The sequence below is a fragment of the Sulfuricurvum sp. genome, from assembly GCF_049277495.1.
GTDB lineage: Bacteria > Campylobacterota > Campylobacteria > Campylobacterales > Sulfurimonadaceae > Sulfuricurvum.
Map to the genome: position 1 here is coordinate 1 of NZ_JBASYM010000014.1, position 57671 is coordinate 57671.

Genomic DNA, 57671 nt, shown 5'->3' on the forward strand with positions numbered 1-57671 from the left:
ACTCGGAGATGCCATCAAAACGATGGTGATGGAGCCGGACGAACTGACGGAAGAGCCGATTTTGTACACCGATACGGTAGCAAGCCTTAGCCGGATCGCAAAGGGTCTGGGAATCGCGGCTGCCATCGGTTTGGTTTTGGGGATAGTGCAGGGGACGCTGCCGCTGTTTCGCGCACTTCTTTCACCGTTTTCAGCAGCAGTATCGTTGATACCGCCGATTGCGATATTGCCTATTTTGTTAGTATTGTTCGGAATGGAAGAATCGGCAAAAGTGGCGCTGATCGCGATCGGAGTCGCTCCGTTCTTGATCCGTGATACGCAGCAGCGTTCTATGGAACTCTCCGAAGAGCTGTTGATCAAAGTGCAAACGCTTGGGGCATCGACATGGCAGATTATTGTACGTGTGGTCTTGCCGCATGTCATGCCTCGCCTTTTGGATGCTTTAAGGCTCTCTTTGGGATCGGCATGGCTTTTCCTGATCACGGCGGAAGCGATAGCTTCATCGGAAGGGTTGGGCTATCGGATCTTTTTGATGCGCCGTTATATGGAGATGGATGTGATCTTGCCGTATGTCGCATGGATTACGCTGTTGGCATTTTTGATGGACTGGATACTCGCAGTGATTATCCGTAAAGCATTTCCATGGTATCGGAAGGAGAAGTGATGAGTTATCTGCAAATACGCAATGTATGGAAAACGTACGATGACAATGTCATTCTAGAAAAACTCAACTTTACGATCGAGAAAGGGGAGTTCTGTACTCTGATCGGACCATCCGGATGCGGGAAAAGTACCTTTTTACGGATGTTGTTGGGACAGGATACTCCATCGCGGGGAACGATTCTGCTGGAGGGGGAACCGCTCTCCTCAGAGCCGGGGAGCGACCGTGGGGTTGTATTCCAAAAATACACCCTGTTTCCGCATTTGAGAGCATTGGAAAATGTGATGTTGGGGCTGGAGATGGAACACTCTCCGCTGCTGGGCAAAGTCTTCGGCAGCACGCGCCGCAGAATCAAAGAGGAAGCGATGGCAATGCTGGAGTCGGTCGGATTGGAGCAATCGGCGCTCAAATATCCATCCGAGCTCTCCGGCGGAATGCAGCAGCGTCTCTCCATCGCGCAGGCGTTGGTCAAAAAACCTAAGATTTTGCTGCTGGATGAACCGTTCGGCGCATTGGATCCCGGAAGCAGAGCAGATATGCAAGAGCTTGTCCGGGGGTTATGGAAAACATACGGGCTGACCGCTTTTATGGTTACGCACGACGTGAAAGAGGCTTTTGAACTGGGGACGCGGTTGCTGGTCTTTGATAAAGTCCGACATGATCCGCAGGCGCCGAATGCCTACGGTGCGACAGTCGTCAATGATATTAAACTGGATAAAAATAAACGAAATAATAAAGGAGAAGAGTATGTCGAAAAATATGAAACCACTATTAGCTGAGACCGTCCTCTTTGATGAAGTACTCGTCGGAGGCGGACGCTGGAGCAAAATTATCCGAAAAGGACAGGTTCTGCGAATCGTGAATACGGAAGGGACAAGCGGTCTTTCGGCACTTTTTTATAATGTGCATGAACGGACAGAACGGTATAACGCTGCCGATACGGTCAAGATTCAATACAACGCCTATCTCAAAGAGGGCAAAGCGCTCTATTCGGATATGGGGCGTATTTTGATGTCGATTGTTGCTGACAGCTGTGAAACGCACGATACGGTATGCGGCTACACCATGGCAGCCGATGTCGAAAAACTTTGCGGACTCGGAAACTATCAGGCCAAGCGTAACTGCTATTACAAAAACGATTTTGATAATTTTCTCGTGGAAGTCGGAAAATACGGGATGGGACGCCGCGATATCATGCCGTGTCTCAACCTTTTCGCCGATGCGAAGATAGGAGAACGCGGAGAATTGATTTTTCGTGAGGAGACGGTACCTGCGGGAAGTTTTATCGAACTGCGTGCCGAGATGGATGTCTTGGTCATCCTTTCAAATACGGTGCATGTGTTGAGCACCAATGAAACGTACGATGTCAAACCGGTCAATCTGATCGTGTATCAGGGCGAAGAGGTGGCAGCCGATGACATGTGTGTGATCGACTCGGAACGAAGCGAGCGTGCATTTGTAAATACCAAAAACTATATGAAACAGTTTATCCAAGGGGGCAAAAATGTCTGAGATGATTACGGTCGGTTTGACCCTGAACGAACCTGTCTATGATGAAACAATCCCTGCCGGAGAACCGTGGTACCGTGTTGTCAAAGCGGGAGAAGTATTACGCATTGTCGATTTGGAAGGATGCCAGGCGGTGGATACCCTTTTTTACAATGCTAACGACGTCACGGAACGCTACAGCGCTCCGCAAACGATCGTACGCCAAAAAAATATCTTTGTCGAAACCGGGACAGAATTGGTTTCCAATCTGGGAAATACGATGATGAAAGTGATCAGTGATACCTGCGGGCGTCACGATACGCTGGGCGGCGCATGCAGTGCCGAGAGCAATACCGTACGCTATGCGCTGGACAAACTCGATATGCATTCATGCCGGGATAATTACCTTTTGGCCTTGGGACAGATGGGGATGGACAAGCGTGATCTGGTCAGCAATATCAATTTTTTCATGAATGTTCCGGTCGAAGCAGACGGGACATTGGCGATTATCGATGGGATATCGAGTCCGGGAAGTACGATCGAGCTGTTTGCCCTGATGGATACCTTGGTTTTGATCTCCAATTGCCCGCAATTGAATAACCCGTGCAATGCCTTTAATCCGAGTCCTGTTCGATTGAGTATATATAAACCTGTTTGATACGAATTGATAAATTTTTCATGTGAGGAAAAAAAATGTTTGCCAAAGTACTGATTGCCAACCGTGGGGAGATTGCATGCCGCATCATCCGTACGCTTAAAAAAATGCAGATCGGTTCGGTTGCGGTCTATTCGCATGCCGACGACGGATCGCTTCATGTGATGATGGCCGATGAATCGGTATGTTTGGGTGAACCGCCAGCCAAAGAGAGCTATTTGGATGTTGATAAAATCATTCAGGCGGCAAAGGATACCGGAGCGGAAGCAATTCATCCCGGGTACGGCTTTTTGAGTGAAAACGCGGCATTTGCACGCCGATGTGCGGAAGAGGGGATCGCTTTTATCGGTCCTACACCTCTGCATATGGAAGAATTCGGTCTTAAACATACGGCGCGTTCCATGGCAAAAGCCCAAAACGTTCCGCTGCTGCCGGGAACGGAACTGCTCGAAAACGTCCAAGAGGCTCTGAACGCGGCCGAAACGATCGGCTATCCGGTAATGCTCAAAAGCACTGCCGGCGGCGGCGGAATCGGGATGCAGCTGTGCTACAGCGCCGATGAGCTCGAAAACGGATTTGAATCGGTTGGACGTCTCAGCAAAAGCAATTTTTCTCAAGGGGGAATCTACCTCGAAAAATTCGTAGCATCCGCCCGCCATATCGAAGTACAGATCTTCGGTGACGGGAAAGGGGATGTGATCGCATTGGGAGAACGCGACTGTTCGCTCCAGCGCCGTAACCAAAAAGTGATCGAAGAGACGCCGGCACCGGGATTATCCGAAGAGATCAGAACGGCATTGCGCAGTGCTGCGGTGAATCTGGCACGATCCGCATCGTACAAATCCGCGGGGACGGTCGAGTTTGTCTATGACACGACGGAAGACAAATTTTATTTCCTCGAAGTCAATACACGCTTACAGGTCGAGCATGGGGTAACGGAAGAGATCTACGGTGTGGATCTGGTCGAGTGGATGATTCTCGAAGCCGCCGGAGAACTGGGTGATACCCTGACGAAACATTTTGAGCCAAACGGCCACTCGATTCAAGTCCGTGTTTATGCGGAAGATCCGCTGAAAAACTTCCAGCCCAGTTCCGGAATTTTGAGCGAAGTGGTATGGCCTGAGGGGGTACGCTGCGAAACATGGATCGAACGCGGAAGCGCCATCTCCCCGTATTACGATCCGATGATCGCCAAGCTCATCGTACATGCGTCCACACGTACCGAAGCGATCGAATCGATGATGTCGGCGCTACGAGCAACGACCCTGTACGGGATCGTGACGAATCTCGGGTATCTGGATTTTGTATTGGGACAGGAGGTCTTTGCAAAAGGGGAGCAGACGACGAAGTATCTGGGGAGCCTCAGCTATTCGCCTGATATCGTCGAAGTGATCAAACCGGGGACCCATACTACGGTCCAATCGGCTCCCGGACGGATCGGATACTGGGACATCGGTGTACCGCCCTCAGGTCCGATGGACTCACTCTCCTTTCGTTTGGGAAATCGCCTCCTGGGGAATGATGAAAAAGCTCCCGGCCTCGAAATGACGGTGACGGGATCGACGCTGAAATTCCATTACGCGACACGGATCGTCCTTGCAGGGGCCGTGATGAAAGCTCAGCTAAACGGCGCAGAGGTACCTTACTGGGAAACGATCGATATTTCTGAGGGCGATATCCTGAAAATGGGGATCATCGAGGGAGAGGGTGCCCGTACCTATTTGCTGATTGACGGCGGATTTAATGTGCCGGAATATCTTGGAAGCACGGCGACATTTACCCTGGGTGAGTTCGGCGGTCATGGCGGGCGTATCTTGCAGATCGGCGATCAGCTGAGCACGCATGGCAGTGACACGGAGAAAACTCCGGCAGTCCTTGATGCCGCACTGCGCCCGCAAATGGCCAAAGAGTGGAAAATCGGTGTTATTTACGGACCACACGGAGCGCCTGATTTTTTTAAAGAGGAATACATCGAGACCTTCTTTGCAACCGATTGGGAAGTGCACTATAACTCAAACCGTACGGGAATCCGTCTCATCGGTCCTAAACCGCTTTGGGCGAGAGAAGACGGCGGAGAGGCGGGGTTGCACCCTTCCAATCTGCATGATAATGCCTACGCGATCGGAACGGTTGATTTTACGGGAGATATGCCGGTCATTTTAGGTCCTGACGGCCCAAGTCTGGGCGGTTTTGTCTGTCCGGTGACGATTATCGGTGCGGAATTGTGGAAAATGGGGCAGTTGGGTCCAAAAGACAGAGTTAGATTTGTGCCAATGGCGTATGATGATGCCGTTTTAATGGAGCGTGAGCTAGAAGATAAGATTGCAACACTGGCAGGGTCATTGCCGACTCTACCGGCGTCAACGATTGTCGATCCGATCGTAGCGGAAATTGCTGAAAATGATCGCCATGATACGGTTCGGGTCCGTTTGTCAGGGGATCATAACATTCTGATCGAATTTGGTCCTATGGAACTTGATCTGACGCTGCGTTTTCAAGTGCATGAACTGATGCGCCGTCTCAAAGCCGCGGAAGATACCCGATTGATAGACTTGACTCCGGGGATCAGATCGCTGCAGGTTCACTACGACAGCCAGAAGCTCCCTCTGAACGAGTTGTTGACTCGAATCAAGGGTGAACTTTCACAGATGCCGGCTACCCGGGATATCATCGTTCCAAGCCGCACGGTCTACCTTCCGCTTTCGTGGGATGATCCCTTGACGAAACTGGCGATTGAGAAGTACATGCAGTCGGTTCGTAACGATGCGCCGTGGTGTCCGAGCAACATCGAGTTTATCCGACGGATGAACGGACTGGAAAGTATCCAAGATGTCCAAAACATCCTCTTTGAGGCGGAATATCTCATTATGGGACTCGGAGATGTCTATCTGGGGGCTCCGGTCGCGGTTCCTGTCGATCCTCGTCACCGCCTGGTGACGACCAAATACAATCCGGCCCGTACCTGGACACCGGAAAATGCGGTAGGAATCGGCGGTACCTATATGTGTGTTTACGGTATGGAAGGGCCCGGCGGATACCAGTTCGTCGGACGGACCGTACAGATGTGGAACCGGTATAAATCGACGACTGATTTTAAACCGGGGAAACCGTGGCTATTGGAATTTTTCGACCGTATCCGTTTCTATCCGGTCGCCCAAGACGAACTCGCCCAAATGAGAAAAGACTTTATCAACGGGACCTTCTCTTTAAGAATCGAAGAGGGAGAGTTCTCTTTGGCGGAGTATCTCGGATTTTTGGAAGCGAACAGCGAATCGATCGCCGCCTTTAAAAACGTTCAGCAAGAGTCCTTCAAGGAAGAACGCGAACGTTGGGAAGCATCGGGGATTTCGGCCTATGTGAGCGAAACACTCGAAACGAATGATGAGAGCGATTTCGCGGAAGTTCCTGCAGGGTGTGAAGCTGTTTCGAGTTTTCTCTCGGGCAATGTATGGGAAATTTCGGTCAAAGTCGGCGACCGTGTGATGGAAGGGGATACCCTTGTCGTCATTGAGGCAATGAAATCGGAAGTGATGATCGAGTCTCCCGTCAATGGCGAAGTCGTACAGATTTTATGCGCACAGGGCGATACCGTACATACGGGAAACAGTCTCATCATTATCCAAACAGAGGAAGTAGGATGAACAGCTGGATTTTATTGGCTTTGGCCATTTTACTGGAAGTCGCGGGGACGACGTCGATGAAACTTTCCGACGGGATGCAGAAGATTTTTCCGACGGTTATGATATTTGTCTTTTATGCGATGGCATTCGTCTTAATGCCGTTTGTGATGAAAAAAATTGAGATGAGTACGGTCTATGCGATCTGGACGGGTGCGGGGACGGTGATGGTGACCGTGATAGGGATTGCCTATTTCAGTGAATCTTCCAACCCGATCAAACTGGCGAGTATCGCGCTGATCGGACTCGGAGTCGTGGGACTTCATTTTGCAGAACGCAGTTCACAAGGAGGGTTAGGATGAGTCAATTAAAAACGATAGGTGATTATCTGCATCAGTATCGGGTAGAAGGCCGTTCCGTCAGAGAAGTGATACAAAATTGTCTTAAAGATTCAAAACTCTATGACGACAAGAACATATGGATCACCAAAGCGGATGCATTATTTTTGGAGCCGTATTTTCTCCGCTTGGAAGTGTGCGATCCCGGCTCATTGCCGTTGTACGGTGTCCCTTTTGCCGTCAAAGACAACATTGACGTCGCGGGGATGAACACAACGGCGGGGTGTGCAGAATTTTCCTACCTCCCGAGCGAACATGCGTTTGTGGTTGAACAGTTGATCCAAGCCGGAGCAATCCCGATCGGAAAGACTAATCTGGACCAGTTTGCCTCAGGACTCGTCGGGACACGAAGCCCTTATGGGGAGGGGATTAACCTGTTTGATCCCGATTACATCTCCGGAGGGTCGAGCTCCGGATCGGCGTTGGCCGTGACTGCGGGAATCGTCCCTTTTTCACTGGGGACCGATACGGCAGGTTCAGGGCGTGTCCCTGCCGCGTTCGGAAACATCGTCGGATTAAAACCGACACGGGGGGCACTGAGTATTCGGGGCGTTGTTCCCGCGTGCAAAAGTCTCGATTGTGTCGCTATATTTGCACAAAACTGTGAAGATGCCGAGCGGGTTTATGATTTGTGCAGTATCGTTGATGACGAGGATTCCTTTTCGCGTCCGAAAAGTGGCGTCAAACCTTTCGGCGGAACGTTTCGTTTCGGGATACCGGGAGCGGATCAACTGGAATTTTTCGGGAACCGTGCGTATGAATCTCTCTTTTGGGAGAGTGTTGCAAAACTCGAATCGTTAGGGGGGATTCGATGCGAGATCGATTTTTCCCCTTTTATTGAGTGTGCAAAACTGCTCTATCACGGGCCGTGGATCGCTGAACGCTACTGCGGAATCAAAGAATTTGCACAAACACAGAGTGATGCGATGCTGGATGTGACGCGAGGGATTATCCTTTCCGGTGCCAAACCGAGCGCAATGGACGCGTTTGAAGGGTTCTACCGCCTCAGCGAACTCAAGCAATTGAGTGATCGGATCATGGCCGCGGTCGATATAATCGTGACCCCGACGGCCGGAACAATCTACCGTCGTGATGAAATTCGCGAACAGCCTCTGGCACTGAACACAAACCTCGGGTATTACACCAATTTTATGAATCTTCTTGATCTGAGCGCGTGTGCCGTTCCTGCCGGATTTACCCCTGAGGGATTGCCGTTTGGGGTGACCCTTGCCGCTGAAGCCTGGAATGAACATTCGCTTTTAAGCATCGGTGCAAAACTGCATACCGCTTCGGAATACCCAAGCGGCCTTATCAAAGTATCTCAGCCGCAAACGGTTGTTTTGGCCGTTTGCGGCGCACATATGTCCGGCCTTCCGCTGAATCATGAATTGACCGATCGGGGAGCGAAAATGGTGAAGAAATCTTCCACCGCCCCGCAGTATCGCTTTTTTGCACTGGAAAGTTTTACACCGCCGCGTCCCGGTCTGATCCATGTACGAGAAGGGGGCTCACACATTGAAGTAGAGCTTTGGGAAATCCCCTCCGAAGCGTTCGGGTCGTTTTTTAACGGCGTTCCGCCGCCGCTGGCACTGGGAAGTCTGATCTTGGCCGATGGCAAAGTCGTCAAAGGATTTCTGTGCGAGGGATATGCAGTTGACGGGGCAAAAGAGATCACTGCATTAGGCGGATGGAGAAACTATTTGAATCAATAGCAAAACCTCTCCATGATTCCCAACAGCAGGTTCGTTTTGCAGCCTGCTGCAACTGCTTAATTACACTCTGTCTTGCAACACTCTTCAACTTCATTTCATCTCTGTTTTTAAAATATACAGACATACTCATCCGGTAATTTTGGTATCAGGCAGAGGGGATGTCCCGATCAGTTTCACGGTGAATACGATAAAAGAGGGAGTGGAAGTTAACCGGATGACCGCCGAAGCGGTCTGAAGAGGTCGATCAAAATTTATACGTGAGATAAACTTGAACGTTATTGTAGTATTTAGCGTCGTTATAATCATTGGCTTTGGAATAGACGTAAGCGAGGCTTGTATCGAGTGAACCGAAAGATTTAGCCGCAGTTGCCGTATATTCACGCATATCATTATCGCCGTTTGCCGCACGTTGGTCAACGTCCGTATAAAAGAATCCAAGATCAACGATATCAGGAATACTGTAAAGAGCGGTCACATTATAGGCGGTCGTACCGGCTGCGCCTACATATCCGAAATTCCACCATGCTTCGGTATAGAGTTTTGATTGTGCACCGCCGCTCCCGCCGGTAGCCAAGTTGGCGATTTGAAAGTTTGCCGATCCGTCTTTATCCGTTTGGGAAACAGCGGCGCTTAACGTGAGGTTTTCAATGGCGCTGTAGCCGATTTTAGCGGCAAAAGCTTTCGAATTGTCCGATGTATCGAGCGTATTATCCAGATTCAACACGGCCGCCTGAGCACCGAAAGTCATTCCGGAATATTCGGTATCTCCCTGAACCCAGTATGCTTTAGCCGTATTTTTGAGTTCATAGAACCATGCTTGCAGTTCGGTTGCGCTCAAAGATTTGTTTTTGGCACCTGCGACATAGGCCCCTTCATAAAATTTATTGAATGGGTTTTTTAATCTTCCTGAGTCTCTGATAGCCGGATTGACGGATGCAAATCCATTAACGCCGTTGCCTTGGTCGATATAGGCTCCGACAAGTGTCGTATCCGACAAATCGGTATTTTCGATGACAACCGCATCAAACGTATTGGACGCGATGTTCCAGGCTTCGCTAAAAGCAAAAGGGGTATCAAGGCTCTGGCGTCCCAATGTTAGGGCTGTTTTATCCAATACATTTTTACTGACATACACTTCGCTCAGCCAGACTTGGCTTCCCATCATTCCGGTTGCCCATGGCGCATTGGCGATATTTCCGCCCATATTCGCCGTGGCTAATCCGGTACCGGCGATTTTTCCTTTGAATCCCGCTCCCAGATCGGCGCTGACACTCAAATCAAGCCCAAATTGAGCGAATGCACCCTCTTTGTCAAAAAGGTCAGGGCGATTTGTCCCATCCGGTGATCCATCCACCGTACCGTAAAAGAATTTACCGGCACCGGCAACTTCGATATTTTCGACAGCAAAAGAAGACGTACATAACAACAATGACGCCAATAAACTTATTTTTGTGACTTTCATAATGACTCCTAAACGGTTATTGAGAAAAAACTGGGAGAAGTATCTCTTTCTCCCGGGCTTTTATCCCTCCGTGTAGCCGCTTACGAGGCCGGATGCTCTCGGACCAGCACTTTTCAGTCGGAACCCTAGCATCCATTTATTGACAATATTGGGAGATACATTCCCCCCGAATTTTCTACATGCAAAAATTATAGTGGAATTATGATCATCAAAAGAACGAAAAGAGATTAATTTTTAAGCAGTTTAGAGGTGAAAATAAAATTCTAAAAAGGGAAAGTATTTCCCTGTATATGCCGACAGCGGCACTTTTCTTTCGGATCAAACAATCCAGGCACCGTCTTGATAGACGACTTCAGATCCCAGTGAAAAAGTGTGGGTATCGGCAAAAACGTCGACATGGTATATTCCGTCTCTGCGTTTGAAACCGGGTTTACCGTAGGTGCCGTGTTTGGCGCCCAAAGATATATGAACTCCGCACATGCGCTCATAGGTACCCGTATCGGCGACCGTCCGTGTCTTGCTAAAGGCTCTGTTTAATCCAAAACCGAGTTCCCGTATCCACACGACGCCTTCATCTCTGCGTATATTGGAAATGATCTGGTCAAAATCCGGGGTTGAATTCTCACATGCTATGACTTGGCCGTGTTCTATGACCAGGGTGATAGGTATTTTTGGGGTATTTATTTTATACGTTACGTCACCGAAACAAAAGATCTTGACGCGTCCATGGACGGCTCTTAGATCTTGGGCTTCGGTAAAGACTTCGCCCAGCGGAAACTGACCGCCCATATTGTTCATTCCGGTGTAATCTCCAATATTGAGTTTGGCCGATTCAAACGGTGAATCGTACATTAAAAGATCGCCTCCGGTATCCAATACCCCTGAAGATGCGGCATCGATTTTAGATTTGAGTTCACGTCCGACTCTGCGGTAATACTCAGCGTCATACGCGAGAGAATCGATATAGTAGGGTGCCTCATCATCGGACATACGGCTGAGATGGGGATGCTCGATGACTTTTAATTTGAGTTTGAACAATTCGACGCGCAGGCGAAAAGCATCCAGGCGAAAACTTTTGGATTGGACCAACGCTACGAAATCTGACGGGTGCAGCGAATTGAGAATTCCCCGTATCTCTTCGGGTGTCTGCTGATTAAAATCGATAAAAAGAGCCTCCGGCAAACAACGCTTATATGCTTCGGTTAAAATAGTTGAGATCAGACATCCGGTGTCATACACGATGACCGCACGCTCTTTGTCCGTATGATTGAATACCATGCTTAAAAGCCCTGCCAAGTGCTGCTCGGCTGTTGATACTAAGCTTTCCGGAACCTGCAAAGCGTACACATTGTCATTCATTATTATTCCTCGATAAACGGTATAGGCGGTGAAGAGCAGACTCTTCTGATAAACGAATTATAGCTTAGCTTGTGTGAGGGCAGACGTATACTTGTATCAGAGGCGGCTGAAAGGAAAGAGGTTCCGGGGATGAAGCGTTGGATCAGTCTATAGTTTCATCATACTTTTCAACTCTATTTTTTCCTTTGTTTTTTGCCAGATAGAGGGCGCTGTCCGCATGGGCAACCAAAGACGTGACACTGTCGTGGTTATAAAATTGCGCGATTCCGATACTGCACGTCACCTTCTCCGGCTCCGTGAAATGGTGATTTTCTATGGCCAATCTGATTTGTTCAGCAATGATTAATGCTTCTTTGATGGATGTTTCGGTCGCGATCAGCAAAAATTCTTCACCGCCCCATCGTCCGAAATAATCGGATTCTCTGATCATTGCTGAAACCATTTTTGCCATATGCTTTAGGACTTTATCTCCGGCATTGTGTCCGTAGGTATCATTGATTTTTTTGAAATTGTCTATGTCCAGAATGATGATTGAAAGCGGTTTGGAATAGCGTTTGGCACGGCTCAGCTCTTTGCTTAAAGCTCTTTCGATCGATCGTCGGTTATAAATTCTGGTCAAATGATCAATATTGCTTAATTTGGAAAGACTTCGGTTTTTGATCTCCAGTTGGCTTTGATAATTATTGACAGAATGCATGTAGTAATTAAATATTTTTCGGACTAAATAAAAAGACAATAGAATAAGCGTTAACCCTAACGCGATCGATACGTCTCGGATTAAGGCAATTTGCGACGAATAGGTATCCATATTTTTTACAAAGACGATTTTTCCGATATCTTCTCCCATCACACTTTTCATATCGGTAACCGCAAAGACCAAATATTTGGAACCTTTGTAAGTAATAAAAGAATATTTTTCAGAGAGTACGGCGGATGTCATCATATTGCTTATCGGGGTCTCTTCGGGTTCCAAAACATAATACTTTTTGGAAAATGATTTGTATTTAATATCTTTGTTGTTTTCATGAATGATTTTAAAGACGTCTTTGTTTAGAAAAACGATACTTTCGATTCTATAGTCATTATGAAAAATATTTAAAATATAATCTACATCGATACCGAACTCAAATGACCCGATATGGGTACCTTGGTGATTGAAAACCGGCACGGCTACCCGATAATTGATCCCGTAGCGCCCGACTTCCATACCGATCTGTTTTGTCTTGTCGGTATTGACTTTATTGATGATATGACGAAAACTGCTGAGATCATCGCCGAACTTGTCCGGCTGATGGACTCTCAGAAAACTGCGGCTTTTTGTGGTGTGGAAATGCATGATTTTAAGATAGGGATTTTGGGTGCGAAGCTTTTCATAGATGGGAAGGGTCAGCTTTAAAAGCTTCTCCCGGTCACCTTTTTCAAATGCATCGATCGTCTCGTCATTCAGTAAAATACTGTTGGCAACCGATTCGTAGTGTTCGGTTACCAGTTTAAACGTATTGGTATAAATCTTGGAAGCGATATTTTTTTCTTCGCTGACCACAGTATCTAAAACTAAAACATACTGTAAATGGCCCATATATAAAAATATGGCGGTAATACAACTGATGAGTGTCAATAATAGAAAGACAATTCGTTTGGATATACGTAAAACTTCCAATTAAATTGGCCCTCCTATTATTTATTATGAGATAAAATTTTTATCAAAAAGTTATTATATTATAGCTTTTTTTTATGATAAAAGTCTAAAAGTTTAAATATGGAAAATTGAATTAATTATGATGAGTTAAACTGGAATGGTGCACGTTCTAAGCCTATAAATCATCTTCTTAGCTTTATTTTAATGAGCTTCACACCCAAATCAAAATATACTTCCTTTACTAAAATAGATAAAAAATTATGAGGAATATCCCTATGCCATTTTCAAAACTTGGACTCTCATCCTCAATACTGCAGGCTTTGGACAAGAGCGGATACCGTGAGCCGACCCCTATCCAGGAAAAAGTAATTCCTCTCGTACTCGAACATCATGACATTATGGCGAGAGCCCAGACCGGAAGCGGCAAAAGTGCGAGTTTTGTCTTGCCGATTTTGGAGCTTTGGTCGAAAAGCAGAGGCGAGGGGAAAGCAAAGATCAAAGCGCTCATCCTGACCCCGACACGGGAACTGACCCTGCAAGTTGCGGAAACCTTTGTTACGATGGGGGCTTTTTTACCGAAAAAACCGAAGATTGTCAGTGTTATCGGCGGTGAAAGTATCGGGGATCAGCTGTACGCGATTCAGCAAGGGTGTGACATTCTGGTGGCAACATCGGGGCGATTGCTGGATGTTGTCAAAAAGAAACAGATGAATCTATCGCATCTGGAGTTTTTTGTATTGGATGAAGCCGACAAGATGCTCGATCTCGGTTTTGCCGAAGAACTGGAACTGATACTCCAAGAGATCCCCGCACAGCGCCAAAACCTCCTCTTCTCCGCAACCTATCCTCCTAAAATGTTACTGATTGCTTCCCGAATCACCCAGACTGCTGTCGAAGTAACCCTCGAAGCGGAGGAACCGACGGTAGAGAGTATCACGCAGCGTGTGATCGAGGTCAATCGCGAAAATCGCGGTCCGCTGCTCAGACATCTGTTAACCACCGAAAAATGGGAACAGGTTCTTGTTTTTATGGCGAACAAGCGAGCCGCTGACAACATTGCGATGAAATTTAAAAAATACGGATTTGAGGCAGAATCTTTTCACGGCGATCTGGTTCAGGAAGATCGGACGTATACATTGAATCAGTTCAAGGCCAAAAAAATCAAAATCTTGTTTTCTACCGATATCGCGGCGAGGGGACTGGATATCGATGATATCAGCTGTGTCATCAATTTCGACCTGCCGCGCTCTCCGGCGGATTATATCCACCGCATCGGACGTACGGGGCGTGCCGGAAAATCAGGTGTGGCGGTATCATTTATCGCCTATGAAGATATGGACCATTTTGCGCTCATCGAAAAACGCTCTAACATCAAGCTTCCGCGCGAACAGATTGAAGGGTTTGCTCTTACGGGGACACCGCCGCCGAAAGTCAAAGGGCCTGATCCGGTAAAAGGAAAAGGGAAAAGTAAAAAAGACAAAGCCCGAGAATTAGCCGCCAAAAATGCAAATCTATCAGGAAACAAATGAATAGGCTTATCGATTTGCTTGCCCAAAAAACCGGACTTAGCCATCCGGTCATCGGCAATATACTTAAACTTCTCGAAGAAGGCTCAACGATCCCCTTTATCGCCCGTTATCGAAAAGAGATGACGGGGGGTGCTACGGATGAGCAGCTTCGTGATTTCGACAGTGTCTATACCTATTCAAAAAAACTGCTAGAACGGAAAGAGGAAGTAGGACGCTTGATTAGTGAACGTTCCATTCTGAGCGATGATTTACGTGCACGGCTCAATTCTGCCGCGACACTTCAGGAGGTAGAAGACCTCTACCGCCCTTATAAAGAGAAGAAAAATACCCGTGCGAGTGCGGCGATATCTGCGGGGCTGGAGCCTTTGGCCGATTTACTCGAAAGCGGCCGGTTGGAGCTGAACGAGTTTACCAAGAGAGCGGAGAGTTTTGTCAAAGGCTCCGTGGCCACATGTGATGATGCGATCAAAGGTGCGCAGGATATTTTGGCGGAGCGATACAGTGATGATCCGCGCGAACGGGATTACTGGAGAAAACAATTATTCGATTATTCCTCCTTTGAGATTAAAGCCTCCAAAGGGCTCAAAGAAGAAGGACTCTTTGCCAAACTCGCCGGAAAAACGGAGAAAATATCGACGATTCCCTCTCACCGCTATCTCGCGATTATGCGCGGAGTGAGCGAGAAAGAGCTGAATGTCAAAATTACTCTCGATATGGATCGCGTAGAGAATGCACTACTCCGCTACCGGATTCCAAAACAGGCGAAAAGCTCACAAAGCCTTATTTTGGCGAGCTACCTGGACGGATTTAAACGGCTTCTTTTCCCTTCCTTGGAACGGGAAATCCATGCCATGATCAAAGAAAAATCCGATACGCAGGCGATCAATACCTTCGGCAAAAACCTCTCACAGCTCTTGGGTGCTCCTCCCGTCACGAAACGTGCCATATTAGGGGCCGATCCGGCCTATCGGACAGGGTGCAAACTCGCCGTAGTGGATGAGCACGGAACCTATTTGGATCATGCCGTCATCTACCCGACTCCGCCGCAAAGTGATTATGAAAAAAGTGCAAAAACACTCAAACAGCTCGTACAGCGTTATGGGATCAATGCAGTCGCTATCGGCAACGGAACGGCTTCACGGGAGACGCAGGAGTTTTTTGCCCGACTGAATCGTGAAGAGGGGTTGAATCTTACCTATACGGTTGTCTCCGAAGCGGGTGCATCGGTCTATTCGGCTTCTAAAATCGCTCAGGATGAGTATCCCGAGCTTGATGTTACGATACGCGGTGCGATCTCGATTGCTCAGCGGCTGCGCGATCCGATGGCGGCTTTGGTCAAGATTGATCCCAAATCGCTCGGTGTAGGGCAGTATCAGCACGATGTCGATCAAAAACAGTTGGAGAAAAAACTTCATGAGGTGACCGAAGATCTGGTCAATCGAATCGGCGTCGATCCCAACAGTGCTTCAGCCTCCCTTTTGGCCTATGTAGCGGGGGTAGGGACAAAACTGGCGAAAACGATTATCGAGTACCGAGAACACACCGGAGCGTTTAAAAGCAAGCAGGAACTTCTCAAAGTAAAAGGACTCGGCGCAAAAGCCTACGAACAGTGTGCAGGGTTCTTTCGGATACGTGAGGGAAAAAGCGTATTGGACAATACGGGAATCCATCCCGAGAGCTACAATGCGGCGACTGTCCTCACGAAGCGGTACGATCTCCCGTCCATTACCAAAGACCAAATTCCTGCTCTGGCAAAAGAGTTAGAGATCGGGGAAGCGACACTCGCAGATATCATAGCAGAACTTCGCAAGCCGGGATTCGATCCACGCGAAACGTTGCCGCCGATCATATTCCGTTCGGATTTGACGGATATTAAAGAACTCAAAGAGGGCTCAATCGTCTCAGGGGTTGTCCGAAATATCGCCGATTTCGGTGCATTTGTCGATATCGGATTGAAAAATGACGGATTGATCCATATTTCTCAGATGTCCGAAAAACGGATTTCCCATCCCCTCGAAGTGCTCAGTGTCAATCAGCAGTTGAGTCGTATTCGTGTCGTCGAGGTAGATATTGCCAAAGGGAAAGTTGGATTGAGCTTGAGGGAATAAATAATTTAATTTGTTTTTTAATGTATTTTTTAATGTATTTGGGAATAAAATATTTTTTCGCAAGAATTAACTAATAAATTCCGGTTGCTTCTTTGCAAATTACTCCACAAAGGATTTACCATGTTGCTAACAAGATTTGATCCGTTTAAAGAGTTACGTTCATTAGAAAAACGGATAGGTGAAGCTTTTTCGTCTGATTTGACCAAAGATGTGTTTTCGAGCTTTACCCCCTCCGTCAATACACGAGAAGGGGAGTTCGCCTACCATATCGATGTTGATCTTCCCGGTGTCAAAAAAGAAGATATCAAGGTGAAAGTTGAAAATGGAATCCTTACCCTCAAAGGAGAACGAAAAGAGAAAAAAGAGGTCAAAAAAGAGGATTATTATCAATGTGAGAGCAGTTTCGGCAGCTTTTCCCGAAGTTTTGCCCTGCCATCAAACGTAGATGCCGAAAATATCCATGCCGAAAATAAAGACGGTGTTCTTGAAGTCACTCTGCCGAAAAAAGATGTTAAAAGTGAGTCGGCTAAACAGATCAAAGTGAAATGATTTTCACACCGTTTTAGCTTAAAAAGTTATTTTGATATTGACATAATAGGTTTGGCCGTAATTTCCAAACTCACTTCTATCTCCTCCTCCGTACAAGAGTCCCCCCAGTTTGAGGCTACTATCGTTATCCAGCGAATAGGTGAGGGAGGGACTCCAAAAGAAACTGCCATCTTCCGTATTCACGATCGCGGAAAACGAACCATACAGCAGAGGATCAAACTCATAACCGCAATTTATCCCCCCGTAATCGTGTGCGCGAACCAGATTGTCCGGCGTCCCGGAAGGGAGCCGAAGGAGAAGTTCTCGTTCAAATGTTTTGGAGGTGTGGAGCCACTCCAGTGCCACACTGAAAGAGTTTTCAAATGTGTAGTCCGCACCGATCAGCCCTTGAAAAAACTGTTGGTGAAGAAGCTTGTCATCGAACCATCCCCCCTCTGAACGCAGTTCGATCCCCGTTTTCATCAGTTCGCCTTCCAGCTCATATCCGATCATACCCACGTCATCCGCACTGACTGCATCGATCGCCGCATCGGCAATATCGAGAAGATATCCTTTTATCCGTCCGGCATATTTGAAACTATCATCTGAGCGCTGGGCGACAACGGCCGTCATCTGACTCAGATCACCGGGAGAATAGGTATACGCCAATGAGAACATACCGTTTACTTCATCGGGCTCCAGTGCCAGAGGATTTTTGGCGTTGAATAGATCGGTCGGGTTCCAAATGCGCCCTACACCCATGCTCATCTTTTGGAGTCCGAAACTGAGGCGGTGTCTCTCATCGGCATATCCGCCGTAGAGACGATAGATTCGGCCATTGAGCTCGCCCTCGGTGTAATCATAGGTTTTACTCCGTGTTGCAAACGGGGTATCGGAGCGAACCGAATCGGAGATTTGGAATGAGGTACTGTGGATGACGGCATTGCCGAGATGGTTTTGCAAATCGCCTATTGCAGTCACAAACCAGTTGTTTTCTCGGATGTTTTCCGTGATCCGGAATCGGTTATAGTTGTACCATTCGTGTTCTCCGGTTCCGTTGATCGGCATATTGAGCGTAAAGTTGCTGTTCTCAAATGTCGACTCCGTCTCGGCGCCATAAGCGGCCAACGATAAACATAATCCGGCTAAGCACTTTTTTATCATTGACGTTTGATGTCCTCGAGAATTTTTCCGTCGCGCAGGACGATGGAACGGCGTGCTTTTTGGATCACCATCGGATCATGCGAAGAGAAGATGATCGTCACTTTCTCCTCTTCATTCAATCGGCGCATCAGCTCCATCAGCTTTTCTCCGTTTGCAGTATCCAGATTGGCGGTCGGCTCATCGGCAAGGATAAGTTTCGGTTTGCTCGCTACCGCACGCGCCACGGCAACACGCTGCTGCTGTCCGCCGCTGAGATGATCGGGAAGCTTGTTCAAATAGGCGTCGATATCGAGTTCACGCGCTACTTCCAGCGCTCGCGCATCGCATTCGTTTTGAGAATATCCTAAAAGGCGCATCACATACTCGATGTTCTCTTTGACGTTTAAAACCGGAATCAGATTATAGGCCTGAAATACAAATCCGATATTCTCTCTGCGAAACAGTGCGAGCTCATTTTCATCCAGCGATGTGATGAGTGTCCCATCGAGCTCGACACTCCCCTCGCTGGGTGTATCAAGTCCGCCGATGATGTTGAGTAAGGTGCTCTTTCCGCTCCCGCTGGGGCCGGATATGACGATGAATTCCTCTTTTCCGATGGCTAGATCGATACTTCTCAGCGCATTGGACTCGCTTTCACTCCCTTCATGGAATACTTTTTTGATTCCGCTGATATTTAGAAAACAAGACATGATTCAACCTCCAAGAATTTTAGCGATGTAAAGCGGCCGACCGTGTGGGTTTCCTGCTGAAGAAAACCCGGTATTAACGTAGAGATCGTTTGGCCTATAGTTATCATTGTGCCTGCTCGCTGATGGATTGGATGGGATTACGCTTTTTGAGCGTTCGGATCGGGATGATCGTCGCTGAGAGTGTCGCGAGCAAAACACTGACAAAGGAACCGGTAAAATAATCGATCCTGAGAATCGCATGAATACTCGAATCCATCCCGAAGATAGCAAAAGCATCGCTCAATCCCGAAAGATCCAGCCCATACACTTTGAAATACCACAGCAAAGTACCTCCGATCAATGCTCCGGCAAGGTAGCCGCTTAACGTAATCAGCAAGGATTCATAAATGATGAGACGGGCGACATCGCGAAACTGCGTCCCGATCGCCATCATGATCCCGAATTCCCGCACCCGTTCCAAAACCGACACGAGGACGACGCCGAAAATACCCAAAGTTGCGACAATGAAAATAAAAGCGGAGCTGATTCGGTTGTAAATCTTCATCATCGCCTCCCCCTCATACAAAGAGGGGTAGAGTTCCCGATAGGTGTAGATGGCAATATCCTTGTCCGAAATCTTCGGTGACAAAGCATGTTTCACCGTATTGTCATCTTCTTGATGATTGAGCAATACTGCGATCTCGGTAGCGCCTTCTATCCCCGTAAGGATACGGAGTCTGTCGATATCCATCAGCAGCCCGTTACTGTCGATCGACATATTGTTCGTTTTGAGTATCCCCGTGACTTTCAGGGCGACGGAGACGACCTCGTTATCGGTATCTTGTACCGTGACGATCACTTTTTTACCGATATCGACCTTGAGCTTTCGTGCCAGACGGTACCCGATCAAAGCGCCGCGTCCCTGTTTATCAAAAGTATATTTCCCTTGAGTGAGAAAATTTTCCAGCTCTGAATGGGATGCTTCACGTTTCAGATCTACCCCTATGACATTGACGCCCTGCGAGTAGCCTGCCGTGGCAATCAATCCGCGCTGGCTCAGGCGGGTCACATAACTGCGGATACCTTGCTGATTATCCAGTATTGCCGTGATCTTTTGGGGGTTGTCAATGTGAAATTTAATATTATTATCCGAACGAAATCCCTTGTGCTGGATCGAGACGGTTCCGCTGCCGGTCTTGATCGAGTTTTGGGTGATCTGTACCATCATCCCCTCATACATCCCCTCCATCAGCAGCAGCCCGATCATCGAAATAGCGATCATCAGGGAGATCAATACGGCGCGCCCTTTTCGACGGAGGATATGCAGCAATGCCATCTTGAAATAGAGGGAGTTGTCAGGGCTAAACATAGCGTATCGCTTCGGTCGGGGTAAAACGGTTGATCATGGCGATCGGATAAATTACGGTTAACAGATTCAACAGCATCATTATCAGCATCTCTGCCATGATTCTGGACGGATTGTATTCGGCGGGAAAATTTGTTTCTGCAACTATATTGTATTGTTTGCCATACTCTTCGGCATCCACATCGGCCAAAGAGGTAAGTTCGATAGGGTGTTTTTCATAATAGCTGCTGGCATAGCCTCCGGCTCCTCCCCCGATACCGACGCTCAAAACTCCAAGGATAAGTGTCTCGATCAGCAACATCCCCATTACCTGAGCCGGCGTCGTTCCGATGGCGCGCAGTATGCCGATCTGGCGGATACGTCCGTAGACGGAGAGAAAAGCGAATATTCCGATCACGAAAAAGATGACGATAAAAAAGATCCCAAGGGTGATGTAGCCGAAGATCGCATCGATATCCATCGCTAAAATCAGATCTTCCATCGTTGTCTTGTAGTTTTTAACCTCCAGTGTATTCCCTACCGCATTTTGGGCATACACCGTCACTGCATCGATCTGTGCGATATCGTCCGGGTTCGCAATGATGTGGGTGGCGATATTGCCGCTGTGCATCACTTCGTCAAAGTACTTTTTGTTTACGAAACCTGCGCCGTTGTCGAACTCATAGAGCTTCGTTTTAAACAGCCCTTTGACCACGAGATTATCAGCCGCAAACGAATAGTCCGCCCCCGTCGAGATGAACGAGAGGGTATCCCCGATACCGACTCCAAGCCGTTTTGCCAACTCTACCCCAAGATAAAGGGCATTCGTGTCCTCACTGCTCAAATATTCCCCCGCAACCAGTGAGCGTTTGAGGCGCGATACCTCCGCCTCGTTTTCAGGCTCTATCGCGGTGAACATTCCCCCGATAGACTGTTCATCGGTCGAATAAAGCGCATACGACTCGAACCGTTCCGTGATCACCCCGAGCCCATTGACCCCGGAAAGCTCTTGTTTAACCTTATCCGCATCAAAGATCAGATTGTCAAAATTCGGATTGTCTTCAAATGCGCGGTTAGTCACCTGTAGATACCCCGGATAGACCTCGACGCTGGAGCGGACCAGTTGATCATGACTTCCGTTATGCAATGCATCGACAAAGATAAAGAGGGCTGTCGCAAAAGTACTCAGCAAGAGAGTGACGACCGAACGTTTTTTGTACGTTATCAGTTCCCGAAGCGCCATTTTTAAGAGGATCATTGACTGTACCGTACGAGAGCATTTTTGGTAAATCGCGAATCATCGATCACCGCATTGAAATCGACATCCTCCATCGTTACGACCGTCTTATTCTTTTTCTTATCCAGCGGGACAAGCGTCATGACGGTGGGGAGATAGCGATCACCGTATACCTTCACCTCACTGTAGGTCAGGATACGCTGCTGTTCACCTTCTTCATTATAGAAGATCGCACGCAGAGGTATGCAGTGGACTTTTTCCACCTCCATGACGATCTTTCCCCATACTACGGCGGCCTCTTCTTTAGGATACAGCGTAAGCGTATATTTTTTTGCATCTTCGGAGGTTAGCTGCGCGTTGTAATCATCGACGATCGAGCTCTCTTTGGCCATATCGTCGTTCGTAAAATCACTCCCCATCCAGCTTTGCATCATCATCGAACTGGGGATCTTGATGGTCTTTTCGATCTTTGGGACATACTGCCACATCGTCGACTCGACTTTTAAAAAGGTGATCCCGCGATCTTGCTTGGGATAAAGCACTTTGATAAAACTTTTCTCATGTCCGCGGTTCCAGCTTTCCATGATCATCGTCCGTTCCCCGCGTGCCGTCGTGACCGACATCGTGATTTTAGAATAGCCGCTGTCGCTTTGGATATTGTGTTCGACATTTTTGATGATTGCATCAGGGCTTATTGCCCATACGGAGACGGAAAAAAACAATATAAAAAGTAACTTATTCATCATTCATCTTTACTGTCAAAATAAAATCATTTCAGGAAATTTTTTTTCAATAGATATTCTCATTGTGGATTATTTTCCCTAATAAAACTAATTATAAACTATTTTGTTTTTTTTAGAGACTTATTGAAATATTTTTTGCTACAATTTAGTAACTGGAGAGAGTTGATCTACTTTTATTATTCAGATATTTCTTGACAGTTTTATTAAAAAAGAGGGGTTACTATGTCAACAAAACTCATTATTGTCACTGATTTACAGCGTTTTAAGCTCTTTTCGATCAAAGAAGACCCGATGGGAAGAGAATCCGTTGAACTTGTCCAAAGTATCGACAGTCTTGAAACGCATCTGCGTTTAAGAGAAAAAGTTTCGGACAGAAAAGGAAATTTCCAAGGAGTCGGAGCGAGCGGATCAGGTGAAAACCATAATCTAGCATTGGAAGAAGAACATCGCCGAATCAAAGAGATCGCGGCACAGATCACCAATAACCTGCAAGCATGTAGCTATGATTCCTGGTATTTTGCGGCTCCCAAAGCGATTAATAACCAAATCGTCGAATTGATCGATCCAGCACTCAAAAGTACGATGACGATCAACCTTCATTCTGATCTGACTAAAACTCCGGACGATCAATTGTTGGAGCATTTTACAAAATAAAGAGGGATCAGACACTTTTTTAAAAGGAGTCACAATGTCGTCATTAGCATGGTTATCCAGCAGACTTGATGATGGAAGAATTGCCTGTGAAGCATGCAATCAGCATTGCAAGCTTCATGAGGGCGAATATGGTATTTGCGGTATTCGTAAAGTTGAAAATGGGGAGCTCCGTCTCCTCACCTACGGCCTTGCGGCAGCCGTCAATGTCGATCCGGTTGAGAAAAAACCGATGTTTCATTTCCTTCCGGGTTCGAGTATCTTCTCCTTCGGGACGGTCGGATGCAATTTTTCGTGTAAATTCTGCCAAAACGCCGATATCTCCCAATATCCTAAAGAACATAACCATGAGATCGCAGGACGTTCACTTTCGCCTCGTGAAGCGGTCGATTTGGCACTTGAATACGGATGTGACAGCATCGCTTACACGTACAACGAACCGGTCGTCTTTTTCGAATACACCTATGATACCGCTAAACTTGCACACGAAGCGGGACTCAAAAACGTCTACGTCACGAGCGGATACGAAACCCATAAAGCGATCGATACGATTGCTCCGTATTTGGACGGTATGAATATTGATATCAAAGGGTATAGCCAATCATTTTATAAGGATATCTGCGGAGGATCCCTAAAACCGGTACTTGATACCATAGAATATGCCCATAAAAAGGGGATTTGGGTCGAAACAACGACGCTTCTTATCCCCGGATACAACGATTCGGAGGATGAGATCCGCGCAATTGCCGAATTTCAGTTCAATCTTGACCCTGCCATGCCGTGGCATATCAGCGGATTTCATCCTATGTATAAAATGACCGATGTCCCCAGAACACCCGCATCGACGCTTCGCCGTGCCTACGAGATCGGCAAAGAGGTTGGATTGAAATATGTCTATGTCGGAAATATCGATGATGAAGCCCGCGAATCGACCTATTGTCCTCACTGCCATAAGTTGGTCATTGACCGGCACGGTCATATAGGGCAGTACGTCACCAACCATTTGATCAACGCAAACGAATGTCCTTACTGCGGTACAAAAATCGAAGGAGTTTGGCATTAAGATATGAAAAAAATGACCCTTCATGAGTTGTTTTTGGCATTCGGTACCTCTGAGGAGGGATTGAGTGATGAAGAAGTTGAGCGAAGACATCTTCAGTATGGGTTCAATGTCCTCTCCAAAATTCCGACGCTCCCGTGGTATTCTAAATTAGTCACGCAATTTACCCATTTTTTTGCTCTTTTACTGTGGGTAGCCGCAGCCATCAGTTTTGGTATTGCCTGGAGCGATCCTGAGTCGAATATGCTGGCGGTCGGATGGGCGATTGTGATTGTGATCATTTTGAACGGCGCATTCGGATTTTATCAGGAATATCGAACGGAAAAAAGCTTGGAAGCACTCCGGAATATGCTCCCGTTAAAAGTAAATGTCTATCGTCACGGAACTGAACGTACCGTTTTGGCGAGCGAACTTGTTCCGGGGGATATTGTACTTCTGAAAGAGGGAGACAAAGTTCCCGCCGACATGTATCTGATCCATGCGTTTGATTTGTGGATTAATGAAAGTACCTTGAATGGGGAAAGTGAGCTGGTTTCTGCGGATACGGCAGAGAGCGGTCATATCAAAAATATAGTGTATTCGGGAACGTATGTCGTAAGGGGCGAAGCCCGCGGGCTGGTTTTTGCTATCGGCAAAGAGAGCCGGTACGGAACGATTGCGGCATTGACACAGAGTGTGGAAGCGGGAGAGAGCCATCTTCAAAAAGAGATAGCCCATATCTCCAAACTCATTGCATTGACATCTCTTGTGATCGCGGGAAGTCTGATTTTTATCTCCAAACTCGGAGACAACGAATTATGGAAAACTTTTTTATTTTCACTCGGTGTTTTGGTTGCTTTGATCCCTGAGGGGCTGCTGCCGACCGTTACGCTCTCCTTGGCCTTCGGAGCGCAGCGAATGGCATCGAAAGGTTTTTTAGTCAATGGCCTTTCCGTGATTGAAAATCTCGGAGCGGTAACGGTGATTGCGACCGATAAAACGGGGACCATTACTCAAAACAAGATGAAAGTAGAAGTCTGGGGGGAGGATCAACAGCCGCCCCTTAAGGAACTTCTGGATGCCGCTCTTTTATGCAATCGTGCCGATGCTTCAAACGGTGACCCGGTAGAACAGGCCCTTTTCAGCTTTGCTGATGGTTATACCGATGTCGCTCGCAGACGGGGTGAATATCCCCTTGTGCATGAATATCCGTTTGACTATCATCTTAAGAGAATGTGTACCGTACACTCTGCTAAAGATGGATTTTCAATCTTCTGTAAAGGGGCACCGGAAGTCATTTTGCAATTATGCGATGAGGTTGTTACCGCAAACGGTAAAAAAGAGCTGAACGAAATTGAATACCGAAATCTGATCGACAGGCACGATGCTTTGGCCGCACAGGGGTATCGTGTTATCGGATTTGCTTCACGCGAATACAGCGTACTCCCCTCATCACGGCAAGAAGCTGAACAAGGACTGAGTTTTGTCGGTTTTATTGCGATGGTAGATCCATTGCGCGATGATATCATTGAAGCAGTCTCAGAGTGTCGTAAGGCGGGCATACGCATCGTCATGATTACGGGGGATCATCCGCTGACAGCGGCTGCGATCGGGATGAGGGCAGGAATTGTCACTGCAATGGCAGAAGTGAGTACGGGAGAATATCTCGATACCCTCCCGGCGTCGGCAATCAAACGGCTATTGCGTAAAAACCATGTATTTGCACGCGTGTCACCGGAACAGAAACTTTATCTTATAACGCTTCTAAAAGAGATGGGCGACATGGTGGCAGTAACGGGAGATGGAGTCAATGATGCTCCGGCACTCAAGCGTGCCGATGTCGGTATCGCTATGGGATCGGGTACCGATGTGGCAAAGCAGTCTGCCGATGCTATTTTGATGGATGACCATTTTGCAACGATAGTAAAAGGGATCGAAGAGGGGAGAACCGTGTATGAAAATATACGCCGCTTTATCACCTATATGCTAGCCAGTAACTTGCCCGAAGCGGTGCCATATGTTTTGTTTTTTGCGTTCGGCCTTCCTTTGGCGCTCCCGGTTGCAATGGTGCTTGCCATTGATCTGGGAACGGATATTTTGCCGGGGATGGCACTCGGGGCAGAGCTGCCGCATAAAGCATTGATGAGAAAAGCCCCGCGAAAACGAAAAGATCACATTTTAACGATGGGCGTATACCTGAGAGCCTTCGGATTTTTGGGACTGTTGAGTGCCGTGATGTCTATGGGGCTTTTTTGGATTTATCTCACCGCACACGGTTGGAACGGGGAACCTTTGTCCTGGAATAACCCTCTCTATCTTGAATCGGCAACATTGGCCTTTGCCTCTATTGTTTTTGCCCAGATCGGCAACGGTTTGTCCTGCCGCAGCCAAAGAGAATCTCTTTTCACCATCGGTTTGTGGAGCAACCGCTATTATTTGGGCGGAGTTGTTGCTGAGATCGGGTTATTGGCGCTTCTTATTTTTGTCGCCCCTTTCAGTACTATTTTTGGTACTTCCGCATTTGATCCGATCTATTGGTGGGCAGTTATTGCAGTGACATTCATCATACTAGCGGCAGAAGAGCTTAGAAAAGGGCTGGTACGTTATTTAGAGAAGCGCTAAAGCGTATGCTCATACGATAAGGGGGACGAACTGGAAGCCGTAGAGCTCAGAACGGGTTATCGCTCCATTCTCGTTTTTTGTGATACGCCAAATGCTGTTTTGAACCGGAATAACGAGTATGCCTCCGGGGTTGAGCTGATCAAAGAGAGACTCCGGTATTTTCTCAGCACTGGCTGAGACCAGTATCCGGTCATAAAAATGGCCCGGTTTGCCTAGAATCGACGGCGAAGCCAGTTCGATTGACGCATTGGTGATAGGAATTTTTTTCAAATTGCTGCGGCCGTATTCAACGAGTGCCGGGATTCGCTCGATCCCCTCAACAAACCCGCTTTCACCGACAATGGAAGCCAGGAGTGCCGTCGTCCAGCCTGATCCCGATCCAATATCCAAAATAGTGTTTCCGGATTCCGGACACAGCAGTTCCAACATGACGGCAACCGTATAGGGTTGGGATACCGTTTGCCCCTCACCGATCGGCAGAGGATGATCGATATACGCCTCTGAATGATAGACTTCGGGGACGAAAAAAATACGGTCACATTTACGGAATGCATTGATAAGTACCGGAGAGCGAAGGACGCTTGAATTGATCAGGTGCTCGATGAGCTCTCGATTGTTGTACATCTCAATCCGCCATGATACTCATGAATGTTTTTCTTTTCCGAGTATTTGTTCGATGTTATAAAAAAGATTCGGATATTTTTGTTTGATCTCACTGACCAGCCAATCAAGGTCAAGATCCACAATCGTACTGTCCGGACGGCTTTGGGCGAGTGAGCGGATCCGATCCATGGCGACTTCCCATACATCATGAAAATCGATCGGCAAACGCTGCATAATCGCTTTTTCAAGCTTGAGCTGAAAACTTTCACTTTGGGTGATACTGAGGAGCTGTATGATTTTGGATAGGGATTCAACAGAGGTGAGGGTATAGATATGTTCCTCTTCATCGATAATGATCCACGGCTGTTCCGGGTTCCAGCTTCCTTGCAGCAATTCCAGCTCTTTATGGCGTTCATCCGAGCCGCTGCTCATTTTGATAACGGTCATTTCTGAGGGGTGTACCCCTATGTTCTCGGCAATCTCTACCAGTGATCTATTTAAGTGTTCGGGATAGGTCATAGGGAATCTTTTATTCGCCTACGACGGTTCGTGCCCACGGAATCGCTCTTAATCTCTCAACCGGAATGGGTTTGTGGGTTTTTTCACAAATTCCGTACGTCCCCTGAACGATACGTCCCAATGCGGCATCAATTTCCGCTATCTGATTTTTTAACTGAAGAAGGAGAGCCTGATCCGTGGTATTGTCGATTTCAAGTTCTGCCATGTCTTCCAAATCACCGATCTCCTCTTCGGTTCCGATACTGCTTACTTCCGCTAAGATCATTTCGATATTCTTTTCGATTTTTGTTTTTTCTGCTCTGAGAAGCGCTTCAAATTCTTTGAGGTCCATATTTTCTTTGTTACTCATAATGTCTCCTTCGGTAATAAAATATTCTTCTTTTACATCATAACAAAAAAAAAATAATAATGTCTAGAAAAAACATTTTTTGAACTATTTCGTATAAAGACCCTTCGACATTCTTTTGACAACCTGTCCACGATTTGGGTAAACTAAAGAACTTTATAGAGCGGAATATACAATGAAACAGATGATGCAGATATACCGGGACAATCGATCAGCGGTAGAGGGTTTTTTGTTAACGACGATCAGTGACAATCCTCACCAAGATTTTGATAATGCGCAGGTGAAGAATTTTTTCAAGCGGCTTCCCTGTCTAACCGATATGTATCTGCTGGATGCTTCAGGGGAACAGATTACTCCGACATGGCGCAAAAATGACCATGATATGAGTTTAAAAGGGTCTGACCGATCCTATTTTATCAACCGAATACAGTTTGATGAAAAAGGCAACTATATCTCCAGTCCGTATATTTGTGCCAACAGCGGTCAGCCAAAAGTCTCGGTTGCCCGTAAATACCCCGACGGAAAGATCGCCGTTTTTGATCTCGATGTGGTTGCGGTGTTGAGCAAGATGCATTTGATCGACAGCAACCGCCTCATCTCCAAACTTTCCGTCGCCGTCTATGCCCTGTTAGGCGGCGGGTTGGTATTGTTGGCCCTTTTCCTCGGGGTCTATGGTCTGATCGGATTTGCGAAAGCACTCATGAGTTTCGGAGACGAAACACTGCAGTATGTCTTTAAATCGATTATCGGTATAACGCTGGCGATCGCGATTTTTGATCTCTCCAAAACGATTTTGGAACAAGAAGTGTTCTACCGTTCGCTGACTCCAGAAGAGGGGAGCGAATACAAGACGCTGACCAAATTTTTGACCTCTATCATTATCGCTCTTTCGATCGAGTCACTGATGGTCGTCTTTAAAGTAGCGATCGATGATATCCGCAACATGAACTATGCGTTCTATCTCATCAGCGGTGTCGGTATTTTGATCATCTCCATGGCGGTACTCAACTACGTCAGCCGAAAAAAACATGAAGGACATGAGTAATTGCTCGAAATATCTAATACGGTCACTATTCCCGATTCCGAAATGGAAATCACCGCCATACGCTCTCAGGGAGCAGGGGGGCAAAATGTCAACAAAGTTTCTACGGCCATCCACCTCCGCTTCGACATCAATGCCTCTTCTTTACCCGATTTTTACAAAGAACGTCTGCTAGAACTCAACGATCACCGCATTACCAAAGACGGGATCATCAACATCAAATCCCAAGAATCGAGAAGTCAGGAAGAGAACAAAGAAGCGGCATTGGAGCGGCTCAAAGAACTGATCAAAAGCGTCACCGTCGTTCAAAAAAAACGTCGACCGACCAAACCGACGAAGAACTCTCAGAAACGGCGGATGGACAGTAAAACGAAGCACGGGAACATCAAAAAGATGAGGGGAAAAGTAAACGGTAGAGAAGGGTGATGAAATATTCTCCGAAGACTGCTGAAATTTTATATGTTTTGAATTAGATTATTGAAAAAAAAGTATTTTTTATGATTTTTTGGTTGTATCCTAGAACTATGTTCGCTAAAATGTGATTAATTTATGATGTTAAATTATTTTAACCAATGAATTTATCACATATTTTTTCATGGTCGTTTAAAAAATGCATATCAAGAAATAAAAAAGAATGAGGAACCATAAAAAATGAGGGGAATTATTTTTAGAACATTTACTAATTTTATTGAAACTAAATTTGGTTATGAAAAAGTCGACAATCTTTTATTGTCGGATACCTATCCTAATAAGGGAGGGTTTTCTACCGCCGGAAACTATGATGTCAAATATTTACATTCTTTGATAAAGAACAGTGCCTACCTCTTTAAAAACTCCCAGGAACAAGTTCAAGAAGCATTCGGAAAATTTGCTTTTGGATTTTTGCTCGATAGATTTAAAGCTTCGTATCAAGACAATGCCAGCCATTTACATTCAAACAATGCCTATGATTTTTTAGAGAATTTAAACATTATCCATTTTGAAGAGTTAAATAAACTCTATCCGGACGCAAAATTTCCCAGGTTTGAACTCAATCGTCTAGAGAAAGAGCATATAATTATCGAGTATTGCAGTGCTGTGAATATCCCGCATTTTGTTTTTGGTTTATTACAAGGGTGCCTGAAATATTATCAAGATGATTCCGAAGTGATTATGAGCAAAGAGTGCGGATACAAGATTGTTGATGAAAACAAATCCCCTGTACATCGTTTTGAGGTGAAAAAAAATGGATAAAGAGGCACTTTTACGACAACTTGAGCGAGAACAGTTCGCCCGATCTGAAACGGAAGAAATTCTGGAACGGATTACCTTGGAACTCCATCGTTCCAATCAGACGCTTCAGGGCTATTTGCACGAAAACGAATCCTTGCTGACGCAATACAAAAAAGCTGTTGATGAGGGGACGATTGTTTCTAAAACGGATAAACGAGGAATTATTATCTATGTCAATGACGAGTTTTGCAGAATCAGCGGATACGCACGCGAGGAACTGATCGGAAAGTCTCATAATATTGTCAGGCATATGGAGATGCCCAAAGAAGCGTTCAAAGATATGTGGTCAAGACTTAAAGCGCATAAGAGCTGGAAAGGGACTGTCAAAAACAGAGCCAAGGACGGCACGGCGTACATTGTCAAAGCGACCATAACACCTATTTTGGATATGAATGATGATGTGCAGGAATATATTGCCATCCGTGAAGATATAACCGAGGTGTACAATCTTCAAAATGAGATCATAGAGACACAAAAAGAGATGCTGGAGCGTCTTGGTGATTTAGCCGAAACACGTTCAGAAGAGACCGGCCGGCACGTTCACAGAGTTGCAGAATACTCTGCATTGCTCGCGAGATATTATGGTCTGGATGAAAAAGAGATAAGCCTGATAAAGATGGCCTCTCCCATGCATGATATTGGCAAAATTGCGATTCCTGATTCTGTCTTGCTAAAGCCTGGCCGTTTAGACAAAGAAGAATTCGCCATTATGAAAACCCATGCGGAAAAAGGGTATGAAGTTTTTAAAACTTCAAAACGGGATCTTCTGCAGGCCGCTTCGATTATAGCCTATGAACATCATGAACGATGGGACGGTGAAGGATACCCCCGACAATTAAAAGGGGAAGATATCCATTTATACGGCCGGATTACCGCGATTGCGGATGTTTTTGATGCCCTTGGTACAGAAAGAGTGTATAAAGAGGCATGGCCGCTGGAGAAAATTCTAGAACTCTTTAAAGAGGAACAAGGCAAACAGTTCGATCCACAATTGATTGAACTGTTTTTTGAAAATATTGAAGCATTTTTAGAAATTCGGAATCAGTTTTCTTAATTTTAGGTAGTTAAGAGTTAAGAGATCTGGAAAAATATTCAACCATATGCTCCAGCGTATCGACTTTCGCATAATCCGCTTCGGGCACTTCTACCCCTGTCACCTCATTCAGCGCCGTTAATATTTTGAGAAAATCAAAGGAGTCAATCTCCAATGAGCGTTGGATATTTTTATCAGGGATGATGTCGGCTTCGTCCACATCGGGGGCGATAAATAGAATCTGTTCGACAATAGCCGCTTTAATCTGATCTTTGGTCATAGTAACTCCTCGGGATGTTGTAATAGGTCGTTCAGTTTTTCGAGAAACTTTGCGCCGGTTCGTCCGTCCGTGGCGCGATGATCTCCCGCGAGGGTCACCTGAATCACTTTACGGATGGACAATGCATCTCCCTCAGCCCAAGGGGTGTCCGTGATCCGCCCAAGCCCTACCAGTGCGACTTGCGGGGGGTAGATGACGCCATAGACACTTTCGACTCCCAAATCGCCGAGGTTGGTGATGGTAATCGTCTGCTGGGTGATTTCGGTGTTGCGCAGTTTGCCTGCACGGGTTCGGGTGATGAGATCATCGAGCGAACGCATCGTCTCATTCAGATCCATGGCACCGGCATTGAGCAGCGCCGGTGTGATGAGTCCTTCTTTACGCAGGGCAATGGCGATTCCGGGGTTGATTTGCGCTTTTATGTCCGGAGCGTCATTTTCCCAAAATCCGTTGAGTTCGGGGACTTCCTCGAGCGCTTTGACCACGGCACGGATAAGGAGGGCGGCGGGGAGGATACGCTCTTTGATCGGGCGTTTTTTGTTCTCTTCTTCGAGCCAGTGCAATGCGGGGGTCATATTGATGGAAGTATTCAGATAATAGTGGGGGATTTCGGCATTGGAGCGGCTCATCGCGCGGGCGATCGCTTGGCGCATGCCGCTTGCTTCAGCTTTTGGAATAGGGGCAGCGGCGGATTCGACCTGTGCCATGCGCACTTCCCCTCCGCTGAGGGCAAGTGAGGAGAGATTAACCCCAAGCTCTTTGGCTTTTCGGCGTGCGGCGGGGGAAGCCTTTATCCGTTCGCTTGGGGCGCTTTCGGGGATAGTCGATTCGGATACCTCCGGCACGTTGGGTACGGGTTCTGATACGGTCGGTACGGATTTTTCTACGGATGGAGTCTCATCGGCAGAACGGATCAGTGCGAGAGGTGTCCCTACCGCGCATTCGGTCTCTTCTTTGACGAGGATTTTTTCGACGATTCCATCTTCGAATACTTCGATTTCAATCACCCCTTTGGATGTTTCAACTTCGGCGATTACCTGCCCTTTGGTAACGCTATCCCCTTCTTTGACGTGCCACTCCATCAAAACGGCTGATTCCATATCCGCCCCGAGAGAGGGCATTACAAACTGACTCATAGTTCCTCCATTATCGTACGTGCCTTCGCGACGATCTTATCGGTTTGCGGCAGTGCCGCATGTTCAAGGTGGGCGGCATAGGGGATGGGGACCTCTGCGGTACAAACCCTGCCCATCGGGGCATCGAGCTCAAAAAAGGCCTGTTCGTTGATCCGGGCCATGATCTCACCCGAAATACTGCCCGATTTCCACCCCTCATCGACGATCAGCACCCGGTGGGTTTTACGCAAGGAAGCCATAATCGCTTCATCATCGAGAGGGCGCAGACTTCGCAGATCGACCACCTCGGCATCGATTCCTTCGGCTGCGAGTATCTCGGCCGCTTCGAGCGCTTTAGAGACGCTGATTCCGTAGGTGATGATACTCAGATTTTTGCCGCTGCGCATCGTTTTGGCTTTTCCGATCGCTAATGGCGGTATCTGCGTATCGAGAGATCCTTTCGTATTGTAAAGAAGTGCATTCTCGAAAATCAATACCGGATCGGGATCATTCAAGGCGAGATGAACCATATCGTATGCGTCCTGCACCGTTGCCGGCGTCAATACTTTGAGGCCGGGAATATGAGCGTACATCCCTTCCAGTGAGTGCGAATGCTGGGCTGCCAGCTGTTTTCCCCCTCCGGTTACCATTCTAATGACCAGCGGAACGTTGAACTGTCCTCCCGACATGTGCAGAAGCGTTGCGGCATTGTTCATGATCTGATCGAGGGCGAGGAGGCTGAAATTGACTGTCATGATCTCGACGATCGGGCGCATTCCGCCCAGTGCCGCACCGATTCCTGCCCCGGTAAACGCCGATTCGCACAAAGGGGTATCGATAATCCGCTCAGGGCCGAAGACCTCCAAAAGTCCCATACTGACAGCATAGCCTCCGCCGTATCGTCCGACATCCTCTCCCATCAAAAAGACCCTTTCGTCTTTTTCCATGATTTCGCGTATAGCCTGCCGTACCGCTTCGCGGTAAGTGATTGTCGTGTTCATTGTACTGCCTCCGGAGAGTAGACGTATTTTTCAAGATCCTCAAGCGGTTCGAAGGTGCCGTTTTCGGCAAATACGACCGCTTCTTCGATAATGGAGGCTATTTCATTCTCATATTTCTCAATATTGATGTCCGGCCATCGCTGATGCAAAAGGGGGAGAGGATCTTTTTTCTTCCACTCTTCGACTTCGGATTTGGAGCGGTAGAGTTCGGCATCAAACATCGAATGGGCACGGAACCGATAGGTGAGGCATTCGATAAATATCGGACCGTTTCCGGAGCGGATCTCTGAGATGGCATTTTCAGCGGCTTCGGCTACTGCTTCGACATCCATACCGTCCACTTGATGGGAGGTGATACGGTAGCATGCGGCTTTGCGGGAAAGATTGGTTTCCGATTCGGAGAATTCCAAGGCTGTCCCCATTCCGTAGCGGTTGTTTTCGCAGACAAAAAGGAGGGGAAGTTTCCACAGTGCCGCAAGATTCAGCGATTCGTGAAACTCCCCTTCGGCTACGGCGCCGTCACCGAAAAAGCAGACGGTAACACGGTTGCGTTTCATCATCTTATCGGCCAGTGCCATTCCCACGGCCAGCGGAAGACCGCCGGCCACGATCGCACTGCCGCCGTAGAAACGGGTTTCGGCATCAAACAAATGCATCGAACCACCCCGTCCCCGCGAACACCCTTGCTCTTTACCGTACATTTCGGCCATGATGCGGTTTGGATGAATGCCGCGTGCGAGAGCCTGCCCGTGTTCACGATAGGTGGCAAGAACGGCATCTTCGGAACTGAGCGCGTGCATGATACCTACGGCTATCGCCTCTTCGCCGATGTAAAGATGCAAAAATCCACGAATCTTTTCGCGGCTGTAGAGTTCTACGCATTTTTCTTCAAATCGCCGGATCAACAGCATTTGTCGGTAAAACTTTTCGGCCAGTGCTCTATCCATTTTCATTACAGCTCCCTTTTAATCTTCCAAAGTAGAGGTATCGCCCTCCGGCAATCCCATTTCCCGTGCTTTCAGGAGACGACGCATAATCTTTCCGCTTCGTGTTTTGGGAAGATTTTCGAGAAAGTCAATCTCTTTCGGAGCCACGGCAACCCCCAGTTTTTTACGTCCGAATCCTATCAGCTCACGGCGGAGCTCTTCGCTCGGCTCGTATCCGGCTTTAAGTGAGACGAATGCCTTGACAAGCTGCCCGATCATGGGGTCAGGCTTCCCGATGACCCCCGCTTCCGCCACGGAGGGATGCTCCATCAACGTACTTTCGACTTCGAAAGGACCTACCATATGCCCGGAAGTTTTGATGATGTCATCAGAACGTCCCACGAACCAGTAATAGCCATCTTCATCTTTGTAGGCCAGATCACCCGAGAGGTACCACCCTCCGGCAAACGATTTGGCATAGCGCTCTTCGTCATGCAGATATCCGCGAAACATGGAGGGCCATCCGGGTTTGATAGCGAGTTCTCCCTCTTTTCCGGGTTCAGCGACTTCACTAACCGTGCCGTCATCGTTATGATGGACGATCCCTGCTTCAATTCCCGGCAAAGGACGCCCCATCGATCCCGGACGGATCGGCTGTGAGAGAAGATTGGCGATCATAATTCCTCCCGTCTCCGTCTGCCACCAGTTGTCATGGATCGGCATTCCCAGTTTATCCGCCCCCCAGACAACCGCTTCGGGATTGAGGGGTTCACCGACACTCTGGATCAGCCGGAGCTTGGAAAGGTCATACTCTTTGAGCGGGTCGGTATCGATCCGCATCAGACGCCGTATGGCCGTCGGCGCCGTGTACCAGACACTGACGCGTTCATCCTGCAATATCCGGTACCATCGTGCTGCATCAAATTCCGATTCATCAACGATATTGGTGACGCCGAGCAGCCACGGTGTGATGATTCCGTACGATGTCCCCGTGACCCAGCCCGGATCGGCGGTGCACCAGTAGATGTCATCCGGATGAAGATCCAGTACGTAATGACCGCTCATCCAGTGGGTATAAATCGCTTTGTGGACATGTACGACCCCTTTTGGCATCCCCGTCGTTCCGCTTGTGAAGTGGAGAATCGACATATCTTCTGGATCGGTGGGCAAAATGTCAAAACGTTCGGAAGCATTGTCCATGGCGTTAGAGAGACAACGTATCTGATCATTCTCGTCTTTTTCGGCATCGATCAGCAGAACATAGCGAAGCTGAGGTAACTGATCGAGAAGAGGGCGGACTTTTTTATCAAAAAGAGTCTGGGTTGTCAGAAGTACTTTGGCATCACCGCGCTGAAGCCGCTGCAAAATGGGGTCAGGACCGAATTGGGAAAAAAGAGGGCAGAGGACGCTTTGATTTTTAAGAATTCCCATAGCGGCGATGTAGAGTTCGGGTAAACGGGTTGAGAGGGTAAAGACCCGGTCACTTTTGGTGATTCCGAGGGATCTAAGAACATTGGCAAATTTGCCACTCAGTTTTTTCATCTCGAGAAAAGTATAGGTACGCCGAGCACCGTTCTCTCCCAACCATATCAACGCGGTTTTATCAGCAAGAGGGCCCTCGGCATGGCGGTCGATTGCTTCATGGGCAATGTTCAGTCCGCCTGAGGGCAATCCGTCAAACTGAGAAGAAATATCTCCCCAGTTGAAAGATGCATATTCCTCATCATAGTTGATCAAATTCGGTGTAACGGTAAATATCTGAGTGCTTTTGTCAATCTGCTCTTTCATCCTGTATCCTCCGAAAACTATAATTCAAGATACGATCGAATAACAGTCTATCATAAGATAAAGTTTATTTTAGTTTCCTTATGAAACAATTGTTACAGAGGTACCAATGAAAAAAACGGACAGCTGGCGAACCATAGAATCGGGAATAAACTCAGCTGCGTGGAATATGGCCGTAGACGAAGCTCTTCTAAACAGTTTTAGAGAGGGGGATTTGCCGATTTTGCGGCTCTATGGATGGGAACCCGCGTTAAGTGCGGGACGTTTTTCCAAGCTTGAGAACAGTATAGATATGGAAAAACTCAAAAAGAAGAACATTTCCTGTGTTCGAAGAATGAGCGGAGGAGGAATCCTGGTACACGGAGGCGATCTCTCCTATAGCCTGATCATGCCGCGCAAATCAGTACGACAAAAAGGGGTCAAAGAGAGTTATCGCACGGTGTGCGGATTTTTGATCCGTTTGTATCATGGAATCGGATATACGGCTGAGTATGCGTGCGATACAGAGTATGAACTCTCCCATTCCGATATTTGTCTGGCCGGCAACGAATCATACGATATCCTGATCGGCGGGAAAAAAATAGGGGGTAATGCGCAGCGTTATACGCGGGAGGCTGTGTTTCAACACGGTTCCATACCGATGCGTTTGGAACCATCGCTCTTTCAATCTTGTTTCTATGGGAATTCGGGACTGGAGCGTGCGGAGTCTCTGGAAAATCTGGGGATTTTGATGACACGTGACCAGCTTTCCCAGCATTTGAAGGAAGCATTTTGCAAAACGTTTGGTGTGAATACCCTTCCGGATACGCTGAATGAATCTGAAGTACGATGTGCTGAGGAACTTTTAGCATCCAAATATACCAATGAAAGGTGGAATATCCATGGTGAGAGCATTTACCCCTAAGCCTCAGTGGCTTCGGAAAAAGATCACGCCGAGTCTTCACCGGAGTGTGGAGAGTGTTTTGGAAGCAGGGAGACTTCATACCATTTGCGAAGAGGCGATGTGCCCGAATATCAGCGAGTGTTTTGCCCAAAAGGTAGCAACGTTTATGATATTGGGAACCCTCTGTACCCGAGCATGCACTTTTTGTGCCGTCAGCCGGGGAAAGCCTTTGCCACCCGATCCGATGGAACCGGAGAATGTGGCACAGGCGGTGAAGCGCCTGGGGCTGAAGCATGTCGTCATTACCAGTTCCACACGTGATGATCTTCCAGATGGCGGAGCCGATCATTTTTGTCAAACGGTACACGCCATCAAAAGGCTGGATAATACGATCATCGTAGAACTCCTGATCCCCGATATGGAAGAGAATGAATCGGCATTGGGCCAGATCTCCGTGAGCGGAGCCGAGATAATCGGGCATAATCTGGAGACGGTACCGCGTCTGTATCACGTTCGTCGGGGATCGGAGTATCAGCGTTCTTTGCGGGTGCTGGAAAAACTTGCATCGTTGAATCCCTCTCTCGCAACTAAAAGCGGGATCATGCTGGGATTAGGGGAAAATGACGATGAGGTTCGCTCGTTGATGGAAGAATTATTAGCTGTCGGCTGCCGCTATCTCAGTATCGGGCAGTATTTAGCCCCTTCTGCTCATCATGCGGCGGTAGTGGAGTACGTAGACCCAAAGCGGTTTGAATTTCTCCGAAACCTGGGAATGAATATGGGGTTTAATTACATTAAAAGCTCACCCTATACCCGCAGCAGTTATATGGCACATGAATATTTGGAGAGACGATGAAACAAGTCGAAGCAGTGGTGATCGGGGCAGGTCCCGGAGGATATGAAGCGGCATTGGAATTGGCAAAAGGGGGGATGAAATGCCTTTTGATCGAACGCTCTAAAGAGCGGATCGGAGGAATATGTCTGAATGAGGGGTGTATTTCGGCCAAAAATTATCTGCAGAGTGCCGACTATGCGGTAAAAGCATCTCATTTTCGAGACTGCGGTGTCTTGATGGAAGTCAACGGTCTGGATATGGAGCGTCTTCGTGATCAAACCGCACGTTTAAAAAATGAGCTTCGTTCAGGTGTCGTATGGCTGCTGGAACAAGCCGGGGTCGAAACACTGTACGGCTCTGCATCGTTTGTTGATAGCCACACGATCGAGGTCTCAGGCGAGAGGATCGGATTTCAAAAGTGTATCATCGCTACGGGGGCAAAGACACGGGACATTCCAGCTTTGGCAGTTGATGGCAGACGAATACTCTCTAGCCGCGAGGTATTTGAACTTTCGTATCTTCCTGAATCGATAGCGATTGTAGGCGGCGGGGCGATCGGATGCGAGTTTGCGACCTTTTTCAGTGCGTTCGGCGTTAAGGTTACACTGATTATACGCGGTACACAGCTTCTCTCAAGCGAGGATGAGGATGTATCCAAAGCATTGCTTCGGGCATTTAAAAAGCGCAATATCAATGTCATCACCTCCGCTGTCGTCGAAAAGGCTCACGTAACAAAAACGGATGTGGAACTCTTCCTTCGGGGGGTGAGCGAAGAGCAAATCCGGTGCGAACTGGTCCTTTGCGCAGCGGGGCGTGTCCCATACACGGATGGACTTTTTCTTGAGAATGCCGGAGTGAAGCTAACCCAAAAAGGATTTGTCGAAGTTAACGAAGCGTTCCAAACATCCCAAAAGGATATTTATGCGGTCGGCGACTGTATCGATACGCTTGCATATGCCCATACGGCGTATGCCGAAGCACGTATTGCAGCCCATAACATTATCAGCGGCGATGCAGAGATCAATTTCCATGTCACGCCATCGACGATTTTTTCCGACCCTCAAATTGCCAGCTGCGGGATGAGAGAGAAGGAAGCGAAAGAGCAAAGCCGTGAAATTGAGGTCAAAAAAGCCTTTTTTAAAGCCAATTCCAAGGCAAAAATCCTTGGAGACGATTCGGGATTTGCCAAAATGGTAGTCTGCGCGCAGAGCGGTGTGATACTGGGGGCAACGATTATCGGTGCCGAGGCGACGGAGATCATTCATGAACTGGTCGTGGCGGTTGAGAAAAAGCTTACGGCTAAAGAACTTTCTTCTATGATTCATGCTCATCCGAGTATTTCGGAAATTGTAAAATTTTTGTAGGATGTTAGAGAATTACTCTATAATAACATCCAATATAAAAAATAGTTTAGTGAGCAAAAAAATAGAGATGAGGAATAACCGATGACGGAGCGTTTTAACCGGGTTGCAGAAGAGTGGGATAAAGGGGATACACGCCAAAATATTGCTCACAGCGTATTCCAAACGATCACCAGCCGGATAACACTGCTCAATACGATGAGTATTATGGATTTTGGCGCCGGTACGGGTCTGCTCAGTTTTAAAATCGCTCCGATGGTCAAACAGGTTGTCGGAGTGGATCTCTCCGAGAAGATGTTGGAGCAGATAGAGACAAAAAACAGTTCCAAAGTTCAGGTTCAGCCGTTGTGCCGAGACATTATGAGCAGCCCTTTGGAAGAGAAATTCCACGGTATCGTCAGCTCAATGGCCATGCACCATGTCGAGAACACGACAGCCTTGTTCGAGACGTTTCATGCACATCTCAAACGAGACGGATTCATCGCGATTGCCGATCTTGAAGCGGAGGACGGGAGTTTTCATTCTCACGGAAACGAGGGGGTTCACCATTTCGGATTTGAGCGGACCGCGCTGCGCGAAATCATTGAGAAAGCCGGCTTTGAACATGTCCGTTTTCATCATGCGTACACAATAGAAAAAGAGGTCAAGAATTACCCTGTCTTCGTGGTAACTGCTACCAAAAGATCCTTATAGCTTTAGATAAATTCTATTTTCACGGCTTCTTTGGGTTCTTTTAACGTAATTTATAGCTATTTTCTTTTATAATTGCCTAATTTTTTTCGGCTATATTCGCATCAAAATTTTAATCTGCCTCTACAGAGGCTAGCTTTAGAAGCCCAAGCGGCAAACGTAGACAAAGGAATTTTGTTCCTTTGGCGTTTAAATTTAATATAAATAAGGAGACGACATGCAAATCAGCGGTGCACAGATGGTTATCGAAGCACTCATCGCCGAGGAAGTCGAAGTCGTATTCGGCTACCCCGGTGGGGCGATCATGAACGTCTATGATGAGATTTACAAACAACACTCGTTTCAACATATTTTGACTCGTCATGAACAAGCGGCGGTACACGCGGCAGAAGGGTATGCAAAAGCTACCGGTAAAGTAGGGGTAGCCATGATTACCTCAGGTCCCGGTTTTACAAACGGTGTGACGGGATTAGCCGATGCCTATATGGATTCGATTCCCCTCGTTGTCATCAGCGGGCAAGTCCCTATGTCTTTGATCGGAACCGATGCGTTTCAAGAGATCGATGCGGTCGGTATTAGCCGTCCTTGTACGAAACACAACTATTTGGTAACCGATGCAGCCGATTTGCCGCGCATTCTCAAAGAGGCATTTTATATTGCACGTACGGGACGTCCGGGTCCTGTCCATGTCGACATCCCAAAAGACGTAACCGCACAAATCGCTAAATTCGACTATTCCAAAGAAGTGGATTTAGAGACGTATAAACCTAATGTCAAGGGAAATACGCGACAGATCAAAAAAGCGATCGAGGCGATCGCTGCTGCAAAACGGCCTCTGTTGTACCTGGGCGGAGGGATTATCAACTCGAATGCCGCAGAATTGGTACGTGAGTTTTCAAAAATGACTCAGATTCCTGCCGTTGAGACGTTTATGGCGCGCGGGACACTTCGTTACGATGATCCGTTGCTGATCTCCATGTTGGGAATGCATGGGTCGTATGCGGCCAATATGGCGATGTCTGAAACCGATCTCGTTATCGGTCTGGGTGCCCGGTTTGATGACCGGGTTACCGGGAAACTTTCAGAGTTTGCCAAAAATGCTCAGATCATCCATGTCGATATCGATCCGGCCAGTATTTCAAAACTCGTTAATGCCCATTTTCCGATCGTCGGTGATGTTAAAAATGTTTTGGAACAAATGATGCCGATGGCGAAAGAACAGATCGATCCGGCGCGCTATACGCCATGGCACAACACGATTGCCAATTTTAACAAGCTCCATCCGCTTTCATATACAGAAGAGGGGGATCGCCTTAAACCTCAATGGGTCGTTGAGCGTATCGGACAGCTTTTGGGAGATGGTGCCAATATCTCAACAGATGTCGGACAGCACCAAATGTGGACGGCACAATTTTATCCGTTTACCCGCCCGCGCCAATGGGTCAGTTCCGGCGGTCTTGGAACAATGGGATTCGGATTTCCCGCAGCCCTCGGGGTTAAGCGTGCCGATATGGAACGTGTCAGTATCAACATTACGGGTGACGGTTCGATTTTGATGAACATCCAAGAATTGATGACGGCAGTGGAGTATAAGCTTCCCGTTATTAATGTCATTTTGAATAATAACTTTTTGGGGATGGTTCGCCAATGGCAGACCCTCTTTTATGATAAACGCCACTCGTCAACCGATCTCTCAATGCAGCCTGATTTTGTCAAGCTTGCAGATGCTTTCGGCGGTGTCGGTTACCGTGTTACCACGAAAGAAGAGTTTGATGCGGCATTGAAAGATGCCGTTGAAAAAGATGTCGTTGCGATTATCGATGTTTCGGTTAACCGTTTTGAGAATGTACTTCCGATGGTTCCGGCGGGCGGATCGCTCTTTAATATGATGTTAGAGTACAAGGAGAAATGATGGAACAGACAGAACGTCGCGTTATTTCCGTAATTGTTATGAATGAAGCAAGCGTACTCTCACGTATTGCAGGATTGTTTTCAGGTCGCGGATACAATATTGAGTCATTGACGGTAGCTCCGATCCCTGAATCGAAGTATTCTCGTATTACTATCGTTACAGCAGGTTCGGTTCGTGTCGTCGAACAGATCACCAAGCAGTTGCACAAACTGATTCCGGTTTTGAAAGTTTATGAACATGCCGATTTGGTCGAGACCGAAATGGCATTGGTCAAAATTCCGATGAACGAATCCTTGGGGGACATCGAGGCATTGACCCATGCGTACAATGGGCGAATCGTTAATGTCGGAAGTGACACGATGATCGCAATGATTGCGGATGAGCCATCACGAGTCAACCATTTTCTCGAAGCGATCAAGCGTTTCCACCCCAAAGAGATCGTCCGAAGCGGTTCTGTCGCTCTAGAGAGATAAGACGCTATGACTTTACAGAAAATTGCGGAACTCCTGGGATTCAAAGAAATCGTCAGCGGCATTGAAATCTTTGGAATGAATACGCTTCAAAATGCAGGAGCAGGAGAAATATCGTTTCTTTCCGATTCTAAATACGAAAAAGATCTTGGGGCTACGCGTGCCTCAGCGGTTATTCTTCCTGCATCCAAAGCCCATCTTTTGCCTGATGGGGTTATTGCATTGGAATCCGATGAGCCATACATGAGTGTTGCACTCTTGTCAAAATATTTTGCCAAGCCGCTTCAAAGCAGTGATGTAGAGCCCGTTATCGGTGAAGGCAGTGTTGTTTATCCGACGGCTCATATTGAAAACGGGGTCAAAATCGGTTCTAATTGTACGATTATGAGCGGTGTCTATGTGGGTGCGGAATCGGTTATCGGCGATGATGTAATCCTCTATCCCAATGTCAGTGTTTACCGTGATTCGAAGATCGGCAACCGTGTAATGATTCATTCCGGTACCGTTATCGGGAGTGATGGATTCGGGTATGCTCACACGAAGATGGGTGAACATATCAAACTCTATCAAAACGGCAATGTAATCATTGAAGATGATGTCGAGATCGGTGCTAATACGACAGTTGACTGTGCCGTCTTTGGTTCTACGGTCATCAAACAGGGGTCTAAAATCGATAATCTGGTTCAAATCGGACATAACTGTGTAGTAGGCGAACATTCGATCCTGGTCTCTCAATCGGGACTTGCCGGATCGACGACATTGGGGCGTAACGTTGTGATGGGAGGACAAAGTGCGACTGCCGGGCATCTTAGTATTGCACCCTTTACAACATTGGCGGCACGCTCAGGTGTTACTAAAAGTATCATGCAAAAGGGTGTCTACAGCGGCTTTCCGTTAATGGAACATAAATTATGGCTGAAAATGCAGGCTAAATTGGCTAAAATATTAGAACATTAAGCTACAGAGGACAAAGAATGCGAATAGCGATTGCCGGTTTTATGGTTCTGACATCATTGTTGCGTGCAGACGGTGAAGGTGTCAGTGATATTCGTATGCCGGACATTGTTCTCGATGCCATCAAGCATTGCGAATGTCTGCAAGAGAACGGCATGTGTAATCCGAACGTCATTCGTATTAATGCCGCAGAGGAAGCTCAACGTGCTGCTGCAGCAGGCTTTGCCGTAAACGGACATTTGATACGCTGCGGGTCATCGGAGCAGTGCAGTGCACAAGCTCAGGCTTTGATCGACGGCGGGATAGTGAACCTCGATCTCGGACCCTACCAAATCAACTACAAATACCATCCTAATCCAATGCTGCATGAATATTTTGAAGACAGCAGCGCACGTGAACACGCCAATACAATCCTGACAAAGCTGGTCAAGAGCTTTGGATATTCATGGGAAACATTAGGACGCTATCACCATTTCAGTGCGACGGATCGAACCCGAAACGAACGCTATTACCGCAAAATGTACGCTTTTATCTACTCAAATACCCCGAATGGCCAAGGCTCAAATTAAATCCTCAATTTTTTAAGATTGCTTTAGCCAAAATCGGCTAAACTCTTTTCACTACAGTTATTAGGAGAGATTATGAGTTCTGGTGTAACAATTATTCAAGAGATTCCTTTGGATGGTACCAAAAAAGGGGTTATATCTATCAGTAAAGTCGATGAACCTTATGGAGCCGGAAGCAGCAGTGTCGCCAGTATCGGTATTTCATTATCCGGTGATGCTAAAAATCCTGAATGGAAAGTCCATCTTCCGATCGGAAATATTGATGCAGTGGTTGAAGCGTTAAAATCGATTAAATAAGCAGGTGTCTGCCTCGCAGTAGAGGCAGAGAAAATTTTTCTAGCGGCGTGAAGCGGCAAAAGCTGCGATACGCTTAATACCTTCACGAATACTGTCGATATCGGTTGCAAAGCTGAATCGGAAGTACCCTTCAGAACCGAATCCGACACCTGGAACAACGGCAATGCCTTGCTCTTCCAAGAGTCCTTTACAAAAATCCATCGAATCGTTACTGATCTCTTTGATATTGACAAAAAGATAAAATGCACCGGCCGGGCAGAGAACTGAAATTCCATCAATCTCATTCAGCAGTTTTACCGCTTCGTCACGACGTGCTTTAAATGCGATACGCATAGCCTCGACATCGGCATCAGCAGCGCCGTTAAGGCCGACTATTGCCGCTTTTTGGGTGATACTGTTGATATTGGAAGTACTTTGGCTTTGCAGCTTTTTGGTTGCTTGGATGATTTCGGTATTGGCTGCAGCCATATAACCAAAACGCCATCCCGTCATCGCTACCGATTTGCTCAGTCCGTTGATGGTGATAGTTCGTTGAAACATATCATCGCTGACGGACGCGGCAGAAGCAAACTCGCCTTCATAAACGAGTTTTTCATACATCTCATCGCTGGCAACGATAATATCTGTACCTTCCAAGACTTTTCCGAGAGCTGTAAGCTCTTCTCGTGAGTAAACGGCACCGGTAGGATTCGACGGAGACGTGAGGATAAGCATCTTCGTCTTAGGGGTGATAGCTGCTTTGAGCTGCTCAGGGGTGATTTTAAAACCGCTTGCATCATCGGTCATGATCTCGACAACAGTTCCGCCGCAATATTGCACCAACTCCGGATAGGTGACCCAATACGGGGCCGGAATAATCACTTCATCACCGTTTTGAATCGTTACGGCAAAAAGGTTATAAAGCGAGTGTTTGGCGCCATTGCTGGCAATGATTTGGTTCGGTTTGTACTCGAGATTATTGTCACGTTTGAGTTTTTGTGCGATAGCTGCTTTGAGCTCAGGAATACCGTCAACGGCTGTGTATTTGGTAAAACCTGAATTAATGGCTGCGATTGCGGCATCTTTAATGACTTGAGGAGTATCGAAATCGGGTTCACCGGCTGAAAAACTGAGGATGTTTTTTCCCTGTGCTTTGAGCTCTTGAGCCAAAGTGGTAATAGCGATGGTAATCGATTCGGAGAGTGTATTGACGCGATCGGTTAGCATAAGCAGCCCTTCTAAAAAATTTCGAAATTATATCATGGCTGGCTTTAATTTTTACATGAGTCGCTAATTTAAAAACTGCGGTTTTCCTGTATGGAAACCCTGTGCATAGGTCACACCCAATTCGGTAATATTTTTGAGGACTTCCTCTGAAGTGACATACTCTGCTACGGTGTCGATACCGATACGATGGGCAAAGTCGACGATGGCTTCAACGACGATTCGATGGCGGGGATTTTGATCGATCGATTTGATGAGAGAACCGTCGATTTTGAGGATATCGACATTAAGTTTTAGAATATTTTCAAAATTGGAATATCCTGTACCGAAGTCATCAATGGCGATTTTAGCCCCCAATGCTTTCATACGTCCGATAAATGAGGCCACTTCATCAAAATTTTCGATCCCTTCTGATTCCAATATTTCAAAGATAACACGATTCGCAGTACCCGTTTGGCGAAGTATATTCTCGATAGTCGCGACGGTGCGGCTGTCTAAGATATCACTGCTGGAAAGGTTAATGGAAAATTGTTCATGACGTGAGGCAAACAGGTTGCATGATTGGTAGACAACTTCTTGGGTAATGTGGTGATAGAGCTTTGTTTTTTGGGCAATCGGCAAAAATTCATAAGGGCCGATCAAAGAACCGTCTTCATTGCGTATCCGTACCAAGGTCTCGAATTTTTCAATTTTACCGCTGATGCACGAAACAATCGGCTGATATTGGCAGACAATGCGGTGTTCGACCAAAGCTTGCCGGATTTGGGCTGACATGGCAATATTGGCCTGGTACTGTTGCTCGATCCCCTCTGATTGATCATACACCGAATAGGGAAGCTTGAGCTTGCGAGCTTTATTGAGAGCGACGTCTGCATGTATGAGGGGTTTGTCGCTATCAACCGCAATACCGACCGTTGCACGGACATGAACGGTCTCATCGGCAATCATAAAGAGCTTTTCGCTTAAAAGAGAGAGGAGTATTTCGATATCGTGACGAAACTCTGTCGTTGAACTTCCGGGCTTTAAACGAAACGCAAACTCATCGCCGCCGAGACGGTAAGGGGAAAGTTTCATTTCGGTAAGCCAATGGGCAATTTGGGTGAGAAGCCAATCTCCTGCATCGATACCGAAAAAATCATTGATCTCTTTAAAATCATCAATATTTAAAATGGCGACGGTATTGGAAGGTTTCACATTCAGGTCTTCTTGGAGTTTAAGACGATTCGGAAGTGCAGTGAGGTTGTCATAATAGAGGTGGCGTGTCGCTTCATGGGTTTGTTCCGCAACTTTGATCTCTAAGTTTTTATTGATAGATTTGATCTCATGAGAATATTCATAGACCCGATTTTGCATCGACTCAAAGGCATGGATGATTTGAGAAAATTCGCGTTGGGTATAGGGGATATCAAAAGTGATTTTTTCTCCCGGTTTGAAGTTTCGGACTTTTTTGGCAATTAATTTGATGGGTAATAAAAGATGGTTGATCCACAACAGCATCAATAAAAGGGTAATGAATACACTGACCGCAATCCAGCTGTATAGAGTATAAAAACGATCCATCGTTTTGGTGAATTCTTCACCCGAATAGGTGAGTGTCATCAAACCGATCGGTCTGAGCGTAGACGGTTCCATCAGATTTTTTGTTACTTGGATCGATTCATAGGGGGAATTCATCCCGTTACTGCGGTAATCCAGAAGAATTTTTCCATCAGCATCTAAAATACGCAATGCAATGACTTCATTAAGCCGTGTGATAGCAGAAAGTTTTTCCCCCATATCTTTAATCCCTAAAAAGAGAGACAATGATACGGAAGGTTCCACGGCATCGAGTAATAAAACGGCCTTTTCATTTTGAGAATTCATGGTCAAATCACGGACAATCGAAAAGGTGATCAGTGTAATCGTCGTGAAAATAACAAAAGAGATGATAATCATCATTGCAAAGAGTTTGGTCGAAAGGCGGGCATGTTTAAAACGGTTCATTCAGTCAGCTTTGCAATTTGGAATAAAGTATCATTAAAACGGAGGTTACCGAGTTTCAATACATTTTTATTGATATAAATAATCGTTGAACGCTCAATAGTAATAGAGCCTAAAACCCCGAGTTCGAGATCACCGACATTATATGAAAATGTGGCAATAGAATTAGTGCTTCCCCATTTTGCCACTTTTTTTATGGATGGAGTAGACATTTGGGTTAAATAGATAAAGGCTATATCATGTCTGTTCGCTAACTCATCCGCAGAAAGGACGATGGTAGCAAAGGGGATGTCAGCTACTTTTCCGTTGTAGTATTGGACCATGTCATCAGCGATCTTTTGGGCATTTGCTTTTCGGTTGTTGTCGTAGATAACGGCGAGATTTGCTTTATTAAGGGTAAATTTGGAGGTTATTTTCGTATCAAGCGCCATGATCTTAGGAATCATTCGAATATGGGCATTCAGCAAAATCGGATCTTCGGCTTCAGCCAATAAAAAGCCCAGTAACAGGATAAGAACAGAGCGGATCAAAACTTCCATCCTGTACGAAGCCAGAAACTGCGTCCCGCCACGGGATAATCATCTCTGTACGTTGAAGCGGGCGAGGGGTAACGGACTATCGTGTTATTGATATTCTTGACAACCCCTTGAGCATACCATCCGTTATGGGTGTTCATACCCCATCCCAAGGCGATGTCCAGGGTATTGTATGCGGCTAAATCGTCGCGCGTATCCGGAGAATAACGCTTTTTGGAGCCGACATATTGCCAGACGCCCCCCAAGGTCCAATCATTCGTGAAATCGTAGGCATAGGCGGCTTTGATCAGATGTGAAGCGGTGTAGGGGATAGAAGCTACATTGTGCTGATTATCTTCTGTTTTACCATGGATATAACTGTAGGAGAGAGAGACGGTATCTTCCGAAGAGAATTTTCCGTGCAATTCGGCTTCAGCTCCATCAATGGTGCTTTTTCCGTAGTTTTGGAATTTTCCACTCTGGTCACGAACAATTTGTTGGGAATTCTCACTGTAAAAAAAGTTGAGTCCCGCAGTGAGACTGGAATCCAGTTTGCGTAGATATTGTGCTTCGATGGAATAAACATGTTCATGGGTGAGATCAGAATTACCGGTTCCATAGGGGCTGGGAGCAAGATACATCTCTTGAAAAGAGGGAAATCGTTCACCGGATGCCGCCATCAGTTTGAAAATATCATTGCGGGTCGGCTGATAAACGACGGCTGCTCGACCATATCTATGTGATTCTATATCGGAAGTTTGTATTTGGCCTACGGTCAATGCCACGGCTGTCATCTCATTGAGGGTGATCATATCGGTGAGATAGAGATTCGTTGTCTGACGCTTGGCACTTTTGGCATCGATAAATGCCAGCGGTGTATCGGAATAATCCACCATTCCGGTTCCCGTGAATTTATTCGTCGTGACAGAGTGCATATCGACAGCTTTATCCCACGTCGATTCCATTCCTGCAGTGAGGCGGTGGGAATCAAATCCGTCGTAATGAACCGATGCCCCGCCGGCGATTCGGCGGCTTTTGATGAGCAAGGATGCATAGTATCCATCCGGTAAAACGATGCTATTGTAGACAAAGTTCGCAGGCAGGGGGAGAGAATCACTTTGCCAGGTATTTTCCATAACGGAAGATTTGAGAACAAGGTTCATCTTTGAAATCAAGGGGAGAGTATATTGGCCTTGAATATACCATGAAGGCTGTTGAAGTTTTCCATCTTCGTTCGGGAGGATATTCAGATTCCCGAACGCACTGTCGCTTTGATAATCGTTGTAGCGACCGCGTACAATGAATCCGTTGTTTTCATAGGTTATCCCAAAGCCTTTCTGCTCCATCCCTAATTGGGCATATCCGGTTCGTCCTGCGGCATCGATAACACTAATGGGAGTCTCTTGATCATGACGTTGTGTAAATGCATCAAGAGAGAGTTTCCACGTTTCGCCGCGATATCGGCTCCATCCACCCATTCCGGACATACCGTTGTTTCCGCCCCAGCCAAAGACCGTTCCGATGTCGGAACTAAGGGGATCATGCTGTGCGCGGGTAATGACGTTGATCGTCCCTGCATATCCGTTCACCCCTTCGATGAAGCTCCCTGAACCCCGTACCACTTCGATCCGGTCAATCAGCTCGACCGGAAAATCGAGATAAGAGTTGTAATTGCTGAAAAGATCGTCATTGACAACCACTCCGTCAATAACGAGGGTTGATTGGCCATAAGCGGTTGGATTGGAACCCCGAAAAATAGGTGTTCGATTATTCATCGTATTGGTAGCCATATCCACGCCGGGAATAAGCATAAGAGCTTCCCCCAATGTTTTGATGCCAAATTTTGAGATATCGTCTCCGTGTAATATGGAGAGAATGAAGGGCTGATAATCGATATTATGATTCATTTGAGTTGCCAGTTCAGTGGTCTGCATCATATCTTCATTCAGCGATGTGATAAGAGAACTTTCATTGGCATTGAGAACAAGGGCGATCACGGAAGCGGCATAAACAGAAACTTTCACAAATCCCCTTAAATCATTATGTTCGCTATTGTTACTAAGGGAAGTTTAAAGGATACTAAAAAGGAGTGCGACAATGGCGAATAGAAGGGATTGCGTGTAATATTCGTCTATATTTATGAGTTATTATTAAGATTTTAATTAAATAAAACTGTTTTGTTTTTTCCTTCTTGTTTGGCCTGATATAAGGCTTTGTCCGCACGCCCCATAAAATCATCATAATTATCACCGATTCGATGGGTTACAGCCCCGATACTGACGGTCATATGGATGGTTTTACCCATGTAGATTAAATTGCTGTGTTCAATTTTACTGCGGATCTTATCGGCAACGGCAAATGCCTGGTCTTTTTCGCATCGGTTCAGTATGACGGTAAATTCTTCTCCGCCGAAACGATAGACTTTATCTCCGCCGCGTATGACGGATTTGATTGTCTGGGCTAAAAAATAGAGGACTTTATCTCCGGCCAGGTGGCCGTGTACATCATTAAGGGCCTTAAAATTGTCGGCATCTATCATCATGATCACCATCGGCAGGGTTTTACTTTGTCCCGCATGAATAGCTGCAACCAAATCTTCAATGAGCCCTTTGCGATTGGTGATTTGTGTGAGAGGGTCGATCGTGAGTTCAGATAAAGCTTGCTGTAATTCACTGCTGAGCTGTTCAATCCGCGTTTGAGCTTTTTTGAGTTCAGCTGACATATTCTTGCCCAATTCGCTCAATCCATCGACAAAATGAACACACCTCTCCACTCCTTCCTGAGCCGCCTTGCTGATATAGTTTTCCTGCAGTTCGGCAACATGGGAAATATCGGCATGGGTTTCAACAAAAGAAATGATTGATCGATGGGCTATATCAAGATAACGTGATAAATCATCATGTATCTGTGTAAGATTTTCATCTTCTTTTTGGGCTTTAATCAGAGTCTCATCGGCCTGCTCGATAAATATTTCATCAAAGTATTTTTTGTAATGAGAAGGATAGGGCGGGATTTGAAGTGCACGAAGGGTAGAAACTGTTTGGTCATGAATGGAAAATATTTTATCATAAATCTTCGTATCACTCATGTTTGCCTTTCCGACTGATTTTAGTAAAGATGATTGTATCATTTATATGTTCAAATAAAAAGTGCACTCTGCGTTGCATTAATTTTGGTTATTTCTAAGTGAGGTTTTGATACTCTAATTTTAAAGATACCCAAGGATCCGATGGAATGGATGAGTCCAATACGTTAAAACAGCTACGAACTTCATTGCAGCCGTATTCGTTGTTATACGTAGAAGATAATGCCGGATTAAATGCTCAGGCCACCGCATTGTTTAAAAAACTTTTCGAGTCTGTATACAGCGCGTATAATGGAGAAGAGGGGCTAAAACTTTTTGAACAACATCGTCCAGCTATCGTCATAACCGATATTACCATGCCGAAAATGGATGGATTGACAATGGCGGAGGCGATATTAAAGATTGACTCGGAAGTTAAGGTCATTATTACTACCGCCCATGATGATCAAGAATTTCTCCATAAAGCTATTCGGATAGGGATATTTGATTTTTTAACCAAACCGTTGCGGATAGATATTCTTACCGAAACTCTCACCCGGTGCAGCGCTTCATTGAGAGAAATTCTCCATCACAAAATTTTCAACTCGAATCTCCATGCGATCTTTAATTATCAAAACAGCCTTGTTTTATTGCTGCAGGGAGAAAAGGTTGTGATGGCGAATCAGCCGTGTTTAGAGTTTTTCAATAGCGAAAGTATGGAGGCTCTCCGCACCCGTTTTGACGAGTTTGGAAAACTGCTGCTGGAGCATAACGGTTTTTTGTACGATCATGATAGATTTCATTGGTTTAATGAATTGACCCAAAACCCGGGAAAGTTGTTCAATGTCAAAATCGCCGGCAAGGATGATACGCATCACCATTTTATTCTCCGATACCAAAGTATTCCGGAAAAAGAAGGATACGGTGTCCTTTCGCTGAACGATGTATCGGAACTGGGTCTGCTCAAGCTCTACGATGCCTCTTCCGTTGAAAGAGAACGCTTGGCAAAAGATGAAAAAATGGTCCGAGGCTTGCTGGATATGGCAATGCGGAACGGGGCTAAAATCCGTGTACACAACCTCTATAAAGGTCTCAGTATTACCAATGACGGGTTAATCGAGAAGATTGATGAAAAAGAGGTTACTCTGAAAACCCCTTACGTGCAGCTCAAAGCAATTCAGCATGAGGAAGTGTTTTATCTAACCTCCGAGCTATTTCCCATGGCAATTTTCTGCAGCAACATTCAACGTCTTGATTTTGATGTGCAAAGTGTCCATTTTAATCAATATCATTTGGTCCAAACCTCACCGACGCGTAGGAGTGCGATCCGGATAGTGCCGGATGAGAGTTTGACGATCACTTTTTTATATGAAGGGCGTAAATTTGAAACCGATCTTTCTATCATGGATATATCGATGAATGCCGTACGTCTTTTATTTTCCACTCTTCCCTCAGGGTTAGCGGTAAAACAGTCTGTTGTACTCGATATTGTAATCAAATTGGGACAGCGCCCGGTTATTATAAACACAGAAGCGGAGGTATTTCGGATCCATCACGAAAAAAATCGTTATGAGGTTGTATGTATGTTTGAACTGCACGGGACAACACAAAAAAATCTGATTGATTACATTGCGAAACGTCAAATGGTGCTTATACGCGAATTTAAAGGAATACAATATGAAAAATGAGACGCTGCTTTATGATGATGGAAACCACAAATGCGTTATGTTCAGTCTGGAAGACGAAGAACATAGTGAATACTCTCTTTCCGTCAACCAGTTTTTAATCATTCAGCGCGACAGTGCCGTATTGATCGATCCGGGGAGCGGAGGGATTTTTTCAGAACTTTATGATGCCGTATCGGCACATATCGATCCGCAGAAGATCAAATACATATTTTTCTCACACCAAGACCCCGATGTTGCCGGAGCAATTTCCGAGTGGAGCGTTGCCACTTCGGCTAAACTGATTATGTCGCAGTTATGGACCCGTTTTATGGGACATTACGGCTTGATGGATATGGGGCGCATTATTGCATTGGAAGACCACGGAGCGCGAATCAATTTCGAACATGATTTTTTGCAATTCATTCCGGCTCATTTTCTCCACAGTCCGGGAAATTTTTCGCTCTATGACAGCCGATCTAAAATACTCTTTTCCGGTGATATCGGTGCTGCGGTTCTTTCTCCTCAGAACCTTAACAAGCAGGTGGACGATTTCGAAGAACATCGGCCTTTTTTAGAAAGTTTCCATGGGCGGTATATGGCATCCAACCGTTTTTGCCGTGCATGGGTCAAATGTGTACGCTATCATGAAATCGATATCGTCGCTCCGCAGCACGGGTCATTATTCAAAGGAGAGATTGCGCAGCAGTTTTTATCCTGGTTTGAAGAAGTTGAAGGGGGCCTAGAGAAGTGTGAAAAACTTTATGGCTGTGATTAATATTTTCTGTAGAAATATAGTATAAGCAATAGTAATTTACAAGGTCTGATTCTATAGCCGGTTCTAAGCTAGGAGAGGTACAATGCGCGCCAATATAAAGGAATTTTGAAATGGCAACCGTACAAAAAATTATCATCAATCAAAAACTATACGGTTCGATCGAAATGCCCGAAACAGAAGCTGCCCGCAGAGTATTAACCGTTGTGACACGGGCTTATGAAACCCGAAAGCCTATGAGAGCTGCTATGCTATTTTCTCCGGGCAAACTCCGTGCGCTCAAAGTCTACCAAACTGGGGGAGCATGGCAGGAACTGCTAGATTTGGAACTTTATATCGAGTTGGGGAAAATATTGCGGTTTAATACGGACGATGCGGTTAAACTCAAAAACAGTATTGAACTGATCAACGATATGGCGCATACCCATTTTAATATTTCCAAGCGGCTCGGTTTGGTGAACAAAGAACGCAAATCTCCGGCAAATGAAAGCTATCTTTTTTGGGATATCGAAAACTTTTCGAATATCGCACCGATGTTTAATGATCTGATCGACAAATATACGATTCCCGATGATCATATCTATATCGCTGCTAACCCGGACTCTCTTTATCTCTTCAAAGACGAATGGGAAGCCAATTTGTATGATTATGGGAAAACGCTTAAATCGTTTCATTTTACCAAATGCGATCATGGTAAGAATGTTGCAGATGGGATTTTGCTGGAAAACTTTAAACAGCTCCGACTGCGCAATGCCGATGTCTATGTCATGACGTTTGACCGGGAACTGAAAGATTTTTTTCGCGAGGCATGTGATACGAGTAACAATCTTTATATGATGGTATAAGCTATTTCCGTTTTAAGGAACGGCAGAGTTCTAAAAAACGTTCTCCGTAGCGTTCAAATTTCACTTCTCCCACACCACTGACACCAAGCATATCTTCTTTGTTCGTCGGCAATTTTTCCGCCATTTCAAAAAGTGTTTTATCTCCGAACACGATGTAAGCCGGAATTTTATTCTCTTTGGCAATCGCGGCACGTAATATTTTAAACTCTTCGACAAATTGAGGCAGATGGGTATCGTACGATTTTGTTTTCGAAACGGCTTTTTTCGGTGCCAAGCGATCTTGTTTAATGCTAAGAGACTTTTTTCCCCTGAGAATTTCTGCACCGACCGTGGTTATTTTAAGGGCTTTATACTCATCAGGTTCAAGGGCACTGATTTCTATGAGCCTTTTGGTAATCGTATTCCATGTTGTTTTACTGATGTCTTTTCCGATCCCGTAAACGCTTAGTCTCTCGTGGCCGTTAGAGAGGATCTTTTCTTTATTTTCTCCGCAGAGCACTTCTGAGAGGTAGAGTGCGCCGAACCGTTCGCCCGTCTTGTAGGCGCAGGAGAGGAGTTTTTGAGCTAATACCGTAATGTCGGTTTTGAGTGTGTCGGAGTCGAGACAGTTATCGCATTGTGTTTTGCAGGGATCAACCGTGTCATTGAAATAAGAAGCGATCAGTTTATGTCGGCACTCTTCGCCATTGGCGTAATCCATTGCCGATTTTAGTTTTTGAAGGATCATCTCCTGGTAGCCAAGATCTGCATTACTTTCGATCAGCCGCTTTTTGTTATAAAAATCCGTTCCCGAATAAAAGAGGACTGCTTCGGAATCGACACCGTCACGTCCGGCCCGTCCGATCTCCTGATAATAATTTTCGATTGTTTTGGGAAGAGAGGTATGGATAACGAAACGGATGTCCCCTTTGTCGATCCCCATTCCGAATGCGACGGTAGCGACTATGATTTGTGTTTCATCATTTAAAAAAGCTTTGTGGGTGTCATGCCGGTGTTCTGCAGTCATTCCTGCATGATACGGCAAACACTTAAAACCATTTTTGACTAGAAATTCTGCCAGTTCTTCGGTCTCTTTACGTGAGAAGGCATAAACGATGCCGCTTTCGCCCTTGTGCTTTTTCAAAATAGTGATTAGTTCAGACCGCCAGGCCGTATCACGCTGATGAAGCGTTATTTTGATATTTTTACGTAAAACCGGAGCCCGCAGTATCAGCGGATTGTTCAAACGCAATTGAGAAAGGATGTCTTCACGTACTTTCGGGGTAGCAGTTGCGGTGAAGGCGGCAATAGGTGTGCTTGGGAAAGCTGCTCTCAGTTCTCCAAGCCGTCGATAGTCATCACGGAACTCATGTCCCCATTCGCTAATACAGTGCGCTTCGTCAATAACGAAAAAATTGATGTTCAATGTTCTGAGCAGAGAGGTAAAGTGCTCACTTCCCAATCGTTCCGGGGCAATATAGAGGAGTTTTAATATACCGTTTTTGATCTTCGTATAAATTTGCTGTAATTCTTCGGAGGTTTGGGCGGATGAGATCATCTCCGCTTCGATTTCCAACTCCTTTAACGCGATAATCTGGTCTTGCATCAGAGCAATCAGAGGAGAAACCACAACTGTCACTCCATCCATCATTAATGACGGAAGCTGATAACATAGTGATTTGCCGCCTCCTGTTGGAAGCAACATGGCTAAATCCCGTCCGCTTACTATAGCATCGACTGCTTCTTCTTGCATCGATCTAAAATCAGAAAATCCAAAGGTCTGCTTGAGAATTGAATATTTTTGGGTGGTGATGTCCGACACATAAAACCTTTGGAGGATAACTGAATCGGAGTTTATAGAGAAAGGGGAGTGATGTCAAGAGCTTAATAAAACTAAAACCGGTCAAATCGCCGAAATGCTATATATAATAGAAGGGGATTTTTAACGTAGGCGGAAACATAATGTAACGATATGAAGTCATTCTAATTTACATGTAATTTCTTTTGGATTACTCTTGACATCTAAGTCTAAATCCCCTATAATTCCCGTCCACAAACGATGAGACGCTTCGAAAAGAAGGGTTAAGTTTGAGTTTGAGATCATTGAAAACTAAGTAGGTCAAACGGTTCGAGACTTTCTCGAAGACGTTGACCTTTATGTCAACACAATACAACAACCGTCTATTTACTTTGACTGGAAACAGTCACCAAAAAGTAAAATAGATAACAATTTATGAAGCCAATGATTTTAACATCTTGGGTCATAGGATTGGACAAACCAATTATGGAGAGTTTGATCCTGGCTCAGAGTGAACGCTGGCGGCGTGCCTAACACATGCAAGTCGAACGATGATAGGAAGCTTGCTTCCTTGATTAGTGGCGCACGGGTGAGTATACCATAGATAATGTACCTCTTAGTTTGGGATAGCCACTGGAAACGGTGATTAATACCAGATACTCCTTCTCGTTATAAGACGAGTCGGGAAAGTTTTTTCGCTAAGAGATCAGTCTATGTCCTATCAGCTAGTTGGTGAGGTAATGGCTCACCAAGGCTATGACGGGTATCTGGTTTGAGAGGATGATCAGACACACTGGAACTGAGACACGGTCCAGACTCCTACGGGAGGCAGCAGTGAGGAATATTGCACAATGGAGGAAACTCTGATGCAGCAACGCCGCGTGGAGGATGACGCATTTCGGTGTGTAAACTCCTTTTAAGAGGGAAGATAATGACGGTACCTCTTGAATAAGCACCGGCTAACTCCGTGCCAGCAGCCGCGGTAATACGGAGGGTGCAAGCGTTACTCGGAATCACTGGGCGTAAAGGGTGCGTAGGCTGGCTTCTAAGTCAGATGTGAAATCCAATGGCTCAACCATTGAACTGCATTTGAAACTGGGAGCCTAGAGTTCAGAAGGGGCAGATGGAATTAGTGGTGTAGGGGTAAAATCCGTAGATATCACTAGGAATATCAAAAGCGAAGGCGATCTGCTGGGATGATACTGACGCTGAGGCACGAAAGCGTGGGGAGCAAACAGGATTAGATACCCTGGTAGTCCACGCCCTAAACGATGAATGCTAGTCGTCGGGGAGCTCGTCTCTTCGGTGATGCACTTAACAGATTAAGCATTCC

General features: G+C 46.4%; 51 protein-coding genes, 1 rRNA gene and 1 riboswitch (1 of these 53 running past the window's edge). Of the genes, 30 read left to right on the forward strand and 22 right to left on the reverse strand.

The genetic code is table 11. The features are described 5' to 3' along the window. The 7 genes from WAO38_RS03660 to atzF form a co-directional block, all read left to right on the forward strand. A partial coding sequence (locus WAO38_RS03660) for an ABC transporter permease (protein WP_422234460.1) occupies positions 1 to 664 on the forward strand: 664 nt, incomplete at its 5' end. Beyond that, entirely contained in the window at positions 664 to 1440 is a 777-nt protein-coding gene (locus WAO38_RS03665) for an ABC transporter ATP-binding protein (RefSeq protein ID WP_422234462.1), read from the forward strand. The genes WAO38_RS03660 and WAO38_RS03665, both read left to right, overlap by 1 nt. Continuing rightward, positions 1409 to 2173 carry an urea amidolyase associated protein UAAP1 gene (locus WAO38_RS03670; protein ID WP_422234464.1) on the forward strand — a complete coding sequence of 255 codons (765 nt, stop codon included), beginning with the start codon at positions 1409 to 1411 and terminating at the stop codon, positions 2171 to 2173. Before WAO38_RS03665 ends, WAO38_RS03670 begins: the two co-directional genes overlap by 32 nt. Further along, positions 2166 to 2807 (forward strand): urea amidolyase associated protein UAAP2, encoded by a 642-nt coding sequence (locus WAO38_RS03675; RefSeq protein ID WP_422234466.1) that lies wholly within the window; start codon positions 2166 to 2168, stop codon positions 2805 to 2807. Before WAO38_RS03670 ends, WAO38_RS03675 begins: the two co-directional genes overlap by 8 nt. Before the next feature lie 35 nt (positions 2808 to 2842). Then, the gene (uca, locus tag WAO38_RS03680) at positions 2843 to 6445 is read left to right on the forward strand and encodes an urea carboxylase (protein ID WP_422234468.1); all 3603 of its coding nucleotides are present in this window, start codon (positions 2843 to 2845) and stop codon (positions 6443 to 6445) included. After that, the gene (locus WAO38_RS03685) at positions 6442 to 6783 is read left to right on the forward strand and encodes a DMT family transporter (RefSeq protein ID WP_299924756.1); all 342 of its coding nucleotides are present in this window, start codon (positions 6442 to 6444) and stop codon (positions 6781 to 6783) included. Before uca ends, WAO38_RS03685 begins: the two co-directional genes overlap by 4 nt. Continuing rightward, positions 6780 to 8531 carry an allophanate hydrolase gene (gene atzF / locus WAO38_RS03690; RefSeq protein WP_422234470.1) on the forward strand — a complete coding sequence of 584 codons (1752 nt, stop codon included), beginning with the start codon at positions 6780 to 6782 and terminating at the stop codon, positions 8529 to 8531. The genes WAO38_RS03685 and atzF overlap by 4 nt, the downstream gene beginning before the upstream one ends. A 244-nt stretch (positions 8532 to 8775) precedes the next feature. Here atzF and WAO38_RS03695 read toward each other — a convergent pair whose 3' ends face one another. The 3 genes from WAO38_RS03695 to WAO38_RS03705 all read right to left on the reverse strand — a co-directional run bounded on the left by WAO38_RS03695 (position 8776) and on the right by WAO38_RS03705 (position 12931). Next, positions 8776 to 9993, reverse strand: a complete 1218-nt coding sequence (locus WAO38_RS03695; RefSeq protein ID WP_422234472.1) for a hypothetical protein — start codon at positions 9991 to 9993, stop codon at positions 8776 to 8778. A gap of 47 nt (positions 9994 to 10040) precedes the next feature. Next, a riboswitch (guanidine-I (ykkC/yxkD leader) is annotated at positions 10041 to 10133 on the reverse strand. A 178-nt stretch (positions 10134 to 10311) separates the two neighbouring features. Beyond that, positions 10312 to 11352, reverse strand: coding sequence for a hypothetical protein (locus WAO38_RS03700; protein ID WP_422234474.1), 1041 nt, complete (start codon positions 11350 to 11352; stop codon positions 10312 to 10314). A 142-nt stretch (positions 11353 to 11494) separates the two neighbouring features. Then, positions 11495 to 12931, reverse strand: coding sequence for a diguanylate cyclase (locus WAO38_RS03705; RefSeq protein ID WP_422234476.1), 1437 nt, complete (start codon positions 12929 to 12931; stop codon positions 11495 to 11497). 335 nt (positions 12932 to 13266) lie between these two features. On the opposite strand from WAO38_RS03705, the gene WAO38_RS03710 reads away from it, so the two are divergent. The 3 genes from WAO38_RS03710 to WAO38_RS03720 all read left to right on the forward strand — a co-directional run bounded on the left by WAO38_RS03710 (position 13267) and on the right by WAO38_RS03720 (position 17177). Further along, entirely contained in the window at positions 13267 to 14520 is a 1254-nt protein-coding gene (locus tag WAO38_RS03710) for a DEAD/DEAH box helicase (RefSeq protein WP_422234478.1), read from the forward strand. Continuing rightward, the gene (locus WAO38_RS03715) at positions 14517 to 16628 is read left to right on the forward strand and encodes a helix-hairpin-helix domain-containing protein (RefSeq protein WP_422234480.1); all 2112 of its coding nucleotides are present in this window, start codon (positions 14517 to 14519) and stop codon (positions 16626 to 16628) included. The genes WAO38_RS03710 and WAO38_RS03715 overlap by 4 nt, the downstream gene beginning before the upstream one ends. A 120-nt stretch (positions 16629 to 16748) precedes the next feature. Further along, complete coding sequence (locus tag WAO38_RS03720; protein ID WP_422234482.1) at positions 16749 to 17177, forward strand: Hsp20/alpha crystallin family protein; 429 nt, start codon at positions 16749 to 16751, stop codon at positions 17175 to 17177. Between the two features lie 18 nt (positions 17178 to 17195). Here WAO38_RS03720 and WAO38_RS03725 read toward each other — a convergent pair whose 3' ends face one another. The 5 genes from WAO38_RS03725 to WAO38_RS03745 all read right to left on the reverse strand — a co-directional run bounded on the left by WAO38_RS03725 (position 17196) and on the right by WAO38_RS03745 (position 22313). After that, positions 17196 to 18320, reverse strand: coding sequence for a hypothetical protein (locus tag WAO38_RS03725; RefSeq protein ID WP_422234484.1), 1125 nt, complete (start codon positions 18318 to 18320; stop codon positions 17196 to 17198). Continuing rightward, complete coding sequence (locus tag WAO38_RS03730; protein WP_422234486.1) at positions 18317 to 19009, reverse strand: ABC transporter ATP-binding protein; 693 nt, start codon at positions 19007 to 19009, stop codon at positions 18317 to 18319. Before WAO38_RS03730 ends, WAO38_RS03725 begins: the two co-directional genes overlap by 4 nt. Before the next feature lie 103 nt (positions 19010 to 19112). After that, positions 19113 to 20357, reverse strand: coding sequence for an FtsX-like permease family protein (locus WAO38_RS03735; RefSeq protein WP_422234488.1), 1245 nt, complete (start codon positions 20355 to 20357; stop codon positions 19113 to 19115). Beyond that, positions 20350 to 21591: an ABC transporter permease gene (locus WAO38_RS03740; RefSeq protein ID WP_422234490.1), complete on the reverse strand. Its 1242-nt coding sequence runs from the start codon at positions 21589 to 21591 to the stop codon at positions 20350 to 20352. The genes WAO38_RS03735 and WAO38_RS03740 overlap by 8 nt, the downstream gene beginning before the upstream one ends. Next, positions 21588 to 22313, reverse strand: coding sequence for an outer membrane lipoprotein-sorting protein (locus WAO38_RS03745; protein WP_422234492.1), 726 nt, complete (start codon positions 22311 to 22313; stop codon positions 21588 to 21590). The genes WAO38_RS03740 and WAO38_RS03745 overlap by 4 nt, the downstream gene beginning before the upstream one ends. A 222-nt stretch (positions 22314 to 22535) precedes the next feature. Here WAO38_RS03745 and WAO38_RS03750 point away from each other — a divergent pair, with 222 nt between their 5' ends. From WAO38_RS03750 to WAO38_RS03760, 3 genes are read left to right on the forward strand one after another with little or no spacing between them, the layout of a single operon-like run. After that, entirely contained in the window at positions 22536 to 22967 is a 432-nt protein-coding gene (locus WAO38_RS03750; protein WP_422234494.1) for a host attachment protein, read from the forward strand. Between the two features lie 34 nt (positions 22968 to 23001). Next, positions 23002 to 24027 carry an AmmeMemoRadiSam system radical SAM enzyme gene (gene amrS, locus WAO38_RS03755; protein ID WP_422234496.1) on the forward strand — a complete coding sequence of 342 codons (1026 nt, stop codon included), beginning with the start codon at positions 23002 to 23004 and terminating at the stop codon, positions 24025 to 24027. Positions 24028 to 24030: 3 nt separating this feature from the next. After that, complete coding sequence (locus WAO38_RS03760) at positions 24031 to 26625, forward strand: cation-translocating P-type ATPase (RefSeq protein WP_422234498.1); 2595 nt, start codon at positions 24031 to 24033, stop codon at positions 26623 to 26625. Between the two features lie 9 nt (positions 26626 to 26634). Here WAO38_RS03760 and pcm read toward each other — a convergent pair whose 3' ends face one another. Genes pcm through WAO38_RS03775 form a run of 3 tightly spaced genes read right to left on the reverse strand, consistent with a single transcriptional unit; the run spans position 26635 to position 28096 of the window. Next, the gene (pcm, locus tag WAO38_RS03765) at positions 26635 to 27249 is read right to left on the reverse strand and encodes a protein-L-isoaspartate O-methyltransferase (RefSeq protein ID WP_422234500.1); all 615 of its coding nucleotides are present in this window, start codon (positions 27247 to 27249) and stop codon (positions 26635 to 26637) included. A gap of 18 nt (positions 27250 to 27267) precedes the next feature. After that, positions 27268 to 27747, reverse strand: a complete 480-nt coding sequence (locus WAO38_RS03770) for a DUF2603 domain-containing protein (protein WP_422234502.1) — start codon at positions 27745 to 27747, stop codon at positions 27268 to 27270. Between the two features lie 10 nt (positions 27748 to 27757). After that, entirely contained in the window at positions 27758 to 28096 is a 339-nt protein-coding gene (locus tag WAO38_RS03775; RefSeq protein ID WP_422234504.1) for a TraR/DksA family transcriptional regulator, read from the reverse strand. 181 nt (positions 28097 to 28277) lie between these two features. On the opposite strand from WAO38_RS03775, the gene WAO38_RS03780 reads away from it, so the two are divergent. The 4 genes from WAO38_RS03780 to WAO38_RS03795 all read left to right on the forward strand — a co-directional run bounded on the left by WAO38_RS03780 (position 28278) and on the right by WAO38_RS03795 (position 31461). Beyond that, positions 28278 to 29138 (forward strand): hypothetical protein, encoded by an 861-nt coding sequence (locus WAO38_RS03780; protein ID WP_422234506.1) that lies wholly within the window; start codon positions 28278 to 28280, stop codon positions 29136 to 29138. Beyond that, entirely contained in the window at positions 29139 to 29561 is a 423-nt protein-coding gene (gene arfB / locus WAO38_RS03785) for an alternative ribosome rescue aminoacyl-tRNA hydrolase ArfB (protein ID WP_422234508.1), read from the forward strand. 225 nt (positions 29562 to 29786) lie between these two features. After that, positions 29787 to 30368 (forward strand): heme NO-binding domain-containing protein, encoded by a 582-nt coding sequence (locus WAO38_RS03790; RefSeq protein ID WP_422234510.1) that lies wholly within the window; start codon positions 29787 to 29789, stop codon positions 30366 to 30368. Continuing rightward, positions 30361 to 31461, forward strand: coding sequence for an HD domain-containing phosphohydrolase (locus WAO38_RS03795; RefSeq protein ID WP_422234512.1), 1101 nt, complete (start codon positions 30361 to 30363; stop codon positions 31459 to 31461). The genes WAO38_RS03790 and WAO38_RS03795 overlap by 8 nt, the downstream gene beginning before the upstream one ends. 10 nt (positions 31462 to 31471) lie before the next feature. Here the strand turns inward: WAO38_RS03795 and WAO38_RS03800 are convergent, their stop codons facing one another. Genes WAO38_RS03800 through acsA form a run of 5 tightly spaced genes read right to left on the reverse strand, consistent with a single transcriptional unit; the run spans position 31472 to position 36550 of the window. Beyond that, entirely contained in the window at positions 31472 to 31720 is a 249-nt protein-coding gene (locus WAO38_RS03800; RefSeq protein WP_422234514.1) for an acyl carrier protein, read from the reverse strand. Further along, entirely contained in the window at positions 31717 to 32856 is a 1140-nt protein-coding gene (locus WAO38_RS03805) for a dihydrolipoamide acetyltransferase family protein (protein ID WP_422234516.1), read from the reverse strand. Before WAO38_RS03805 ends, WAO38_RS03800 begins: the two co-directional genes overlap by 4 nt. Then, positions 32853 to 33836: an alpha-ketoacid dehydrogenase subunit beta gene (locus WAO38_RS03810; RefSeq protein WP_422234518.1), complete on the reverse strand. Its 984-nt coding sequence runs from the start codon at positions 33834 to 33836 to the stop codon at positions 32853 to 32855. Before WAO38_RS03810 ends, WAO38_RS03805 begins: the two co-directional genes overlap by 4 nt. Further along, positions 33833 to 34789, reverse strand: a complete 957-nt coding sequence (gene pdhA / locus WAO38_RS03815) for a pyruvate dehydrogenase (acetyl-transferring) E1 component subunit alpha (RefSeq protein ID WP_422234520.1) — start codon at positions 34787 to 34789, stop codon at positions 33833 to 33835. Before pdhA ends, WAO38_RS03810 begins: the two co-directional genes overlap by 4 nt. A gap of 12 nt (positions 34790 to 34801) precedes the next feature. Then, on the reverse strand, positions 34802 to 36550 hold the full coding sequence (gene acsA, locus WAO38_RS03820; RefSeq protein ID WP_422234522.1) for an acetate--CoA ligase: 1749 nt from the start codon (positions 36548 to 36550) through the stop codon (positions 34802 to 34804). A 106-nt stretch (positions 36551 to 36656) separates the two neighbouring features. Between acsA and WAO38_RS03825 the strand changes: the two genes are divergently transcribed. From WAO38_RS03825 to WAO38_RS03865, 9 genes are all read left to right on the forward strand, one after another. Beyond that, a complete protein-coding gene (locus WAO38_RS03825) occupies positions 36657 to 37451 on the forward strand; it encodes a lipoate--protein ligase family protein (RefSeq protein WP_422234524.1) in 795 nt (264 codons plus the stop codon). After that, positions 37429 to 38286 carry a lipoyl synthase gene (gene lipA / locus WAO38_RS03830; RefSeq protein WP_422234526.1) on the forward strand — a complete coding sequence of 286 codons (858 nt, stop codon included), beginning with the start codon at positions 37429 to 37431 and terminating at the stop codon, positions 38284 to 38286. Before WAO38_RS03825 ends, lipA begins: the two co-directional genes overlap by 23 nt. Beyond that, the gene (lpdA, locus tag WAO38_RS03835; protein ID WP_422234528.1) at positions 38283 to 39629 is read left to right on the forward strand and encodes a dihydrolipoyl dehydrogenase; all 1347 of its coding nucleotides are present in this window, start codon (positions 38283 to 38285) and stop codon (positions 39627 to 39629) included. The genes lipA and lpdA overlap by 4 nt, the downstream gene beginning before the upstream one ends. An 81-nt stretch (positions 39630 to 39710) precedes the next feature. Further along, the gene (locus tag WAO38_RS03840) at positions 39711 to 40319 is read left to right on the forward strand and encodes a class I SAM-dependent DNA methyltransferase (protein WP_422234530.1); all 609 of its coding nucleotides are present in this window, start codon (positions 39711 to 39713) and stop codon (positions 40317 to 40319) included. A gap of 214 nt (positions 40320 to 40533) precedes the next feature. Next, positions 40534 to 42228, forward strand: a complete 1695-nt coding sequence (locus WAO38_RS03845; RefSeq protein WP_422234532.1) for an acetolactate synthase large subunit — start codon at positions 40534 to 40536, stop codon at positions 42226 to 42228. Next, on the forward strand, positions 42225 to 42701 hold the full coding sequence (ilvN, locus tag WAO38_RS03850) for an acetolactate synthase small subunit (RefSeq protein WP_422234534.1): 477 nt from the start codon (positions 42225 to 42227) through the stop codon (positions 42699 to 42701). The genes WAO38_RS03845 and ilvN overlap by 4 nt, the downstream gene beginning before the upstream one ends. 6 nt (positions 42702 to 42707) lie before the next feature. Continuing rightward, on the forward strand, positions 42708 to 43655 hold the full coding sequence (gene lpxD, locus WAO38_RS03855) for a UDP-3-O-(3-hydroxymyristoyl)glucosamine N-acyltransferase (RefSeq protein ID WP_422234536.1): 948 nt from the start codon (positions 42708 to 42710) through the stop codon (positions 43653 to 43655). Between the two features lie 17 nt (positions 43656 to 43672). Beyond that, entirely contained in the window at positions 43673 to 44221 is a 549-nt protein-coding gene (locus tag WAO38_RS03860; protein ID WP_422234538.1) for a hypothetical protein, read from the forward strand. A 72-nt stretch (positions 44222 to 44293) separates the two neighbouring features. Then, entirely contained in the window at positions 44294 to 44515 is a 222-nt protein-coding gene (locus WAO38_RS03865; protein WP_422234540.1) for a hypothetical protein, read from the forward strand. 39 nt (positions 44516 to 44554) lie between these two features. Here the strand turns inward: WAO38_RS03865 and WAO38_RS03870 are convergent, their stop codons facing one another. The 5 genes from WAO38_RS03870 to WAO38_RS03890 form a co-directional block, all read right to left on the reverse strand. Continuing rightward, a complete protein-coding gene (locus WAO38_RS03870; protein ID WP_422234542.1) occupies positions 44555 to 45721 on the reverse strand; it encodes a pyridoxal phosphate-dependent aminotransferase in 1167 nt (388 codons plus the stop codon). A 63-nt stretch (positions 45722 to 45784) separates the two neighbouring features. Continuing rightward, on the reverse strand, positions 45785 to 47701 hold the full coding sequence (locus WAO38_RS03875; RefSeq protein ID WP_422234544.1) for an EAL domain-containing protein: 1917 nt from the start codon (positions 47699 to 47701) through the stop codon (positions 45785 to 45787). Beyond that, positions 47698 to 48228: a hypothetical protein gene (locus WAO38_RS03880; protein WP_422234546.1), complete on the reverse strand. Its 531-nt coding sequence runs from the start codon at positions 48226 to 48228 to the stop codon at positions 47698 to 47700. Before WAO38_RS03880 ends, WAO38_RS03875 begins: the two co-directional genes overlap by 4 nt. Continuing rightward, positions 48225 to 50237, reverse strand: a complete 2013-nt coding sequence (locus tag WAO38_RS03885) for a TonB-dependent receptor plug domain-containing protein (protein WP_422234548.1) — start codon at positions 50235 to 50237, stop codon at positions 48225 to 48227. Before WAO38_RS03885 ends, WAO38_RS03880 begins: the two co-directional genes overlap by 4 nt. A gap of 134 nt (positions 50238 to 50371) precedes the next feature. After that, a complete protein-coding gene (locus WAO38_RS03890; protein ID WP_422234550.1) occupies positions 50372 to 51301 on the reverse strand; it encodes a GGDEF domain-containing protein in 930 nt (309 codons plus the stop codon). A gap of 146 nt (positions 51302 to 51447) precedes the next feature. Here WAO38_RS03890 and WAO38_RS03895 point away from each other — a divergent pair, with 146 nt between their 5' ends. The 3 genes from WAO38_RS03895 (at position 51448) to WAO38_RS03905 (ending at position 54561) form a co-directional block, all read left to right on the forward strand. Continuing rightward, entirely contained in the window at positions 51448 to 52965 is a 1518-nt protein-coding gene (locus tag WAO38_RS03895) for a response regulator (protein ID WP_422234552.1), read from the forward strand. Further along, a complete protein-coding gene (locus WAO38_RS03900; protein ID WP_422234554.1) occupies positions 52955 to 53719 on the forward strand; it encodes an MBL fold metallo-hydrolase in 765 nt (254 codons plus the stop codon). Before WAO38_RS03895 ends, WAO38_RS03900 begins: the two co-directional genes overlap by 11 nt. A gap of 110 nt (positions 53720 to 53829) precedes the next feature. After that, the gene (locus WAO38_RS03905) at positions 53830 to 54561 is read left to right on the forward strand and encodes a hypothetical protein (protein WP_422234555.1); all 732 of its coding nucleotides are present in this window, start codon (positions 53830 to 53832) and stop codon (positions 54559 to 54561) included. Position 54562: 1 nt separating this feature from the next. Here the strand turns inward: WAO38_RS03905 and recQ are convergent, their stop codons facing one another. Continuing rightward, positions 54563 to 56362 carry a DNA helicase RecQ gene (gene recQ, locus WAO38_RS03910; RefSeq protein ID WP_422234557.1) on the reverse strand — a complete coding sequence of 600 codons (1800 nt, stop codon included), beginning with the start codon at positions 56360 to 56362 and terminating at the stop codon, positions 54563 to 54565. Between the two features lie 459 nt (positions 56363 to 56821). Here recQ and WAO38_RS03915 point away from each other — a divergent pair. Beyond that, positions 56822 to 57671, forward strand: a 16S ribosomal RNA gene (locus tag WAO38_RS03915); it runs 660 nt beyond the window's last position.

Excerpts from the sequence above, each read along its gene's own strand:
- WAO38_RS03870 (WP_422234542.1), bottom strand. The coding sequence starts at position 45,721 with ATGCTAACCGATCGCGTCAATACACTCTCCGAATCGATTACCATCGCT.
- WAO38_RS03800 (WP_422234514.1), bottom strand. The coding sequence starts at position 31,720 with ATGACCAAAGATCAGATTAAAGCGGCTATTGTCGAACAGATTCTATTT.
- WAO38_RS03790 (WP_422234510.1), top strand. The coding sequence starts at position 29,787 with ATGAGGGGAATTATTTTTAGAACATTTACTAATTTTATTGAAACTAAA.
- WAO38_RS03795 (WP_422234512.1), top strand. The coding sequence starts at position 30,361 with ATGGATAAAGAGGCACTTTTACGACAACTTGAGCGAGAACAGTTCGCC.
- WAO38_RS03665 (WP_422234462.1), top strand. The coding sequence starts at position 664 with ATGAGTTATCTGCAAATACGCAATGTATGGAAAACGTACGATGACAAT.
- WAO38_RS03900 (WP_422234554.1), top strand. The coding sequence starts at position 52,955 with ATGAAAAATGAGACGCTGCTTTATGATGATGGAAACCACAAATGCGTT.
- WAO38_RS03810 (WP_422234518.1), bottom strand. The coding sequence starts at position 33,836 with ATGAACACGACAATCACTTACCGCGAAGCGGTACGGCAGGCTATACGC.
- WAO38_RS03720 (WP_422234482.1), top strand. The coding sequence starts at position 16,749 with ATGTTGCTAACAAGATTTGATCCGTTTAAAGAGTTACGTTCATTAGAA.
- pcm (WP_422234500.1), bottom strand. The coding sequence starts at position 27,249 with ATGTACAACAATCGAGAGCTCATCGAGCACCTGATCAATTCAAGCGTC.
- uca (WP_422234468.1), top strand. The coding sequence starts at position 2,843 with ATGTTTGCCAAAGTACTGATTGCCAACCGTGGGGAGATTGCATGCCGC.
- pdhA (WP_422234520.1), bottom strand. The coding sequence starts at position 34,789 with ATGAAAATGGATAGAGCACTGGCCGAAAAGTTTTACCGACAAATGCTG.
- WAO38_RS03710 (WP_422234478.1), top strand. The coding sequence starts at position 13,267 with ATGCCATTTTCAAAACTTGGACTCTCATCCTCAATACTGCAGGCTTTG.
- WAO38_RS03775 (WP_422234504.1), bottom strand. The coding sequence starts at position 28,096 with ATGAGTAACAAAGAAAATATGGACCTCAAAGAATTTGAAGCGCTTCTC.
- WAO38_RS03715 (WP_422234480.1), top strand. The coding sequence starts at position 14,517 with ATGAATAGGCTTATCGATTTGCTTGCCCAAAAAACCGGACTTAGCCAT.
- lpdA (WP_422234528.1), top strand. The coding sequence starts at position 38,283 with ATGAAACAAGTCGAAGCAGTGGTGATCGGGGCAGGTCCCGGAGGATAT.
- WAO38_RS03805 (WP_422234516.1), bottom strand. The coding sequence starts at position 32,856 with ATGAGTCAGTTTGTAATGCCCTCTCTCGGGGCGGATATGGAATCAGCC.
- WAO38_RS03865 (WP_422234540.1), top strand. The coding sequence starts at position 44,294 with ATGAGTTCTGGTGTAACAATTATTCAAGAGATTCCTTTGGATGGTACC.
- ilvN (WP_422234534.1), top strand. The coding sequence starts at position 42,225 with ATGATGGAACAGACAGAACGTCGCGTTATTTCCGTAATTGTTATGAAT.
- WAO38_RS03705 (WP_422234476.1), bottom strand. The coding sequence starts at position 12,931 with ATGGGCCATTTACAGTATGTTTTAGTTTTAGATACTGTGGTCAGCGAA.
- WAO38_RS03840 (WP_422234530.1), top strand. The coding sequence starts at position 39,711 with ATGACGGAGCGTTTTAACCGGGTTGCAGAAGAGTGGGATAAAGGGGAT.
- WAO38_RS03700 (WP_422234474.1), bottom strand. The coding sequence starts at position 11,352 with ATGAATGACAATGTGTACGCTTTGCAGGTTCCGGAAAGCTTAGTATCA.
- WAO38_RS03825 (WP_422234524.1), top strand. The coding sequence starts at position 36,657 with ATGAAAAAAACGGACAGCTGGCGAACCATAGAATCGGGAATAAACTCA.
- lpxD (WP_422234536.1), top strand. The coding sequence starts at position 42,708 with ATGACTTTACAGAAAATTGCGGAACTCCTGGGATTCAAAGAAATCGTC.
- WAO38_RS03745 (WP_422234492.1), bottom strand. The coding sequence starts at position 22,313 with ATGAATAAGTTACTTTTTATATTGTTTTTTTCCGTCTCCGTATGGGCA.
- lipA (WP_422234526.1), top strand. The coding sequence starts at position 37,429 with ATGGTGAGAGCATTTACCCCTAAGCCTCAGTGGCTTCGGAAAAAGATC.
- WAO38_RS03770 (WP_422234502.1), bottom strand. The coding sequence starts at position 27,747 with ATGACCTATCCCGAACACTTAAATAGATCACTGGTAGAGATTGCCGAG.
- acsA (WP_422234522.1), bottom strand. The coding sequence starts at position 36,550 with ATGAAAGAGCAGATTGACAAAAGCACTCAGATATTTACCGTTACACCG.
- WAO38_RS03750 (WP_422234494.1), top strand. The coding sequence starts at position 22,536 with ATGTCAACAAAACTCATTATTGTCACTGATTTACAGCGTTTTAAGCTC.
- WAO38_RS03735 (WP_422234488.1), bottom strand. The coding sequence starts at position 20,357 with ATGTTTAGCCCTGACAACTCCCTCTATTTCAAGATGGCATTGCTGCAT.
- WAO38_RS03725 (WP_422234484.1), bottom strand. The coding sequence starts at position 18,320 with ATGATAAAAAAGTGCTTAGCCGGATTATGTTTATCGTTGGCCGCTTAT.
- WAO38_RS03740 (WP_422234490.1), bottom strand. The coding sequence starts at position 21,591 with ATGATCCTCTTAAAAATGGCGCTTCGGGAACTGATAACGTACAAAAAA.
- WAO38_RS03875 (WP_422234544.1), bottom strand. The coding sequence starts at position 47,701 with ATGAACCGTTTTAAACATGCCCGCCTTTCGACCAAACTCTTTGCAATG.
- amrS (WP_422234496.1), top strand. The coding sequence starts at position 23,002 with ATGTCGTCATTAGCATGGTTATCCAGCAGACTTGATGATGGAAGAATT.
- atzF (WP_422234470.1), top strand. The coding sequence starts at position 6,780 with ATGAGTCAATTAAAAACGATAGGTGATTATCTGCATCAGTATCGGGTA.
- WAO38_RS03845 (WP_422234532.1), top strand. The coding sequence starts at position 40,534 with ATGCAAATCAGCGGTGCACAGATGGTTATCGAAGCACTCATCGCCGAG.
- WAO38_RS03675 (WP_422234466.1), top strand. The coding sequence starts at position 2,166 with ATGTCTGAGATGATTACGGTCGGTTTGACCCTGAACGAACCTGTCTAT.
- WAO38_RS03695 (WP_422234472.1), bottom strand. The coding sequence starts at position 9,993 with ATGAAAGTCACAAAAATAAGTTTATTGGCGTCATTGTTGTTATGTACG.
- WAO38_RS03760 (WP_422234498.1), top strand. The coding sequence starts at position 24,031 with ATGAAAAAAATGACCCTTCATGAGTTGTTTTTGGCATTCGGTACCTCT.
- WAO38_RS03905 (WP_422234555.1), top strand. The coding sequence starts at position 53,830 with ATGGCAACCGTACAAAAAATTATCATCAATCAAAAACTATACGGTTCG.
- WAO38_RS03670 (WP_422234464.1), top strand. The coding sequence starts at position 1,409 with ATGTCGAAAAATATGAAACCACTATTAGCTGAGACCGTCCTCTTTGAT.
- WAO38_RS03730 (WP_422234486.1), bottom strand. The coding sequence starts at position 19,009 with ATGTCTTGTTTTCTAAATATCAGCGGAATCAAAAAAGTATTCCATGAA.
- WAO38_RS03780 (WP_422234506.1), top strand. The coding sequence starts at position 28,278 with ATGATGCAGATATACCGGGACAATCGATCAGCGGTAGAGGGTTTTTTG.
- WAO38_RS03890 (WP_422234550.1), bottom strand. The coding sequence starts at position 51,301 with ATGAGTGATACGAAGATTTATGATAAAATATTTTCCATTCATGACCAA.
- WAO38_RS03860 (WP_422234538.1), top strand. The coding sequence starts at position 43,673 with ATGCGAATAGCGATTGCCGGTTTTATGGTTCTGACATCATTGTTGCGT.
- WAO38_RS03895 (WP_422234552.1), top strand. The coding sequence starts at position 51,448 with ATGGATGAGTCCAATACGTTAAAACAGCTACGAACTTCATTGCAGCCG.
- WAO38_RS03685 (WP_299924756.1), top strand. The coding sequence starts at position 6,442 with ATGAACAGCTGGATTTTATTGGCTTTGGCCATTTTACTGGAAGTCGCG.